Below are 55,881 nucleotides of genomic sequence, written 5' to 3'. Positions count from 1 at the left end.
TTCTCAAAGAGTTCGCGGTCCGCAACACCTACATTTATCCGCCCGAGCCGAGCATGCGGATCGTGTCGGATGTGATCGCTTTCTGCGCTCGCGAGATGCCGAAGTTCAACTCGATCTCGATCAGCGGCTATCACATGCACGAGGCCGGGGCGACGGCGGTGCAGGAGCTCGCCTACACGCTCGCTGACGGCATGGAATATGCGCGCGCGGCGATGAAGCAGGGGCTCGAAATCGACGCCTTCGCCGGACGCCTCAGCTTCTTCTTCGGCATCGGCATGAACCTGTTCATGGAGGTCGCGAAGCTGCGCGCGGCGCGCACGCTCTGGCACCGGATCATGACCGACCTCGGCGCGCAGAAGGACGAGTCCAAGCGCCTGCGCACGCACTGCCAGACGTCGGGCGTCAGCCTCACCGAGCAGGACCCGTACAACAATATCGTGCGCACCACGGTCGAGGCGCTGGCGGCGGTGCTCGGCGGCACGCAGTCGCTGCACACCAACAGCTTCGACGAAGCAATTGCGCTGCCGACCGATTTCAGCGCGCGCATCGCCCGCAACACGCAGCTGATCCTAGCCGAGGAGAGCGGCATCACCGCCGTCGCCGACCCGCTCGGCGGAAGCTGGTATGTCGAAAAACTGACCCGAGAGCTGGAAGAGCGCGCGTGGGCGCTGATCCAGGAAGTCGAGCAGCACGGTGGGATGACCAAGGCGGTCGCCGAAGGACTGCCGAAGCATCGCATCGAAGAAGCGGCCGCGGCTCGTGCAGCGAAGGTCGATACGGGCGAAACGGTGATCGTGGGCGTCAACCGCTACCGGCTGGAAAATGAGCCGGAGGTCGACATTCTCGAGGTCGACAACGCCCGCGTTCGGGCCGGCCAGATTGCGCGGATCGAAAAGACGCGCGCGTCACGCGACGAGGACAAGGTGCGCGTGGCACTCACGGCGTTGGAAGAAGGCGCGCGCGGCAATGCGAACCTGCTCGAACTGAGCGTCGCGGCAGCGCGCGAACGCGCGACGCTCGGCGAGATTTCGGACGCGCTGGAGCGCGCCTTCGGCCGCTACCACACGACGCCCGAACCGGTGCGCGACATCTACGGCAAGACGCGCAACGACGACCGCTGGAAAGCTGCGGAAGGCGGAACGCGCTCGGTCGCCGATCGGCTCGGCCGCAAGCCGCGAATCATGATCGCCAAGATGGGTCAGGACGGCCACGACCGCGGCGCTAACCTCGTGTCGTCGGCGTTCACCGACCTCGGCTTCGAAGTAATCCCCGGACCCTTGTTCCAGACCCCGCGCGAGACCGCGCAAATGGCGATTGAGAATGATGTCGACGTCGTCGGCGCGTCGTCGCTCGCCGCAGGCCACCGCACGCTCATTCCGGAAATGATCGAGGCGCTGAAAGACATGGGCCGCGCTGACATCAAGGTCGTTGCCGGCGGCGTCATTCCCGCACAGGATTATGCGCTCCTACGCGCGGCGGGCGTGCAGGCGATCTTCGGCCCAGGCACGAACCTCGCCGACGCGGCCGACGAAGTGTTGCGCCTGCTCGGCCACAACCGCCCGCCGCTCGATGAGGCCGCTGAGTGATTGCATTGTTGTTGGCGGTCGCAGCTCCCGAGCCGGAAACTTGTGACGGATCGCAGCGCGAACTGAACGAATGTGCAGCGAGATATTACAAGCAGGCCGATCGCGAACTTAACGTCCAGTGGACAAAGACGCTCGCAACGCTTCGGCGCCACGACAAAGCCATGAGCGAGTGGCCATCATACCGAGGCGCCAGCGCTGATACTTTGTTGAAAGCACAACGCGCCTGGCTGATGTACCGCGAACAAAGCTGTGAGACATCGGCCCGGATTTCCGCCGGGACGATCGCGCCAATGAACTACTACGTTTGCATGTTTGGAATGACCCGTGCACGCACCGAGGAATTGCGGACGTTGACGATCAATCCCAATAGCGACGAGCCCCTGTGAGGTTCCGGTACTGATGTTCAAGAAAATCCTGATCGCCAATCGCGGGGAAATCGCCTGCCGCGTCATTCGCACGGCGAAGCGCATGGGCATCAAGACGGTCGCGGTTTACTCCGATGCTGACGCTCGCGCGCCGCATGTTCGCATGGCCGACGAAGCGGTTCGACTTGGCCCGCCGCCCGCGTCGGAATCCTACCTCAAGGCCGAGCTGATCATCGATGCCTGCAAGGCGACCGGCGCCGAAGCGGTGCATCCCGGCTACGGCTTCCTGTCGGAGCGCACGACCTTCGCCAAGGCGCTCGAAAAGGCCGGCATCGCCTTCATCGGTCCGCCGCCCAAGGCGATCGCCGCGATGGGCGACAAGATCGAGTCCAAGAAGCTCGCGCAGAAAGCGGGCGTGAACGTCGTCCCCGGCTATCTCGGCGACATCGCTACGACCGACGATGCGGTGAAGATTGCCAAGGACATTGGCTATCCGGTCATGATGAAGGCCTCCGCCGGCGGCGGCGGCAAGGGCATGCGCCTAGCGTGGTCGGAGAAGGATGTGCGCGAGGGCTTCGACGCCACCAAGCGCGAAGGCCTCAACAGCTTCGGCGACGACCGCGTCTTCATCGAGAAGTTCATCGAGCAGCCGCGCCACATCGAGATCCAGGTGCTCGGCGACCAGCACGGCAACATTCTCTATCTTGGCGAGCGCGAATGCTCGATCCAGCGCCGCCACCAGAAAGTAGTCGAGGAGGCGCCGTCGCCCTTCGTCACGCCGGAAATGCGCAAGGCGATGGGCGAGCAGGCCGTCGCCCTCGCCCGCGCGGTCGGATATTATTCCGCGGGCACGGTCGAGCTGATCGTTTCCGGCGCGGACACGAGTGGCAAGAGCTTCTACTTCCTCGAGATGAACACACGGCTGCAGGTCGAGCATCCGGTGACCGAGGAAGTCACCGGCCTCGACCTCGTCGAGCAGATGATCCGCGTCGCAGCGGGCGAGAAATTGAAGCTCAAGCAGGACGACGTGAAGCTCAACGGCTGGGCCGTCGAGAACCGCGTCTATGCCGAAGACCCATATCGCGGCTTTCTGCCCTCGACCGGCCGCCTCGTCCGCTATCGGCCTTCACCTCAGAAGCGCGACGGCATCGTCGTCCGCGTCGACGATGGCGTGTTCGAAGGCGGCGAAGTTTCGATGTTCTACGACCCGATGATCGCCAAGCTGGTCACTTGGGCGCCGACCCGCGAAGCCGCGATCGACGCGCAGGTTGCGGCGCTCGACGCGTTCGAGATCGACGGCATCGGCCACAACGTCGATTTCCTCTCCGCGCTGATGCAGCACCCGCGCTTCCGCGAAGGAAACATCACCACCAACTTCATCGTCGAGGAATATCCGGAAGGCTTCGAGGGCGCTCCGGCTGACGAACAGCTGATCGCCGACCTCGCCGCCATCGCCGCGATGATCGAGACGACGCGGGAAGCGCGCGCGGGCCTGATCAGCGACCAGCTCGACACGAACATCGAACCGCCGCGTGACCACGCGGTGAAGATCGGCGGGGCCGTCCACCGAGTGCACATCGAGCCGTTCGAGGGCGGGACGATGGCGAGCGTCGACGGCGGCGCGCCGGTCGAGATTTTCGGCAGCTGGACGCCGGGCCAACGGCTGCTGGGCCTGACCATCGGCGGACGCCAACGGACGGTGCAGGTCGACCGTCAGGGCCGCAAGTGGGAGCTTGCGACACGCGGTGCGACACACAAGGTTCAAGTGCTCGACCCGCACGTCGCCGAGTTGTCGGTGCACATGATCGAAAAGGCGCCGCCCGACCTCTCACGGCTGCTGCTCGCGCCAATGCCGGGCCTGGTGACGCGCCTTGACGTGAAGACCGGCGACCAGGTCGAGCCGGGCCAGACGGTGGCGATCATGGAAGCGATGAAGATGGAAAACATCCTCCGCGCGCCCAAGGCCGCGACGGTCAAGGCGACACCGGTGAAAGCCGGCGAAAGCGTCGCCGTCGATCAGGTCATCGTGGAGTTTGAGTAGGCGCGAGCGCGAAGTCGAATGCCAGTTTTCTGAGCTGTGGGTCGATTTCGTGGCCGCCGTTGAACCAGTTTACCTCTGGCGCGTAGCCGGCTTCCTCGAACGCCTTTACCATCGCGCGGACGTTGGCGGCGGGAAGCACGGGGTCACGGCGGGAATGCGCGATGAAGATGCGTTGCGTCGTGTCGAGCTCAGCGGGGCCAAAGGCGTAGCCGGGCGAGAAGGCGACAATGGTGCGGAACAGCTCCGGATAGGCGAGGCCGATCGATAGCGCGTAGCTCGCGCCGTCGGAGAATCCCATGACCGAAGTCCGACCGTCCGCGACCTGGGACCGTGAGGACAGCGCTACGATCGCAGCCTTTATGTCGGCAACGTCCTTTTCCTCGTCAGTAGGCTTGCGCTGTGCCCATGTGCGGCCGGCTGACTGGACGGAAAGCAGGATCACGCCGCGCTCGTCGGCGTCACGCTCAAATTGGCGGAGGAAATTGCGCGCGTCGCCACCGGCGCCATGCAGCAGCACGACCAGCGGGGCAGGAGCCGTGAGGTTTGCCGGAACATAGGAGAACGCCTTCGGCGTCACCTGCTGGACGACCGCAGGCGTCCGCGCTTCACCCGATCCGGCCGGCATCGCGAGCAACGCCGCACCGGCCACGATCAACGCTCGCATCAATGCGCGGATTTCGGAGTCTCCATGATTTCCGTTAGCACTCCGCCCATGTCCTTGGGGTGGACGAAGAACACCAGGGTGCCATGGGCGCCGATGCGAGGTTCGCCAAGGACGCGGGCGCCTTTCGCTTCGAACTCGGCTTTGGCTGTGTGGATTTCGGGAACTTCGAAGCAGACGTGATGCTGGCCGCCTAGCGGGTTCTTCTCGAGGAACTTCGCGATTGGGGAGTTCTCACCGAGCGGCTCGATCAATTCGATCTGCGAGTTCGGAGTATCGACGAAACACACGCGAACGCCCTGCGCGGGGAGGTCGAAGGCCGGGCCGTGCGGCTCGGCGTTGAAGAGAGTGCGATAGAGTTCGAGGCTCTGCTCGATCGAGGGCGTGGCAACGCCGACATGGTTCAGGCGGCCAAGCTTCATTGTTCGATTGTCACTTCCGAGGTCACCGAATTGGCGATGAAACAGGCTTCGTGGGCGCGGTGGTGGAGGTCGGCGATGGCGGCGGCGTCGGGCTGGCTTTCGCCGCCCCATTGAACCTGCGGTCGGAGGGTGACTCGGGTCATGGCCATGCGGCCGTCCGGGCGCTTGTCGAGCACGCCCTCGGCATTGTCCACGTAGCTGTCGATAACGAACCGCGCCCGGCGGGCCAAGTCGATGAAGAAGAGCATGTGGCAGGAGGAGAGGGACGCCACAAAGGCCTCCTCGGGATCGACCGCATTGAGGTCGGACCAGGGCTGCGGCACGACATGTGGGCTGGGGGAGGCAGGGACGGTCACGCCGCCGTCGAACTGCCACGTGTGCGCGCGGCTGTACTGGCCTTTGAGGAAGTCGCTCTCGTCCTTGCGGGTCCAGCGGATGGTGGCGGTGTAGGTGCTCATTTCACAGCCCAGAACGGTAGGCTCAAGCAGAGCGAGAGGAACAGCCAGAAGATCGCGAGACCCCTAATCATCCGGGAAGATGCCTTGTTTCGAGGGAAGGACTGCCGGCGTGCGAGCTGCCAGATCCTCATCAGCGCTCTGGATAATGCGAACGCCAGAATGCCCAGTAAGGCATATCGGCCGCCCAACATGATCTGGCAGACGATTCCAGCTGCCACGGCGATCCAGCCAGCCCCGCCCAGAAGTGCGAGGCCGATCTCCTCGGGCGTGACCGAATCCGGATCTACAGCGGAATGTTGTCGTGCTTCTTCCACGGGTTCTCCAACTGCTTGTTGCGCAGCTTGCGTAGTCCGAGTGCGACCCGGCGCCGCGTCGAGTGGGGCATGATCACTTCGTCGATGAAGCCCTTGCTCGCGGCGACGAAGGGGTTGGCGAAGCGCTCTTCATATTCGCGGGTGCGTTCGGCGATTTTCTCGGCATCGCCGATGTCCTTGCGGAAGATGATCTCGACCGCGCCCTTGGCGCCCATCACCGCGATTTCGGCGGTCGGCCAGGCGTAATTCAAATCGCCGCGGAGGTGCTTGGAGGCCATGACGTCGTAGGCGCCGCCATAGGCTTTGCGGGTAATGACGGTGATCTTCGGGACGGTCGCCTCGGCATAGGCGAAGAGCAGCTTGGCGCCGTTCTTGATGATGCCGTTATGCTCCTGCGCGACACCGGGGAGGAAGCCCGGCACGTCGACGAAGGTCAGGATCGGAATCTCGAAAGCATCGCAGAAGCGGACGAAGCGGGCGCCCTTCTTCGAACTGGCGATGTCGAGCACGCCGGCGAGGACCATCGGCTGGTTGGCGACGACGCCGACCGTGCGTCCCTCGATGCGGCAGAAGCCGACGATGATGTTGGCGGCATGTCCGGGCTGAAGCTCGAAGAATTCGCCCTCGTCGGCGACCTTCCGGATCAGCTCGTGCATGTCGTACGGCTGGTTAGCGCTCGGCGGGATCAGCGTGTCGAGGCTTTCGTCGATGCGGTCGCCTGCATCGCTGGTCGGCCGCTCCGGCAAATCGTGGCGGTTCGACAGCGGCAGGAAGTCGAAGAACTCGCGGGTCGCCAGCAAAGCGTCGATGTCGTTCTCGAACGCGACGTCGGCAACGCCCGACTTGGTGGTGTGGGTGATTGCGCCGCCAAGCTCTTCCTGGGTCACGACCTCGTTGGTGACCGTCTTCACCACGTCCGGGCCGGTGACGAACATGTACGAGCTGTCCTTCACCATGAAGATGAAGTCGGTCATCGCTGGCGAATAGACCGCGCCGCCCGCGCATGGGCCCATGATGAGGCTGATCTGCGGGACGACGCCCGAAGCGAGGACGTTGCGCTGAAAGACCTCGGCATAGCCGGCGAGGGACGCAACGCCTTCCTGGATGCGGGCGCCGCCGCTGTCGTTGAGACCGATCACCGGCGCGCCGACCTTCATCGCCATGTCCATGACCTTGCAGATCTTCTGAGCGTGCCGCTCGGACAAGGAGCCGCCGAACACGGTGAAGTCCTGCGCGAAGACGTAGACCAGGCGGCCATTGATCGTGCCGGAGCCGGTGACCACGCCGTCGCCGGGGAAGGTCTGGTCCTGCATGCCGAAGTCGACGCAATTGTGCTCGACGTACATGTCATATTCTTCGAAGCTGCCCTCATCGAGGAGGACGCTCAGCCGCTCGCGGGCGGTCAGGCGGCCCTTGGCGTGCTGGGCGGCGATCCTTTTCTCGCCGCCGCCCATCTGCGCCGCGGCACGGCGCTTTTCGAGTTCTTCGATTGTTGTGGCCAAGGCCAATCTCCTTGGCTCAGCGTCCTTCCACGGTCGCCCGGCACGGTCAATGACCGCCGGCAAGCCGCTTCGTTTCCGGTTAAATTTTCATTTGGGCGCTGACGAATCGCAGTTGAGCGCATTGTGCACCGCAACATGGCTCCATTCGTCTTAATCTCGGTCAAGGTTCCGGAACCGTAACCGCGTGCCACCGTTGGAAGCTTAAGTTTCCGAAAAACGGGAGGTTACGTCTAAAATGCTTACGAGCGCCGGTGTCCCTGTTGCGTCTGAGGCCGACTATTCGGCGCCGGATCCATCACGTCCAACTTTGCTTTGTTTTTCGCACTTGCGGTGGGATTTCGTCTTCCAGCGCCCGCAGCACATCATGAGCCGCTTCGCGCGGGAGATGACGGTCATCTTCTGGGAAGAGCCGATCGAGGTCGCCAAGCGGGAGACCGCCTATCTGCGCGTGCGTCAGGCCGAAGACTTCCCTGCGGTGCGGATCGCGACCCCTCACATTCCGGAGGGACTGAGCGAGGAACAGCGTGAGCAAACGCTGCGCCGGCTGCTGGACGCGCACGTGAGCGTCTGCGCCCGTCCGCTCATCACCTGGTATTACACGCCGATGATGCTGCCGTTCTCGCGGCATCTCGACGCCACCGCGACAATCTACGACTGCATGGACGAGCTTTCCAAGTTCCGCTTCGCACCCGAGCGTCTGCTCGACCTGGAGCAAGAATTGATCGACCAGGCGGACCTGGTCTTTACCGGCGGCGCCAGCCTCTACGAGGCGAAGAAGAGCCGCCACCACAGCGTCCATTGCTTCCCGTCCTCGGTCGATCGCCCGCACTTCGCCAAGGCGCGTCGTGAGCTGGAGCAGCCCGTTGACCAGGTGGAGCTGAAGCACCCGCGCCTCGGCTTCTACGGTGTCATCGACGAGCGGTTCGACATCGACCTGTTGCGCGAAATGGCGGACATGCGACCGGATTGGTCGTTCGTCATGGTCGGTCCGGTCGTAAAGATCGGCGAGGATGAGCTGCCGCGCGCCGCGAACATCCACTACCTGGGCGGGAAAACCTACGAGCAGCTTCCGGTGTACCTGTCCGGCTGGGACGTGGCGCTGATGCCGTTCGCGATGAATGAATCCACGCAATTCATCTCGCCAACCAAGACCCCCGAATATCTTGCGGGCGGAAAGCCGGTGGTGTCGACGCCAGTTCGCGACGTGGTTCGGACCTATGGGCATCTGCAGGGCGTCCACATTGCCCACGACGCGGACGGCTTCGTCCATTGCTGCGAAAAGGCGCTGGAACAGTCGCGCGAAGGTGGCGACTGGCTCGCCGAGGCGGATCTGATGCTCTCGGCGACGAGCTGGGACACGACGCAGGCGCGAATGTCCGGGCTGATCGCCAACGTGCTGGGCGAACGTGCCGACGAGGAGGCGCCGGCTCTGCTGGTGGCCGCCGAATGAACGCGTTCAGCTTCACTCCGCCAGGCAGCCCGGCCAAATACGATTATCTCATCGTCGGAGCCGGTTTCGCCGGCTCCGTGATTGCCGAGCGACTTGCCAGCCAGCGTGGCGCGCGTGTCCTCCTGATCGATCGTCGGCCGCATGTCGGCGGCAATGCCTACGACGAGAAGGACGCGGCGGGCATCCTGTACCACAAGTACGGGCCGCACATCTTTCACACGAACAGCGAGCAGGTGTTCGACTATCTCTCGCAGTTCACGGAATGGCGACCGTACGAGCACAAGGTACTGGCGCATGTGCGCGGGCAGCTGGTTCCGATTCCGATCAACCGGACGACGTTGAACAAGCTGTTTGGCCTTGACCTTCAGACCGACGAACAGGCGGCGGAGTATCTCGCTTCGCGGGCGGAGCCGGTAGCGGACATCCAGACGTCCGAGGACGTTGTGATCAACGCCGTTGGGCGCGAGCTCTATCAGCTGTTCTTTCGCGGCTACACCCGCAAGCAGTGGGGCCTGGACCCGTCGGAGCTCGACAAGCAGGTTACGTCCCGGATCCCGACGCGGACGAATACGGACGATCGCTATTTCGGCGACACGTTCCAGGCCATGCCGCTGGAAGGCTATACGAAGATGTTCGAGCGGATGCTCGACCATCCGCTCATCGATATCCGGACGGGCGTGGATTTCGCCGAGCTCAAGGACAACGCCTTCGAGATCGCCGATCACCTCATCTACACGGGGCCGATCGACGAATATTTCGACTTCCGCTTCGGCAAGCTGCCGTATCGCAGCCTGAAGTTCGACCACCAGACCCTGGAGCAGGAGCAGTTCCAGGAGGTCGCGGTGGTGAACTATCCGAACGAGGATGTGCCGTTCACCCGGATCAGCGAGTACAAACACCTGACCGGACAGACTGCGCCCGTGACTACGATAACCTATGAATATCCTTCGGCGGAGGGCGATCCCTATTACCCGATCCCGCGGCCGGAGAACCAGGAACTGTTCAAGCAGTACGAGGCGCTGGCCGACGCGACCGACAATGTGACCTTTGTCGGGCGGCTGGCGACCTACCGCTACTACAACATGGACCAGATCGTCGGGCAGGCGCTCGCAACGTTCCGGCGCATGGACGAAAAGCTGAGCAAGGAGCGGCCGCAGCCGGAAGCGGTCGAAGCGGCCTAGTGAAGCCTCCCGCGCTGGAACTCTGGGGCGGCGTCGAATGCAGCGTCGTCCGGATCGGCGACGAATTCCGCAACCAGGTCGTCGAGACCGGTCATGCGTCGAGGTTATCCGACATCGACGCCATGGCCGATCTCGGCGTCAAGGCGGTTCGCTATCCGATCATCTGGGAGACGGTCGCTCCAGAGAGCCCGGACGAACTCGATTTCTCGTGGCACGACGAGCGGCTGAAACGCCTTCGCGACCACGGCATGAAGATCATTGCCGGCCTGGTCCATCACGGGGCGGGGCCCAGATATACGAGCCTTCTCGATCCCGATTTCGCCGACAAGCTGGCGGCGTACGCCACTCGGGTTGCGAAGCGCTATCCGTGGATCGACATGTGGACGCCGGTGAACGAGCCGTTCACGACGGCTCGCTTCTCCTGCCTTTACGGGCATTGGCACCCGCACCTTCACGACATCAATTCCGCGTTCCGGGCGACGGTGAATCAGTGTTTGGGGACCCTTCGCGCGATGCGGGCGATCCGCAAGGACAGCCCTCACTCGAAGCTGATCGCGACCGAGGATGTCGGTCAAACCTTTTCGACGCCGGAACTCGCCTATCAAGCCGAGCATGACAATGGCCGGCGCTGGCTGACCTTCGACCTGTTGTTCGGCCGAGTGGTTGAGGGACACCAGTTCCGGCGCTGGCTCGGCAACAAGGCCGCGTCCCAGGAGGTGCTCGACGAGCTGGCTACGGGCGAGGGGCGGCCGGACATCATCGGTTTCGACCACTACCTGACCAGCGACCGCTTCCTCGATCACCGCACCGAGCGATATCCGGACGTCGAGCCCGGCTCCAACGGGCGTGACACCTATGTCGACGTCGAGGCGGTCCGCGTCGCCAAGCTCCGGTCCAAGGTCGGTCCAGGGCTGCGCCTTCGCGAGATCTGGGAGCGGTACCGAACGCCGATCGCGATCACCGAGGTTCACCACGGTTGTACGCGAGAGGAGCAGGTACGCTGGCTTCACGAGATGTGGACCGCCGCCGAACAGGAGCGAGCCAGAGGTGCCGACATCCGGGCGGTGACCGTCTGGGCGCTTTTCGGCCTGGTCGACTGGCGATCTTTGCTAACGAAGAAGGAAGGCGCTTACGACGCCGGTGCGTTCGATACGCGGTCCGATATTCCGCGACCCACCCTTTTTGCGAAGGCAGCCGCGGCGCTAGGGCGGGGGGATCGGCTGGAACACCCCGTTCTCGACTTGCCGGGATGGTGGCGACGGCCTGGACGAACACACGCGCGCCGCAGGTTCGAGACCCTGCCGCGAAGGGCGGCGAATGCCCGCTCGATCCTGATCACCGGGGCGACCGGAACGCTTGGCCAGGCGTTTGCGCGGATTTGCGCGCATCGCGGCCTGCCGTTCGTGCTCACGGAACGTTCCCAGCTCGACATTTGCGACGAAGGGTCGATTGCGAGCGCGATAGCCCGGGTCAAGCCGTGGGCGATCATCAACACCGCCGGCTTCGTCCGGACGTGGGAGGCCGACGAGAAGGCGGACGAATGCTTTCTCGCCAACGTCACGGGGCCCGAGCTCCTGGCGAAGGCCTGCAAGCTGCACGGCATTCCGTTCGTCACCTTTTCGTCGGACCTGGTGTTCGACGGCCAACTCGGGCGGTCCTATGTCGAACCCGACGCGCCCGCACCGCTTTGCGAGTACGGCCGCAGCAAGGCGGAGGCGGAGGCACGACTGATTTCGATCGATGCAGGCGCATTAATCGTCCGCACCAGCGCCTTCTTCGGCCCCTGGGACCGGCACAACTTCCTGTTCAATACGATCGAGCAACTGCGGCGCGGTGAAGACGTCTTCGCCAGCGCGCGGACGATCGTCTCGCCGACCTATGTCCCCGATCTCGTCCACGCGACGCTGGATCTGCTCTTGGATGAGGAGAAGGGCATCTGGCACCTGACCAACCAGGGATCGATGAGCTGGCATGAGCTTGCCCAGGCGGTCGCCGACCACACCCGTTCCGATGCTGGGAAGATCATCGTTCCGGACCACGACGAACCGTCGGATACCAGCCTGACGAGCAGCCGAGGCGTCCTGCTTCGCCCGCTGGACCGTGCAATCTCGGACTTTGTCGACAGCTCCGAGCCGCTGAGGCGGCTATTGGATGAGGCGGCCTAGTCGTCCCACTTGTGATGCTCGGCCCAGACCCTGCGGACGGTCCCCGAGCTGGCGCGCATGACGATGCTTTCCGTAGTCAAGCGATCGCCGCGGCGATGGACGCCCTTGAGCAATGAGCCGTCGGTGACCCCGGTGGCGGCAAAGATACAATCGCTCTTCGCCATTTCCTCGAGCGAGTAGACCCGGTCGAGGTCTTCGATCCCCCAGCGGCGCGCGCGGGCGACCTCATCATCGTTGCGGAAGACGAGGCGGCCCTGCATCTGACCGCCCACGCAGCGAAGCGCGGACGCCGCGAGCACGCCTTCGGGCGCTCCGCCGCTGCCGAGATAGACGTCGACGCTGGTGTCGGGATCGGTGACCGCAATCACACCCGCAACGTCGCCGTCGGTGATCAGCTTCACACCGCAGCCGAGAGACCGCAGCTCGTCGATGATCGCGTCGTGCCGAGGCCGGTCGAGGACGCAGGCGATGATTTCATTGGCCGGGACGCCTTTCGCCTCGGCGATCGCGCGGATGTTGTCCGTAACGCTGCGCGAGATGTCGATCGTTCCTTCAGCATAGCCCGGCCCGATCGCCAGCTTGTCCATGTAGGTGTCGGGTGCGTTGAGGAGGCCTCCCTCCTCTGAAATGGTCAGCACGCAGAGCGCATTGGGCCCTGCCTTCGCAGTCAGCGTCGTTCCCTCGAGCGGGTCGAGCGCGATGTTGATCTTCGGACCGGTCCCCTGGGCCGAGCCGACCTTCTCCCCGATGTAGAGCATGGGCGCTTCGTCGCGCTCGCCCTCGCCGATGACGACCGTTCCATCGAACGGGAGCTCGTTGAGCGCTTCACGCATGGCTTCGACCGCCGCCGCATCCGCCGCATCGTTGTCGCCCCGGCCGATCCACCTGGAGGCAGCAACCGCAGCCGCCTCGGTCACGCGGACCATTTCCAGCACGAGGACTCGGTCAAGGACCTGGGACGCGGGTACGCGAGGGTGTTGAAGCATGGTTGGCGGGTCTCCCTAATGGGAAGCGCGATAAGGGGGGCGACCGCTCTTGTCGAGGCGACGCTAGGCGTCCGGATCGGCCTCATGCGCCAAAAGTTCGGACCGAATACGGACCGCCCGCGAGCCGACTCGGGTCTCGATCAGGAAGACCGCAAACGCCGCACCGATCGACAGCATCGAGACGATGAACAGCACGGCGATTTCCGTGCCGAACTTGTCGTTGGTGAGAGTTGCGGCGAACAGAAGGACGACGACTGCGCAGGTCAGCACGGCGGCCAGCACGGCAAGGAAGATTGCGCGGCTCACGAGCACCATTCGGCGATCGAGCACGCGAAGTTCGTTGAGCCATCTCTCATGTTCCGATCCCCTGCTGGCGAGGAGTAAGGGCTCAACGTCGCGTGCCCTGTCGACGATTCTCGAAAGACGGCCGGTGCATACGTTCAGGAAGGCGCCGATCCCGGCGAACAGGAACACGGGAGCGACAGCTAGCTGGATGATCTGTGCGACATTGTAGGCGGATGCCGGGGAGTCGATGGCCATGCGATTTCTGTGCGCCAGCGGGTGGGTTTGTCAAAGCGTTCCGACGGCGGCCCCATTCTGCGATCCGCAGTCACGCCGCCAAGCCATTGCCCTCGACCTTCAGAACGGGAACGAAGCGGCCGTCGCCAGGTGGTAGGGCAGAGAGCTTCAAAGCCTGCCGGTCCTGGCTGAATTTCAGCTCAGGTCCCCCGAGTAACGTCAGGCGATGCACTTCACCCTCGGCTTGCCCGAGCGAACGAATGGTAATGTCGCTCAATGGCCAGTCGAGCAGCAAGGCGTAAAGCGTCCCACCGCGAGAGGTAAAGCGGATGTCCTCGCTCGTGAAAGGCTTCGCTTCCGCTTCGGCCATGACCCCCAGGGGTGGCTTGGTCGGGCCTTCGCCGAAGCGGCGCCACGGCCGCGTGCCGTAAATCGCCTCTCCGTTGACCTGGAACCAGGCCGCCAGCCCGTCGAGGACGCGCTCCTCCTTGTCGTCGATGGATCCGTCGCCGCGAACGGGAATGCTGAGCAGCAGACAGCCATTCTTGGAAACCACATCCGCAAGGCGCTGAATGACCTGCTTCGCGCTCTTGTAGCCCCCCTTCTCGTAGAGGGGGCGATCGTAGTGCCAGTTGCCGATGCACGTATCGGTCTGCCAGGCGCTCGGCCGGGTATCGGCGAGAAAACCCCGCTCCACGTCCTCGACGACATATCTGCGTTGGTCGTCGTTGAGCTGCTTCGCGGTCAAAACCCCCTCCGGCGTCAGCGATTGGAAATGGGTAACCGCTTCCAGGCCCGTTGGACCAAACGGGACGCCGTAATCGTCGAAGTAGAGGAGGTCGGGCCGATACTTCTCGACGAGATCCTTCTGTCGAAGCAGCCACTTGCGGACGAACCCAGGATTTTGCGGAGCATCTTCCAGCCACTGGCCATCGCGTGCGCCGTGCCAGTCGGCCATCGCCTTGTTGCTGTTGAGGCCATCGGGCGGGACGAAACTGGGGCCGGTGTAGAGATCCTGCGGGTCGAGACCATCCCACCAGGTTCCGCGGCCATGCTGCTTCCGCAGCCAATATGCATCGTAGCGGCGACCTTGCATTGGACCTTCGGCGTCGTAGCCGTAAGCGGTCTGCCACCAATGCCAGGCATGGCTGCTGTGGTTCGATACGCCGAACCTCAGTCCGGCGTCCCGTGCGACCTTTGCCCAGGTTCCGACGAAATCTCGCTTCGGGCCGACGCTAGCGCTGTTCCAGGGATGGTGGGCACTATCGAAAAGATCGAAATTGTCGTGATGGCAGGCCATCGCGACGAAATATTTCGCCCCCGCCTGCTTGTAGCGGCGCAGGAGATATTCCGGCTGCCACTCGTCGGGCTTCCAATGGCCGATGATGTCGAGAAAGCCTGTGCGGCTGGGGTGCCCGTAGGTGCGGGCGTGATGATCACACGCGGCGAACCCGGGCACGTACATGAGCCGCCCGTACCAATCGCCCATTTCGGGCACGCATTGGGGGCCCCAATGCGCCCAGAGACCGAACTTGGCGTCGCGAAACCAGTCGGGAACAGGGTGGCTCGCCATGCTCTCGCCGGCTTCCGATGCGGCGGACGGAGATGCCGAACCGGCAAGCAATGCTGCGGCCCCGGCGGCGATGCTGTCCCGTCTTGAGAACATGCCCTGATTACTGACGATTGTTGGGACTCACTGAAAGAGCTAAGAAAGCCGCATAGAGCGGGGGCTCATGTATGACGCGATTCGTCATCGGTTTGATACTGTTATCAAGCGCGACGAGCGCTTCGGCAGGAACGGACTTCGGAATCCGTACACTGTCCGGACAGCGTGCGACGGTCAGGGTTGGCGTTGCCGAAAAGGCCGCCGTCCGCGAATCGACCAATGTGCAGGCACGCGTCGCCTCCGAGCCTGTCCTGGCCGGCGGCAACTGGGCGCCGATCGGCGGCGGGTCGGGCAGTCTCAATTCCGCTGCCAATGTCGGTTCGCACTGGGGCCGCGTGACGAGCACGTACCGCACTCCGGCGCACAATCGAGCGGTCGGCGGAGTACGGAACAGCTATCATTTGCGTGGTCGTGCGATCGACATCGCTCGCCGGCCCGGCGTGACCCACTCGATGATTGCAGCGGCGTTCCGCAATGCCGGTTATCAACTCGTCGAGTCCCTGGACGAGGGCGATCACAGTCACTTCGCGTTCGCATTCGGCGGTTCGACCCGCATCGCCTCGATCCCGAGCAAGGGTGAGATGACCCAGTGGGGCGTGGTGACGGTTTCCAGCGCCCTGCTGCGCTGATTTAGGACCCGGCCAGCATCTTCTTCACGCTGCGCGCGGCCTGGCGCAGCCGCTGCTCATTTTCGACGAGCGCGATGCGGACATAACCTTCGCCTTCTTCGCCGAAGCCGACGCCGGGCGCGACCGCGACATGGCCTTCAGTCAGCAGCCGTTTCGAAAACTCCATCGCGCCGAGATTGTGGAACCGCTCGGGGATCGGCGCCCAGGCGAACATGCTGGCCTCCGGGACCGGAATGTTCCAGCCGGCGCGGCCAAAACTTTCGACCAGGACGTCGCGGCGCTTGCGATAGAGCTTGCGGTTCGCCTCGATGATGTCCTGCGGGCCGTTGAGGGCGGCAACTGCGGCGGCCTGAATGGGCGTGAAAGCGCCATAGTCGAGGTACGACTTCACGCGGGCAAGGGCAGCGATCAGGCGCTCATTGCCGACCGCGAAGCCCATCCGCCAGCCGGCCATGGAGTAGGTCTTGCTCATGGATGTGAACTCGACAGCGACCTCCTTGGCGCCTTCGACCTGCAGGATCGATGGCGTGGGCGTGTCGCGGAAATAGATCTCCGCATAAGCGAGATCGGAAATGACGATGAGCTCATGCTCGCGGGCGAAGGCAACGAGGCGCTCATAGAAGGGCAGGTCGGCCACGTAGGCCGTCGGATTGGACGGGTAGCCGACAACGAGGACCTTGGGCCTCGGCACTGTGAAGCGCATGGCGTTGGTGAGCCGCTCGAAGAACTCCTCGCCCGGGGCGGCGGGGATCGAGCGGATGGCGGCTCCGGCGATGATGAAGCCGAAGGTGTGGATTGGATAGCTAGGGTTCGGGGCAAGGACGACGTCGCCCGGCGCAGTGATCGCCTGGGCGAGGTTGGCGAGGCCCTCCTTCGAACCCAGGGTGACGATGACTTCCTTGTCGGCATCGAGCTTCACGCCGAAGCGCCGCTGGTAATAGGCCGCCTGCGCTTTCCGAAGCCCGGGGATGCCCCGGCTGGCCGAATAACGATGGGCGTTCGGCTTCTGAGCGACCTCGCAGAGCTTGTCGATAACATGCTTGGGCGGGGCACCGTCCGGATTGCCCATGCCGAGGTCGACGATGTCCTCGCCACGCGCGCGGGCAGCCGCTTTCATCGCGTTCACTTCGGCGAAGACGTAGGGCGGCAGGCGCTGGATGCGGTAGAATTCGTCGGTCACCGGATACTCATGCCGTCCGTGCTGCAGTGCGGCAAGCCTAGTTGCTGTAAGTCGGGAGTGCCCATCCGCGAGCGACGGCCAGTCCCCGGAGCGCAAAACCCGCAGCGGCTGCAATCAAGGCCGCTGGATCGGGCGGCACACCGAGGTAGGGAAGTCCTACCAGCAAGCCCGACGAAAGCGCCGCGGCGGTCACATACAATTCCGGGCGCATGAGAATGGACGGTTCTCCGGCAAGAACGTCGCGGATGATCCCTCCTGCGCAGGCGGTCAGCACCCCCATGACAAAGGCCGGTACCGGCGCGACACCAAAGCTCAGCGCCTTGGCCGCGCCATACGTCGCATACGCCCCGAGACCGACGGCGTCGAACCACAGCAGTGCTCGCTCGGCAATCATGCGGCGGCTGACGACCCAGGTGATCAGCGCCGCTCCGATGCAGATCATGAGCGTCGCGTTGCGGTAAACCCAGAAGACCGGCGCCCCGATGAGGAGGTCGCGAAGCGTTCCTCCACCGACACCGGTCACGACCGCGAAAAAGATGAACGTGACAAGCGTCTGACGCTTCTCGGCCGCCAGAAGCGCACCCGAAATCGCGAACACGCCGATTCCCAGATAATCGAGGAAGCTGAGTGCTAGAGAGAAGGCCTCCGGATGCATCGAGCGCTTTTCGCGACTGTTGCGGCGTGATGCAATTGCGGGGATTCGCAGCAGTAGTGCGAATTGCTTACAAGGGACGCATGGCAGACGACACGGACACGGCGAGCGCCATTCCCACGCTGGAGGACTGGCAGCATTGGACCTGGGTGATGGGACGCGCCCAGCAGATGCTCATGGAGACCTGGGCCGACGGCCTCCCCAAGGATGCCGGCTGGCCCGCCGCTGCGTCGCCCTGGGGCGCTTTCCCGCCCGCGTTCCCCGCCGGCTCGCCGATGACCACCGATCCGGCCGCATTGTTCAGCGCCGGCGCCGAAGCCTGGGCCAAGGGTCTCGAGACGTGGGGGAAGATGATCGGTCTCGATCCCGAGGCGAAGGAGAATGCCAAGGATCGGCGCTTCGCCGCGCCCGAATGGCAGGAGAGTCCGGTCTTCGACACCATCCGCAAGACCTACCTGGCGCTGTCCGACAAGCTGCTGGGGACTGCCGAGGAACTGGACGGGCTCGACGACGAAAGCCGTCACCGGCTGATGTTTGCGGTGCGCAGCTTCGTGGACGCGATGAGCCCGTCGAACTTCGCGCTGACCAACCCGCAGGTGCTGAAGCGAACAATGGAAACGCGCGGCGAGAACTTGCTCAAGGGCCTCGCCAACATGCTCGACGATATCGCGGCCGGGCAGCTGACGCAGACGAAGCAAGGCGTGTTCGAGGTTGGCCGCAACCTGGCGACGACGCCCGGGAAGGTCATCAAGGAAACGCCGCTCTACCAGCTGATCCAATACACGCCGACCACGGACGAGGTGCTTGAAACGCCGCTTGTCATCTTTCCGCCGTGGATCAACCGCTTCTACATCCTCGACCTCACGCCCGAGAAGAGCTTCGTCAAATGGTGCGTGGACCAGGGCATCAGCCTGTTCATGGTCAGCTGGAAGTCGGCCGACGAAAGCATCGCGGACGCAACGCTCGACGACTACGTCCTCAACGGACAGATTGATGCGATTGACACCGTTCGCGACCTGCTGGGTGTCGAGAGTGTGCACACCATTGGCTATTGCGTGGCGGGTACGACCCTTGCGGCAACTCTCGCCTATCTGACGGCCCACAAGCAGCAATCGAAGGTGAAGTCCGCGACCTTCCTCACGGCTCAGGTCGATTTCTCGAGCGCGGGGGACCTCAAGCTTTTCACCGGTGCGGACACCGTCGCGCTGCTGGACGAGATTACCCGCGACAGCGGCTATCTCGACGGACGCTACATGGCTGCGACCTTCAACCTGCTGCGCGGCCGCGACCTCATCTGGAGCTACGTCGTCAACAATTACCTGATGGGAGATGAGCCGGCGCCATTCGACCTGCTCCACTGGAACAGCGATACGACCAACCTGCCGGCCTCATGGCACCGCGATTACATCGAGAGCTTCTACAAGGGGAACAAGCTGGCGGAGAAAGGCGGAATCAATGTCGCCGGGACCGCAGTCGACATCGATACGGTCAAGACGCCAACCTATGTCCAGGCCGGGCGAGAGGACCACATCTCGCCGCCAGAAAGCGTGTGGAAGATCATGGGTCATTTCACCGGGCCGAAAAGGTTCGTGCTGGCGGGGTCCGGACATATCGCCGGGGTAGTGAACCCGCCGGCGGCGGAAAAGTACCAGCATTGGACCAATAACGAGCCTGCCGACACTCTGGAAACCTTCATTGCCGGCGCGGAAGAGCACAAGGGAAGCTGGTGGCCGGACTGGCTCGCCTGGCTGAAAAGCCAGGATCCGGCGACTGTGCCGGCCAACGGCGCAAGAGTCCCAGGCAAGGGTAAGCTGAAGCCGATCGAGGACGCGCCCGGGCGCTACGTCAAAGCTCGCTGATCAGCGCGAGCTGATCAAAGAATCCCGCCGCCGAGCATCAGGCGGACAATGCCGACGACAATCACGAACAAGTTGAGGTTACGGCCAGCCGTTCCTCCGCCCAGCGTTCCGACGCCTGCGCCAATAATCGCAAGCGGGATGATCAGCCAGTTGGCCCATCCCAACAGCGGAAGAAAGGCGACAACCGCCAATACAAGCGCGACAAGCCCGATGATCACTGAAACGATATTGAACATGCGCGGCAATTCCTTCTGCGTGGGCCGACCTCGGCAGTCCTAGTAAGCGGTCTGGATGCGCGTGATGTCGGCGAGGGTCTTGTCGCCGCAACTGACGATGACGCTGCCCACCGGCTGATTGAGCGGCCATTCCCAGCGGACTTCGTGCGTCACGGTCGCCTGCGTGGCGGGGCCGGTCGGCGCGGCGACATTGAGCGTGACGAACGCCTGCGCCGGATAGCCCTTGCGGATCTGGATGCGCGGGTCGAACGCAACCTGATAGCCGCCGGTCGGCGTAGTAACCTTTCCACTGACGACGAGGGTCGGTGCGCCTGTTCCGGGCATTCGATTGATCCAGGCCGTCCATTCCCGTGACGCGCTGATCAGGCACTCCGGGGGCGTCGGCTGGCACGGTGGCTGCCCTGGGTATGGAGTAGGCGGGTAGGGCGCGGGGCCCGGATACGGCTCCTGCGGATAGGGAGCCGGACCGGGATACGGTTGCGGACCGTAGGGATCCTGACCGTAATACGGGTCGCAGGCGGTGACCGAGAGCAGCGCGGCGGCGGCAAGAATCTTCTTCATATGCATGGCAATTATCGAGCCTGCGCCATGTTCCTCATTCCGGCAAGGTCACGGAGGCCCGGGCATGCCGGACCAGCGCGATGACATAGAGCGCGAGAGCCGTCCAAATCGACCCGAAAGCGATTGCGTGGGCCGTCGTGAACGGCTCGCCGTAGATTAGGACGGCAAGCAGGAACTGCAGAGTGGGGGCCAGGAACTGGAGCATTCCGAGTGTCGAATAGCGCAGGCGCTTGGCCGCGGCCGTGAACAATAGGAGAGGGATGGCGGTGACCAGGCCCGCGCCGGCAATGAGTACGATGTCCATCGTCGAATTTCCGAAGATCGCATTGCCGGCGGCGAGGTCCCAGATCAGCCAGCCCGCGGCGAGCGGGAAAAGAATGCCCGTCTCGATTGCTAGTCCCGCTACCGCGTCGACGGGAGCAATCTTCCTCAGCAGCCCGTAGGTCGCGAAGCTGACGCAGAGCGTCAGGCTGATCCACAATTGACCAAGAGCGCCGATGGCCAGCGCGCTGATGCCCGCGGCCGCCAGTGCGACCGCCGCCCATTGGAGCCAATGCAGGCGTTCCTTGAGGATGACCCTGCCGAGCAGTACGTTGGCGAGCGGGTTAAGGTAATATCCAAGGCTGCCGGCCAGGATATGGCCGCTGTTCACTGCGTAGACGTAGAGCAGCCAGTTTACTCCGATCAGCAACGCCGTGATGGTGAGCATGATGACGGCGCGGCGGTTTCTCAAAGCCTCGCGAACCTCGCTCCAGCCATTGGTGAAGGAGAGCAGACCTGCAAGAACCGGGATCGACCAGACGATGCGGTGGGCGACGATGTCGACGGAGTCGATCGCCCGTAACGCCTTGAAGTAGATCGGAAGTACGCCCCACAGGCCGTAGGCTGCGGCTCCGAGCAAGAAGCCTTGGCGTGCGTGGCCGTGCGTGTCGGGACGATTCATGATTGCGCGCCTACCGGCGGTAAGCGGCAATTCAAAGGGCATGCTGAACGCCATGTTAGTTGCAACTGGCCACCGCCGGTGCCACCTTCGCGTCGTGGCACGTCGCAGCCTGTCCCTCATGATGGCTCTGTGTCTCGCCGCCTGCACGACCGGGGGCGAGAAGGAGAAGCTGCGCCCGGTCGTGACGGCCGAGCCGCCGACAAAAGCCGACACATGGAAGGGCGTTGCGACCGACGCCGACGAGCAGAGGATCGCTCGGCTCGGTATCGCATGGCAGGAAGGCCTTCAGGAAGCCAACAAGACGTCGCCCAAGGACGTCGAAGCCGAGGGCGCGCTTCTGCTTCCTCGTGCGGGTCTTGCGCGGCCGGCACCGACGCCTGGAAGTTACAATTGCCGCTTGATCAAGCTCGGCAGGGTCGAGCCGAAGGGGCCCGCGTTCGAGCGATTCAAGCCCTTCTTCTGCTACGTCGAGGTGGAGGGCGACCTCCTGACCATCGTCAAGCAGACCGGGAGCCAGCGACCCGCTGGACGCCTTTGGGAGGATGACCGGCCGGAGCGCCTCATCTTTCTCGGGAGCCTTGCGCTTGGCGATGAGGAGCAGCCGCGAGCCTATGGCGAGGATGCCAAGCGCGACATGGCCGGCGTGCTCGAGCGCATTGCGCCGTTCAAGTGGCGCCTGGTCATTCCATGGCCGCAGGGCAATTCGAAGCTCGACGTGTTCGAGCTGACGCCGGTCGCCCAACAGCCCCAGTGATGGACGCAGACCGCGCGGGCCTGCTCGCCGATCCCGCGGAGGTACGAGCGATCCTTGTCGCGAGCGCCTCGGCGGGTGAGCCGATCACCTATTCGGAAACGCTTGCTCTTCTCGGGCACCATTTCACGCGCCCGAAGATGCGGGCTTTGTGCAAGGTGCTGGCTTACGTCGACGACAACGCCGAGGAATTGGGTGAGCCCGAGCTTGCAGTACTTGTCGTACGGCAATCGGACGGCCTGCCGGGACAGGGCTGGTGGATCGGAGGCGCCAAGAAGCATGGCTTCACCGGGCTGTGGGAAGGACCCAAGGCGAAGCGGCTGATCAACAAGCTCCAGCGCCAGGCGTTCGACTATTGGAGAACGCGCGGCTAAGCGGCGGGCATGGCCGAGCCGCGCACTTTCACTGTTTCCGAAGACGATGATGGCATCCGCCTCGACCGCTGGTTCAAGCGGCATGCGCCGGACATCAGCTTCAACATCCTGTCGCGCTGGTCGCGGACCGGTCAGCTCAAGCTCAACGGCAAGCGCGCGACGCCGGGAGACCGGATCGAGGCCGGACAGACAATCCAGGTACCTGCGGCGGAGGCGACGCCCACGCGGGCTGCAAGGCCCGAGCGCAAGCGCGAGCCGCTGACTCCGGAGGAAGAGGAACTCGTTCGTGAAATGGTCATCTACGAAGACCCGAGCGCGTTCGTTCTCAATAAGCCGCCCGGCCTCGCCACACAGGGCGGGACCAAGACGCATTTTCACCTCGACAAGCTGCTCGATGGCCTCGCCGACGACGAGGGCAGTCGGCCGAAGCTCGTCCACCGGCTCGACAAGGACACCTCTGGCGCCCTGCTAGTTGCCAAAACTGCGCGGTCCGCGGGGCATTTCGCCAAATCCTTCTCCGGAAGGACTGCTCGCAAGGTCTATTGGGCGCTGGTCGTCGGCGTGCCTTCGGGCGACGAAGGACTGATCGATGCTCCGCTTGCCAAGCAACCGGGCACCGGCGGCGAGAAGATGCACGTTAGCGAAGAGCACGGGCTGCCCGCAAAGACCCGCTGGCGGATTGTCGACCGAGCCGGCAATCGCGCGGCATGGGTCGAACTGCAGCCCTTAACCGGCCGGACCCATCAGCTGCGCGCGCATATGGCCGCGATCGGGCATCCCATTGTCGGCGATGCGAAATATGGTGGACCCGAAGCATTTTTGACCGGCGGGATCAGTCGCAAGCTTCATCTCCACGCCCGGCGAATCCGGATCGATGCGCCGGGCGGGGTGATTGACGTCACGGCGGAATTGCCGCCGCACATTGCGGAAAGCCTGGGCACTCTGGGCTTCGAGCTAATGCATGGCGAGAACATGCCGCTCGACGTTGAGAAGCTCTCGCAGACGCCGGAGGCTAAGCAGCGCAAGGCGAATGCCATCGCCCGCGACCGCCGCCGTGGCCGACGCGGAGAGAGGCGCGGGCGCAGCCAGTCGACGCGGCGGGGCTGATGCATCCGAACCGCGCCTTCGCCTGGGAGGATCGCGACGAGCTCCTGCGGTTCGTCGCCGACCGCGCGTTCGCCCACGTCTTCACATCGTCCGATTCCGGTCTGTTTGTCGTGCACGCTCCAGTCCTCGTGACCGCCGAGGGGAACATTCGCTTCCACGTTGCTCGCCGGAACCGAGTTGCCGATCATCTGGGCGAACGCCGTGTCCTGATCAGCGTCTCCGGCCGGGAGGCGTATCAGAGCGCCAACTGGTACGTTGCGGAGAACCAGGTCCCGACCTGGCATTACGAAGCCGTCGAGATCGAGGGGACTGCGCAAACGCTTGCCGATGAAGAACTCGTCGATCTTCTCGACCGGCTGAGCAAGCACTTCGAAGACATTCATCAGCCCGAGAAGCCTTGGACCCGGGACAAGATGGAACCTGGAAGGTTCGACGCGATGACCAAGGCGATCGTCGGCTTCGAAGTCAGTCCGACCGGAATCCGCGGAACGCGCAAGTTCAACCAGCACAAGTCTGACGCCGACCTTGCGGCAACGATCGCCGGGCAGGAGGAGGCCGGCAGGGCAGATATCGTCGCGGCGATCCGGGAAGCGCGTGGCTACAATGAATAAGCTGGCGGTGTTCGATTGTGACGGAACGCTGGTCGACAGCGGCGCCAACATCTTCACGGCCCTGTCGGGCGCGTTCGGTGAGCATGGCATTGCCGTCCCGTCGCCCGAGGTTAGTCGCAAGGTAATCGGCCTAAGCCTCGTCGAGGCGATCGCCACCCTGCTTCCGGAAGAAGAGCGAGATCGACACGTGCTCCTGGCGGAGAGCTACAAGCGCCACTTCCAGCGGGCTCGTGCTGAAGGGCGTGTCGAGGAGCCCTTGTTCGAAGGGATCCCGGACTTGCTGGACCGGCTGGAAGCCGATGGTTGGCTTCTCGCGGTGGCGACTGGGAAGTCGGACCGCGGGCTGACGCTCTGCCTCGACTGTCACGGGATCGTCGACCGTTTCGTTTCGCTGCAAACGGCCGACCGGCATCCGAGCAAGCCGCACCCTTCGATGGTCGAACAAGCGATGGCGGACGCGGGCTCTTCGCCGGAAACAACCATTGTGATCGGCGACACGGCCTTCGACATGGCGATGGCTGCAGCCGCAGGTGCGACCGGGATCGGTGCGGGCTGGGGCTATCACGAGGCCCACGAGATGCTCGAAGCCGGCGCAATTGCGGTCGCGGCCGCACCGCGCGATGTCTTCTCTCTCATTCCCGGCAAGGAGGCCGCAATTGGCTGACGACGACCTTTGGCGCAGGCGCTTTCAGATCTTCATGGCTGTCCGGCTGATCGGGGTCCTCACATTCTTCCTTGGCCTTGCAATTGTCTACACTGACCTGGTGCGAGAGGGCGGCTGGCCGTCGCTGGGCGCGATCATCGTCATCGTTGGCGTGATCGACGCGGTGTTCGCGCCAATGGTGCTCAAGCGCGCCTGGGACCAGCAGGACAACGACGCCCGGTGAAGCGATTCTGGGCGAAGGCGGAGGTCGTCGAAGCAGACGGCGGTTGGGGTGTTGTGCTGGATGGCAAGCCGGTCAAGACGCCGGCGCGAGTGCCGCTGGTCGTGCCGACCGAAGCTCTTGCGGAAGGCATCGCGGCCGAATGGAATGACGTCGCCGAAACCATCGATCCGAGAGCAATGCCGCTCACGGGGTTGGCCAATGCCGCAATCGATCGCGTCCAGCCCGCCAGGAAAGCCTTTGCTGCGGATCTTGCGCGCTACGCGGAGGCCGATCTCGCCTGTTATCGTGCGGAGGAACCGCAGGGTCTGGTCGACTTGCAATCCCGGGAGTGGGATGCCCTCATCAATTGGGGCAGGCGGCGCTTCGACGTCGATTTCAACGTCACCACCGGGGTGGTGCATGTCAGCCAGCCGGTGGCGACGGTAGAACGTCTGTCACATGCGGTGGCCGCTCTCGACGCCTTCCACCTCGCGGGACTCTCGCCGCTCGTCACGATCGGCGGCTCCCTTCTCGCAGCGCTTGGTGTGCTGGAAGACGCCTTCGATGCAGCGAGGGCGTGGGAGGCCGTCAGCGTCGATGACCGCTGGCAGCTTGAGCAATGGGGATCCGACACCGAGGCCGAGGCGGCACTCGCCAACCGTCGGCGGGATTTCCTCGCCGCGGCGCGGTTCCTGGATTTGTTGGAGGCCTAGTTCGGCCGTTCTACCAGCTTGCGAACGAACGGAATGAGATAGGGCTGGCGGTCCCGCTTCATACGTTCGGCAGCGATGATTGCCTGAACGTCATGCAGGCAGTGATCCATATCCTCGTTGATGAGCACATAGTCGTACTCGCCCCAATGGCCGATCTCCGACGCAGCGCGCTTCATCCGGCTCTCGATAACCTCGTCGCTGTCGGTGTTGCGCGCCCTTAGGCGGCGTTCCAGTTCCGCCATGGACGGCGGCAAGATGAAAATGCGTACGAGGTCCGTTCCGAACGCGCCGCGGAGCTGCTGGGTGCCCTGCCAATCGATGTCGAACAGGATATCGCGGCCGAGGCGGAGCGCTTCCTTGATCGGCTCTTTCGGGGACCCGTATCGGTGATCGAACACGTAGGCCCACTCCGCCAACTCGTCCTGATCGACCAATTCCTGGAACCGCGCGGGGGCCACGAAATGGTAGTCGACGTCGTCCACTTCGCCGGAGCGTCTCGGCCGAGTCGTTGCCGAAATCGACATCGTGATCTGGGGATCCGCATCGAGAAGCATTCGGGAGATCGTCGATTTGCCCGCGCCGGAGGGGGAGGACAACACCACCAGAAGGCCACGGCGGCGGCGGGTCGAAGGATCGGCGTCGTCTAGGTCCATGACTGTTCTTGGTCCGACGCTGAAAAAGCGTCAAGGAGCGCTCTGTTGCACTGCACAAAAAAAGACCTTGAAAGGTGCACTGCAAAAGATTATGTTGCAGCGCACAAAAGAAGGAAATTGTAGCAATGGCAGACGAAACTCAGACGGCAATCGACACCAGCGCGGAGGTCGCCACCAAGGCGGTTGAAGCCGCAGGCGAGGTTGCGAAAGAGGTTCCGGCCGTTGCCGTGAAGACTACCAAGCGGACGACCTCGAAGGTGGCACGGGCCACCAAGCGTCAGGCGAAAGCCACCCGCTCGGCTGTGAAAACCGCTCGCCGCGCCAAGCCGCGCCGCGCTGCAAAGGTCGCCGGTGCTCGTAAGCCCCGCGTGGCCCAGGAAAGGATTGAGACTGTGACCAAGACCACCAACAACTGGTTTGCGGGCTTCAACGCCCTCCCCAACACGGGTTCGTTCCAGACGCTGTTCGCCGACGCCGGCGAGCGTGGCCAGGAAGTCGTGAAGCGTTCGCAGAAGGCGATGGAAGAGCTGACGGAAGTCAGCAAGGCCAACGTCGAAGCGCTTGTCGACGCCGGCAAGATTGCCGTCGAAGGCGCCAAGTCGCTCGGCCAGGACGTCGTCGAGACCAGCCGTGAAGGCGTGGAGAAGGCTGCTGACGCAGTCCGCGCCCTCGCCGAAGCCAAGTCGGCCAGCGAGTTCCTTCAGCTGCAGAGCGAGTTCGCTCGTGCGCAGTTCGACCGCTTCGTCGCCGAGAGCTCGCGTTTGACCGAGACGTTCGTGAAGCTCGCGGGTGAGGCCATCCAGCCGATCCAGACCCGCGCCACGCTGAACGCGGAGCGTATCAACAAGCTTGTTGCCTGACGCCTCTCCCCTCCTGATCAGGCAATGACCAGACGGCCGCCCACCTCTCTCCCCGGGCGGCCGTCTTTTTTTGTGCCCGACGCTTTTTTGGACGCTCCCGGCCACTAGCCTCCTTGCGAGGCGTTCGCCGCTTGCCATATCTTAGGGGTGTTATGGGTATGCGTTGGACGATGACAGACGAGCCTGATGATGGCGGCGTTGGCGACATGGAAACAGGTGTCGCCACGCGCACGCGCCCGCGCACCAAGAAACCGAGCAATTACAAAGTCCTGATGCTGAACGACGATTACACTCCGATGGAGTTCGTCGTCCTGGTGCTGCAACAATTCTTCTCAATGGGAATCGAGGACGCGACCCGCGTCATGTTGCAGGTGCATCAACAGGGAATCGCCGTCTGCGGTGTGTTCACTTACGAAGTCGCCGAAACCAAGGTCAGCCAGGTGATCGACTTCGCGCGGGAAAATCAGCACCCGCTGCAGTGCACTCTCGAAAAGGCCTGAGCCCTACCGCTGCTTGCGAGTCCGCTGATCGGCGCTAAAGCGCGCCGATGGACAGTATCTGGATCAAGGGCGGCAGCACGCTCAAGGGCGACATTCCCATTTCGGGCGCGAAGAATGCTGCGCTGACCCTGATACCCTGCGCCCTCCTTACCGAGGAGAAGCTGACCCTCGCCAACCTGCCGCGGCTCGCGGATGTCGACAGCTTCGGGCATTTGATGAACCAGCTTGGCGTCTCGACCAGCGTCGCGGGCGTCAAGAAGGGCGAGTTCGGACGGAAGGTCACCTTCCAGGCCAGTGACATTAGCTCGACGGTCGCGCCGTACGACATGGTGCGCAAGATGCGCGCCTCAATCCTTGTGTTGGGGCCGATGCTGGCGCGCGCTGGCGAATCCACGGTATCGCTGCCGGGCGGCTGCGCCATCGGCGATCGACCGATCGACCTTCACCTGAAGGCGCTAGAAGCAATCGGCGCCGAAATCGAACTGGCTGCCGGCTACGTGAAGGCTTCGGCGCCCAAGGGTCGGCTCACGGGAGGGGACTACAGCTTTCCGGTCGTGTCGGTCGGCGCCACCGAGAACGTGCTGATGGCGGCGGTTCTGGCAAACGGGCGGACTCAATTGTTCAATGCTGCCCGTGAGCCGGAGATCGTCGATCTCTGCAATCTTCTGGTTGCCATGGGCGCAAAGATCGAAGGCATCGGATCGGGGCACCTGATCGTTGACGGCGTCGAGGGCCTTCATGGAACGACTTACGAAGTCATGCCGGATCGCATCGAAGCCGGTAGCTACGCCTGCGCTGCCGGGCTGACGGGCGGGTCGATCAACCTGATTGGCGCCCGGCCGGACGACATGCAGGCCACGCTCAATGCGCTTGCCCAGGCCGGCCTCGTCATTGAGTTCCACGAAAAGGGCATCAGGGTAAGCGCGAATGGTGGGCTCAAGCCGTTGGCGCTTTCGACATCTCCGTTCCCTGGTTTCGCCACGGACATGCAGGCTCAGTTCATGGCGATGCTGTGCCGGGCAGAGGGCCAGAGCTTCCTCGAAGAGACGATCTTCGAGAACCGTTACATGCACGTGCCCGAGCTGCGCCGCATGGGCGCGGAGGTCGAAATTCACGGCCGTTCCGCAGTTGTTCACGGCGTGCCGAAGCTGACCGGCGCGCAAGTCATGGCAACCGACCTTCGTGCCTCGATGAGTCTGATCCTAGCCGGTCTGGCTGCTGAGGGTGAGACGGAGGTTCTGCGCGTCTATCACCTCGACCGTGGCTATGAGCGACTGGAAGAAAAGCTCAGTGCCGTCGGGGCGACGATCGAGCGGCGCAGCGCCGGCTAGGCTAGCGTCTTCATGAAGCGGTAGCTCGTACGTTCGTACCCGAGCTTTTCGTAAAACTGGTGGGCGCGCTCGCGGCTGACGTTGCTCGTCACTTCCAGGATATGGCATCCGTGCGCGGAGAGGCGCTTCTCCGCTTCGGCCATGAGCAAGGCACCAATTCCGCGTCCGCGATAGCTCTCGTCGACAATCATTACTGAAACCCGGCCGACGGGTGCCGGACGATGGACGGTCACCATGGCTGACAGGCCGCACATGCCGATCACTCGCTCGGCATCCGTGGCGACCAGGGGCAGGATCTCATTCTTCCCAAGGATCTCGAGATTACGACGGACATCCGCCTCTTCGATGGGATGTCCCAGGGCAATGATGAGTTCGACGAGCCGCGGTGCGTCCGACTCTCGGGCTTCGCGGATGACGATCGTCAAAGCGTATCCAGAACGTGAATGGCGACACCGACGAGTCCGCCGACAAGGGTACCGTTGATGCGGATGTATTGGAGGTCGCGGCCCACCGCGCTTTCCAGGCGCGCCGTCACCGTCCCCGCATCCCAGCCTCGCACGGTCTCCGACACCAGTTTGACCATGGATCCGCCGTAGCTCGCGGACATGCCGACGACAGCGCGGCGGGCAAACTGGTTGATGGCGGCGCGGATGCGGGCGTCGCTTTCCAGCGTCGTTCCCATCGACTTCAGCACCTCTCCGAGCTTGCCGGCAAAAGCGGCATCGGGATTGCGCGCCGCCTTGATCACCGCCTCGCGCGACTTCTGCCACAAGGTGTCGAGCCACAGGCTGACCGATCGATTATCGAGAAGCTGCTCCTTGATCGCCTCCACCCGCTTCCGTGTTTCCGGACGCGTCTGGAGGTCGTTGGCAAGTTGGGCGAGCGCTTCCTCGACCTTCACGCGAACGGGGTGGGCGGGATCGGTTGACATTTCGACCGTGAGCTTGCGCAGTCCGTCGAGGATCGCGTCGGCGAGCTTGGCATCCAGCCCGGCCAACTTGAGGGCCCAATTGGCCTTCTTTTGCACCATCTCCCGGATCAGGGGCTCGTTCGCTTCGAGGGCTCGCGCGGTCCAGCGGATCGCGGCCTCGAGCATCGGAACATGGCGATCCTCGTTGATCGCTGACGCCAGCGCATGGCCGAGGAGCGGCGATACCTCCATCTTGCGGATGCGGGTCGAGATTGCACCCTTGACGATGCCGCCCAGCCGCTCGTCGTCGAGACCTTCGAAGACGTCGGCGATCAGGCGGGACGCGCCGGCACGGATGCGGGTGCCCTCTCCCGCAGGGGTTTGCAGGAAACGGCCGACGGCTCCGGCCACGTCGATGTTGCGCATGCGCCGGGCGACCACTGACGGGATGAGGAAGTTCTCACGGATAAAGTTCGCGAGCGCTTCGCCGATGCGATCCTTGTTCCTCGGAATGATCGCCGTGTGCGGGATGGGCAGGCCGAGCGGGTGGCGAAAGAGCGCGGTGACTGCGAACCAGTCTGCAAGGCCACCGACCATTGCCGCTTCAGAAAACGCCTTCACGTACGACAGCCACGGATACTGCTGCTCGTATGCGCGCGTCACGAAAAACAACGCGGCCATCAGGACGAGAAGTCCGGTCGCGGCCAGCTTCATTCCGGCAGCACCGGGCTGCGCCGGGTTGAACCGCGCTAGGGCATTCCGGGACTGAGTTCTCGCATCCATCGGCCCATCAATAGACGAGCTTGGCCGCCGGTTCACTCCGCGGGTTGCGGCGCTTGCCCTGACGAGGGCGCGCGGTGTGCGCCCTGGCCGACCATCTTGTGGAATCTCCGCCCAATCCACTGCTCGATGTCGATGGCGATCGAGAAGAAGGCAGGGACCAGCAGCAGGGTCAGGATCGTCGAGAAAATCAGGCCGCCGATCACGGTGACGCCCATCGGTGCGCGCCAGCTCGAATCGCCCGTCAGGGATAGCGCGATGGGAACCATGCCCGCGACCATTGCGACGGTCGTCATCACGATCGGCTGGGCGCGCTTGTGCCCGGCTTCATAAATCGCCTCATCCTTGGGCATTCCGTGGTTCATCATCTCGACCGCGAAATCGACCAGCAGGATCGAGTTCTTGGCAACGATGCCGAACAGCATCAGGATTCCGATGAACACCGGCATCGATAGCGGATTGCCCGTGATGTGGAGTGCGATGGCAGCTCCGAGCGGAGCGATCAGAAGCGACCCCATGTTCACGAACGGAGCGAGGAAGCGTCGGTAGAGCAGCACCAGCACCGCGAAGACGAGCAAGACGCCCGATCCGAGCGCGATCAGGAAGTAATAGAACAACTCGGCCTGCCATTTCTGGTCGCCCAGATCGAGCTTGTTCACGCCGCGCGGAAGGTTCTTCACCGTCGGCAGCTCGTTGATCTTCGGCCAGACGTCGCCGGACACGAGACCGGGCGCCAAGTCCGCACCGATCGCGATACGGCGAATCTGGTTGGTGCGCTGGACCGTGGTGGGGCCAGCGCCGAACCCGATCTCCGTGACCGACTTCAGGGGTACTGAACCGCCGCTTGAAGTCGGGACCGGGAGGTTCTCGAGCGTTGCCAGATCACGACGGCTCCTCTCCGATAGGGACACCATGATCGGCACCTGGCGATCGGCGAGCGAGAACTTGGCGCTGTTCTGCTCGATATCGCCCAAGGTCGCGATGCGGATCGTCTGGCTAAGAGCGGTGGTGGTCACGCCGAGATCGGCGGCGAGATCGAAACGGGGCTTGATCGTGATTTCGGGACGGACGAGGTCGCCTGCGACGCGGGGTGCGCGCAGCCCTGGCAACTTCGCCATTTCGTCGGAAATCTTGTTCGCCGTTTCATAGAGCAGGACGGGATTGTCGCTGCCAAGATATAGCATGATATCGCGGGCAGCGCCGCCAGGTCCGCCACCATTCTGGCTGAGGAAGTTGACCTGCGCGTCCGGAATTGCCGAAATTTCCGGCCCCAGGCTGCGTTCGAATTCCGTGCTGGTCTTCTTGCGGTCCTTCTTGAGGACGATATTGACGTAGCCCGAGCCGACATAGACGCGCTCGAACACTTTCTCGACGTCCGGATCCTTCATTACGATCGCCGCGGTCCGGTCGACGACGGCCTCGGTCTGCTCGAGCGTCGATCCCGGCGCCATGCCGATGCGCACGTTCGAAAAATCGAAATTCATCGCCGGCTGAAAGGTGATCGAAAGCGTGGCGAACAGGACACCTTGAAGGACGAACAGTCCAAGGCCGACGCCGACCATCCAGACGCGATGATCGCGGAACATGGACAGCACGGCCCGGATCGCCCCGGGCTTCCGCTCGCGGTAGGCGCGCGCCCGCTCCGTGCTGAGACTCCACTTCAGGATGTCCAGATACTTGTTCATCATCGGGCCGGACGCGTGCGGCTGAATGCCCTTGGCACGCAGGAAGTAGGCGGCAATCATTGGCGTGATCATTCGGGCGACGAGCAAACTCATCAGGACCGCGATGACGACGGTGAAGCCGAATGCCTTGAAGAACTGCCCCGAAATGCCCGGCATGAGCGCGACCGGCAGGAAGACCGCGACGATCGACATTGTCGTCGCGAGAACGGCGAGACCGATCTCGTCGGCCGCATCGATCGAAGCCTGATACCCCGATTTGCCCATCCGCATGTGTCGGACGATGTTCTCGATCTCGACGATCGCGTCGTCGACCAGCACGCCGGCGACGAGGCTGAGGGCCAGCAGCGACAGGCCGTTCAGCGTGATCCCCATCAGGCTCATGAACCAGAACGCCGGGATTGCGGACAACGGAATAGCGAGAGCCGAGATCAGCGTAGCGCGAATATCGCGAAGGAACAGGAAGACCACCAGGACGGCGAGGACCGCGCCTTCCCACAAACCTTCCATCGCCGAATGATATTGAGCGATGGTGTAATCGACGTTGTTCGAGATTTCCGAGAAGTGGATGCGCGGATCGTCCTTCTCGATCTTTTTCAACTCTTCCCAGGTCTTGTCGTAGACGGTGACCTCGGATGAGCCCTTGGAGCGCTGGACGTTGAAGCTGATGACCTGGCGGCCATTCATCTTCGCGATAGTGCGCTGTTCGGAATAGGCGTCCCGCACTTCGCCAAGATCGGCGAGCCGAACAGTCCGTCCTCCTGGGACCGAGATCTGCGTCTGCGAGAGTTCATAGGCATCGCGGGCATTACCGAGCACGCGGACCGACTGCTCCGATCCGGCAATCTCGGCCCGCCCGCCCGCGGCATTGAGATTGGTCTGGCGAAGCTGTTGGTTGACCTGCGCGGCCGTAATGCCCTGCGCCTGGAGCGCGGCAGGGTCGAGGATGATCCGGATCTGGCGATCGACGCCGCCCTCGCGGGAGACCGCCGCGATGCCTTCGACGCCGAGGAGGCGCTTGGCCACGGTGTTGTCGACGTACCAGCTGAGCTCTTCAAGGCTCATGTCCGACGTCTCGGCGGCAACGAAGACGATCGGATCGCCGGCGATGTCGACGCGGCTGATCTGCGGCTCGAGGATGCCTTCCGGCAGGTCGCCGCGAATCTGCGCGAGTGCGTCGCGGATATCGTTGACCGCGCGGTCGGTCGGCGTTCCGATCTCGAACTGGACGAAGGTGTTGCTGTTCCCCTCGCGGATCGAGCTGTTGATCTCATCGACGCCGTTCACGCCGCGAATGGCCGATTCCACTCGCTGCGTAATTTGCGTTTCCATTTCCGAAGGTGCCGCGCCCGGCTGGGAGATGTTCACCTGCGCCGCCGGGAAATCGATGTCCGGGTTGTTGTTAACCTGCATCCCCATGAAGGAGACGATGCCGGCCAGCAGCAGGCCGGCGAAGAAGACAATCGGCGGGACCGGGTTGCGAATGCACCAGGCTGAGATGTTACGGAAATTCATCGCGACTGAGCCTTACTCGATCCTCACCTTGCGCTTTGACGCTTCGGCGAGACTTTCTGTCCGGGGTTGAGGAAGGGGCCAGCCGACAGGACGACCGCCTCCTGACCAGTGAGACCTTCGGCGATCGTCACGCCGGCATCGCTGATCGTTCCGATCTTGATACCGCGCCGTTCGACCTCATTCTTGGCGTTGACGATGTAGACGTAGTTGCCCTTGTCGTCGCTCAGCACGGCACTTTGCGGCAGCAGCGGAGCCGATGTCTCGCCGGCATTGATCCTTGCTTCCGCGAAGCCGCCGGGCCGGATGGAAGGATCGTAAGGCAACAGGATCCTAACTTCACCCTGGCGCGACTGAGGGTCGATGATCGGCGCAACCTGCCAGACCTGGCCCGAGAAGGCGCGGTCGGTGCCGATCGGCGTAACGCTTGCCGGCATCCCCGCATGAACGAGCACGAGGTCCTGCTGTGAAAGCTGCGCACGCATTTCCATGCGCCCGCCCTCGGCCAACCGGAACAAGGCCCCGGTGCCTGGGCTGACGATCTGGCCGACCTCGACATTACGGGCGAGAACCAGCCCGCTGACAGGAGCCCGAACGTCCAGCCGTCCGATCTCGGCGCGGGTGGCGTCCAGCTGTGCCTGGCTGACCCGGACCTGGGCATTGGCGGCGTCGCGCGCCGCGCGCTTCGAATCGATCTCTGCCTTGGAGACGAACCCGCGGCCCTGGAGGGCAACCGCGCGCTCGTAATTGTTCTGGGCGAGCTGCGCGTTTGCCTTCGCCGACGCCACTTGGGCCGCAAGCTGCGCGGCCTGCTGGGACTGGACCGAGCGATCGACCGTCGCCAGCACGGCGCCCGCACCGACCCATCTGCCGGCATCGACGCGAACGCTGGTGACGCGACCGCCCGAACCGGCGATGCCGATCGGCTGATCGCGATGGGCCGCGAGCGCGCCGCTGGCCGTCACGGTTCTGGGTACGTCGCTCCTGCCGGGCACCACCACGGTGACCGTCGGCACCTGGCCGCTGCCCGACGCTCCGCCGGCGGCGGCCTGCTCATCCTTGCCCCCGCGCATCAGCATGAATGCGACGATGATGACGATTGCCGCGACACCCGCCGCGATGAACATCATGCGGCGGCGGCGCGCGCGATCGACGACCACCAGCGTGTCGGAACTCTCGAACGATGATGTTTCCCGGTTCATTCTCACTTCTTTCGCCCTGTTCGCGATTCACTACAGCGGATCGGCGGCACTGTATTACGCGAATAAGTCAGTTGCCGCAACTGAACTTGTCAAATCGTGCCCCGCTACAGTTTTTCGACTAACGGCGGCACTTGAGTCGCGAAGACGCGTTGGCGCAAAACTGCAGTGCCCTTGCGTTGCACGGGCGAAACGAAAGGGGAAGCGAATATGGAGCATTACGGTATCCTGGGCTGGATCGTAATTGGCGGTCTCGCTGGCGCGATCGCGAAGCTGCTGATGCCCGGGCGCGACCCCGGCGGATGCATCATCACAATCCTGCTCGGAATCGCCGGCGCCCTCCTGGCGGGCTTCCTCGGTCGCTCCGTCGGCTGGTACACCGACGGACAGGGTGCGGGCTTTATCGCCGCGATCGTCGGCGCCTTCGTGATCCTGCTGATTTACCGACTGGTCCTTTCCAGGCGGGGCTGAGCCCTTTCCCCGGGTGCAAACGTAACTCCGGCGTTCAGGGAACAGCCATTCGGCTGATGTGACGCTTGCGCCTCCTGATTCCGAGTTTGGAGGTTTGAATGAAGAGCATAATGGCGGCCCTCGCGCTAACCGCGGCCGCGCTGCCGATGGCGGCGAACGCGCAGGCGGAGGCCCCAATGCCTCCGATCACGGGAACACGCCTCGACATTTCGGCGACGGGTGAAGCCACCCGCGTTCCCGATATCGCGGTGATTTCGGCCGGAGTTGTGACCAAGCAGGCCACCGCGAGCTCGGCCATCCAGGAGAACAGTACCCGCATGGATCGGGTACTTTCGGCATTGAAGCGAGCCGGAGTTGCGGAACGCGACATCCAGACGAGCGCCATCAGCCTCAATCCCGACTATCGCTATCAGGATAACCAGCCGCCCCAGCTCGTGGGCTATTCGGCGACGAATCAGGTGACGGTCCGCTTCCGCGACATCCGCAACAGCGGGAAGATTCTCGACGCGCTGGTTGCCGAGGGCGCGAACCAGATCAACGGGCCGAACCTGACCATCGACAAGCCGGAAGCGGCGCTGGACGAGGCGCGTCAGAATGCCATCGCGAACGGCAAGGCGAAGGCCGCGCTCTATGCACGATCGCTCGGAATGCAGGTGGTGCGGGTTGTTTCCGTCAGCGAGGGTGGAGGAGGCGCGTACCCGCCGCCGCCAGCACCGCCCCCGATGTTCATGGAAGCGCGCGCCAGCGCCGACTCAAAGGTTTTGCCCGGCGAGCAGAAGCTGCAGGTCACCGTCTCAATGGTATTTGACCTGCGCTGATCAAGAAGAAGGCCGCCCGGGAGCCCCGAGCGGCCTTTGTTTCTCCCGAATGTTCGAACCTTAGCGAACCGTTCCGCGACGGATCAGGTTGACGATCGCCAAGAGGATCACTGCGCCTAGCAGCGCGTAAAGGAAGCTTTCGACCGTAATCCCCTGGTTCATGTTCTGACCGAAGAGGAATCCGGCGATGACAGCGCCCACAATGCCCACCACAACATTGAGGATGATGCCCTGTTGAGCGTCAGTGCGCATGATGAGGCTGGCGAGCCAGCCACAAATACCACCGACGACCAGCCAAATGATAATACCCATGTAGCGTTCCCTCCTGTTCGTGGGCCGCCAGTAACTACTCAGCGGCCTTCCGGCATCTAGACGCTGATGCAGGGCGGTTGTTCCGGATTCGGAAGGAACTGTCCAGTTTTTTGGTTAACTGCCCGCGGAACAGGCCGAAAGATTACTGCGCGTAACGATCAGCCACAGCCGCGTCAGTAGCGCTGCTGGCGCTCGTACTGGTCGCGATAATGCTTGATGCGAGTCACGCGCAGGCCGGGCATTCCACTGCGGTCGACCGCGCGCTGCCAGCTCGTGAACTCCTCGAGGCTCAGCGTGTAGCGCTGGCAAGCCTCGTCGACCGAAAGCAGGCCACCCGCAACAGCCGCGACGACCTCCGCCTTGCGGCGGACGACCCAACGGGTGGTGCTGGCAGGCGGAAGGCTGTCGAGCGTCAAAGGCTCTCCGAGCGGTCCGATGACCTGCGCTGGCCGAATCTTCTGGTTCTCGAGCATCTCTTGGTTAAACCCGCTTAGTCATTGTCGATGGCATTGGTCTTAAGCCGCGCCCCTTGAAGATATTCTGAAACGCGCTGGTTAATTTCCCCCTCACGACCCTTAACGTCCTTTGACTCTTCCTCGGACGCCGCTTCAGCAAAGGCACCGCCAACGCGATCCCGTGCCTCCGCCCACCCGGGGCTTGCCGCCAGGAGCCGGGCGATGGCCAAAGTCCGATCGTCGCAAGTCCTGCCCGACTGCGCGCCGAAAGCTGCAACGAGCTCCGCGGCATCCAGTCCAGCAAGTCCCGCGGCGGTGAATTTCGACTCCGGCCGAGACAAATTACCCTCTTGAACAACCCACTCCACGACCGGCCTAGCTGAGAGGGGTGAAATTCAGGTAAAGAGCGCCGAGATAGCTCCAATGCAGATTGATTTCGGCCTTGATCGCGAAGTTCGCGAAGCACGCATCGTCGTCGCCATGTCCGGCGGCGTCGACAGCTCGGTCGTCGCCGCGCTCGCCGCACGAACGGGTGCCGAGGTCATCGGCGTGACGCTGCAGCTTTACGACCATGGCGAAGCGGTGAAGCGCAGCGGGTCCTGCTGCGCCGGCCAGGATATTTACGACGCCAGCATGGTCGCCGACCGGCTCGGAATTGCTCACTACGTCCTCGATTACGAAAGCCGCTTTCGCGACAGCGTGATCGAGCATTTCGCCGACGAATATGCCCGCGGCCGAACGCCGGTCCCTTGCTCGCTCTGCAATCAGGGCGTGAAGTTCATGGACCTCGTCGCGTTCGCGAAGGAGCTTGGCGCCGACTGCCTGGCAACGGGGCATTATGTCCGGCGGGTCGTCAACGGCGACCGCGTGGAGCTTCACAAGGGCGCCGACCCGGCCCGCGACCAGAGCTATTTCCTCTACGGGACCACGCGCGAGCAGCTCGACTTCCTCCGGTTCCCGCTCGGCGACCTCCCCAAGCGCGAGGTTCGCAGGCTTGCCGAGGAAGAGGGCTTGGTCGTCGCCAACAAGCCGGACAGCCAGGACATCTGCTTCGTTCCCGACGGGGATTATGCGGGATTGGTGCAGCGGCTTCGGCCGGAAACGATCGCTGCGGGTGAGATCGTCGATCTGCAGGGGAAGGTCCTGGGGAGCCACCGAGGCGTCGTGCACTTCACGGTGGGCCAGCGCCGCGGGATCGAGGTCGGCGGGCAGAAGGAGCCGCTTTACGTCGTACGGATCGAGCCGGAGCAGCAGCGCCTCGTCGTCGGACCGCGCCGGGCCCTCGCGGTCGATTCAATGCGGATCGAGGAGATGAACTGGATCGCCGAGGATCAGACGGACGTCGGTGTGAAGGTCCGCTCGCTTGCTCCGCCCGTGCCGGCGACAATCCTGGGCGACCGGGTGCAGTTCGCTGGTGCCGAATATGGCGTTGCGCCCGGGCAAGCGGCGGTCTTTTATGACGGCACGCGGCTGCTTGGTGGAGGCTGGATCGCCGAGACGACCTCGGTGGCCGAGGGAGCCCTGGATGCCGCCGCCGCTTAGTGCGGGAATCCTGCTCTACCGCGAGCATGAAGGCATTACCCGGGTCCTGCTGATCAAGCCCGGCGGCCCGTTCTGGCGGCACAAGGACGAAGGCGCATGGATGATTCCCAAAGGCGCTCTTGAGCCCGGGGAGTCCTCCGCCGACGCGGCGATCCGCGAATTCGAGGAAGAAACCGGGACGGCGCTCGGGCGCGTACCCTTTCCGCTTTGCTGCGTCACCCAGGCCGGCGGGAAGAAGGTCGAGGTGTTCGCTGCCGAGGGTGAATTCGATCCGGGCTCGATCCGCAGCCTCGAATTCGAAATGGAATGGCCGCCCAGGAGCGGGCGGATGCAGAGCTATCCCGAAGCGGAAGAGGCCCGGTGGATGACGCTGGACGAGGCGCGCCGGATGATGCTGCCGAGCCAGCTGCCGATTCTGGATGCCCTGGGGGCCAAGCTTAGTCTCGGGTAACCAGGCGAGTGGCAGTGGTCAGCCCGAACAGCGCGAGACCGGCAACCGCTAGTACGAAGAGCGTCAGCCTCGCCTTGGCGTCGGCCTGCGCGGCGACTGCAATGCAGATCAGAACGCCGATGCCGGACAGGAGCCAGTGCGAAGCCCGCAAACGTGCCGGACGCTCTGGTGCGCGGGGCAGGGCGAGGATCGTCACCGAATAGATGATCATCCGCGCGAGCGTGCTGATAACCGCCAGCCAGACGAAGCTCCCGCTCACTGCCAGGGCCGCGACGAGAATCGCGAAGAAGGCAATGCTCGCGACGGGAGTCTCGAACCGGCGATTGACCTTTGCGAGCCACCCGGGAAGTTCACCCCGCTCCGCCATGGCGAATGTCACTCGGGGAGTTGCGGCCATGTTGCTGTGCAGGTTTCCGGCAGTGGAGAAAATGGCCGTGAGCCCGATTACCAGAGCGCCGGGCGGACCCATGAGCCAATCACCGAGCGCCAGGAGCGGCGCGTCCGCACCTTCTTCGAGACCCCCAGGAAACACGGCAACGAAAGCGAGCTGGACGATGAAATAGAGCAAGGCGACCGTACCAATCGTCGCCAAGAGCGCTTGCGGCAGGGTACGGCCGGGATCCCTCGTCTCGCCGGCGGTGACCGTGGCGTTTTCAAAACCGACGAAGGCGTAAAAAACGATCAGGACGCCGGCTTCCACATCGCCGATCGGCGGTAGAGGGCCGGGTGCTGGAACTCCCGCCAAGGCGAGCACAGCGAAGGCGATGAGCATCAGCGGAAGAGTCTTGAGCAGGGTCAGGCCTCCAAGAACCCGCATCGCCGACTTTACGCCCGACACGTTGATCGCGGTGAAAGCCGCGACCAGGCCGAGGATCAGCGCAAGTCTCGCCAGTCCAGCGTCGGCCCCGATCAGCCAGCGTGCCAAATAGGACACCAGAACGTTAAGGTTGGCGGCAAAGGCGGTTGCCCGCGCGATGTAGTAAATCCATCCGAGTTCGAACCCGGCGAGCCGTCCGAAAACGCGGCCATAGGTCGCGGGTCCCCCGCTCTGGGGGAATGCGGCGACCGACCGCGTGAACGGTATCGCGATGAGCAACGAGGCGAGCCCGACCAGCGGGAACAGCCACGGCGAAGATGTGCCGAAATCGCTCGCGAGCGTTTGCGGCAGCGCGAAAATCGAAGCGCCGATCGCACCGTTGAATGCAAGCAGGATCGCTCCACCGAAGCCGATACGGCGCGGCAGGGCATCCCGTGACTCGTTCAGGACGCCGTCTCCGTGATTTCCGACGGAAGCATGGTCTCGCGATCGGTGTGACCTTCGGGATCGAGATGGATCAGGATTTCCGTGGCCGGGAAGCGGCTCTGGAGCTCTTCCTCGATCCGATCCATCCGGTCATGTGCGTGCGCAATCGTCCAGTCCGCCGGGACCCAGACGTGAAACTGCGCGAAGTTGTGGGTGCCGCTGGTGCGTGTGCGCAGGTCGTGCAAGCCGGCCAGCTCCGGATAGTCGCCGCAGGCAGCGAGGAATTTGGCGCGCAGCTCTTCGGGCCATTCGCGATCCATCAACTGGTCTAGCGCATGGCTGGAGGAGGTCCAGGCGCCCCACAGGAGCCAGAGGGCGATCAGCACGCCGAAGACCGCGTCGGCCCCGGTCAGGTTGGCATACTGGTCCAGCACAAGCGCAACGATGACCGATCCGTTGAGCATGAGATCGGAGGCGTAGTGCAAGCGATCGGTCGAGATCGCGACGGAACCCGTCCGCTTCACCACGTGCCGCTGATACGTGATCAGCGCCAGCGTCGCAGCAATCGCGACGAGCGAAACTCCGATTCCAAGCTCGGCCGCGCTGGTCTGCGCACCGTTGATCAAGCGGATGACCGACTGGTAGCCGATGAACAACGCCGACAAGGTGATCAAGATGACTTGGACCAAGGCAGCGAGCGCCTCCGCCTTGCCGTGGCCGAAGCGATGGTCGGAGTCGGCCGGCGCCGCGGCGATGCGGACACCCATCAGAACGACGAGGCTGGCAAGCAGATCGAGGCTGCTGTCCGCCAGCGATCCGAGCATCGCCATCGAGGAGGTTTCGATGGAGGCCCAAATCTTCAGACCAATGAGAGAGATCGCCATGACGATACTGGCGAAAGCGGCGCGCGTCGTCAGCGACGCCCGTTCCTCACCATGCGCCTGGTGGGCGTGAACTCCGCTCACGGGTAGAGCAGGCCTTCGCGCCAGCCCCCGCCTTCTGCCGAGAAGATACGTCGCTCATGCAGCCTGTGTGGACGGTCCGTCCAGAATTCGAACGCGGTGGGGTTCAATCGAAACCCGCTCCACCGAGGTGGACGCGGCACGACCTCGCCCTCGAAACGCTTGCTCATCTCTTCAAATCGACGCTCAAAGGTTTCGCGGCGATCCAGGCTCCGCGACTGCCAGGACGCCCAGGCACCAAGCTGAGAATCTCGGGCTCGGCTCTCGAAATAGGCATCGGCGTCGCTGTCCGGCACGGGTCCAACGCCTCCCTCGATGCGAACCTGCCGCCGGAGCGACTTCCAATGGAATAGCAGTGCAGCCTGGGAATTGGCTGCAAGCTCCGCTCCCTTCCGGCTGTCGAGATTCGTGTAAAATGTGAAACCGTCGGGACCGTGGCCCTTCAACAGGACCATGCGAACGGACGGACGCCCGTCAGGGGTGGCAGTCGCCAGTGCCATGGCCTCGGGATCGTTCGGCTCTGACTGGCGCGCCTCTGCGAGCCATTGTCCGAAAAGCTGGATGGGATCGGTCTCTGACACGGCTAGCCGCTTAGGCTTGGAGGCGCCGTCGCCGCAACCCATCTGGCAGGCCCCATCTAGAAACACCGAGTGTGTTACGGCATTGGAGCACTATGGACCTTTATCAACGGCTAGGCGTGCAGCGCGGCGCAAGCGAAGCGGAGATCAAGAAGGCCTACCGCAGCCTCGCCAAGCAACTCCATCCCGACCGCAACAAGGACAATCCGAACGCCGCTAAGCGGTTCGGCGAGGTCACGGCCGCCTACGACTTGCTCTCCGACAAGGACAAGCGCGCGCAATATGATCGCGGGGAAATCGACGAGGACGGCAACCCCAAGATGCCGTTCGGGTCCGGCGGGTTCGGCGGAGGCTATGGCGGCGGCCGTCCCGGCTCAGGTGGCGGCGGGTTCGACGGTTTCCAGGGTAGCGGCTTCGGTGGGGAGACGGCCGACCTCAGCGACCTGTTCGAAGGCTTGTTCGGCGGTGGGTCCGGAAAAGGCGGCGGTGGGTTCGGCGGCTTCCGGCAACGTCGAGCGCCGCAGAAAGGTGCGGACATCGCCTATCGGCTGAAGATTTCGTTCGTTGATGCGGCGACACTCAAGCCCCAGCGGATCACTTTGGCTGACGGCAAGACGATCGATCTCAAGCTTCCGGCCGGCGTCGAAGAGGGGACAAAGATCCGCCTCGCCGGCAAGGGCGAGCAAGGGCCCGGAGGCGCTGGAGACGGCCTGGTCACAATCGCCATCGAGCCCCACCCGTTTTACAAGCGTGAAGGCGACAACATCCGTCTTGAGCTCCCGGTAACCCTGAAGGAGGCTGTGCTTGGAGCCAAGGTCAAGGTGCCGACGCCGGAAGGACCCGTCATGCTGACGGTTCCGAAGGGGAGCTCGTCCGGACGCGTGCTTCGCCTGAAGGGCCGTGGTTTTACCGGGAAGGGCGGGAAGAGAGGGGATCAATTGGTCGCGCTTGAAGTGGACCTGCCCGCCGACGACGCGCAGTTGCGGAAGTTTGCGGAGACGTGGGAGGGCGGGGGCAACCCGCGGGCTTCCCTTGGGGTTTAACGGCCTTAGTCTCTAGACCCACGCATGCAGGACCACTCACCGCTATCCCCCGAGGAACGCCGCAAGCAGCTTGCCAGCCTGAGCGCCGCTTACGGCCGCGATGCCGCGGAGCGCGTAAAACCGCGCATCGTGGCTTGGGAAGTGATCAAGCGGGTCGCGGTTGGCGTTTACAACGACGGGTTCATTCACGCCGGCAATCTGGCCTATCTTGCATTGCTGGCGCTGTTCCCCTTCTTCATCGTCGCCGCCGCGCTCGCCAATCTGTTCGGCCAATCGGAGAGCAGCCGGAAGACTGTGGCGACGGTGCTTGCGCAGCTGCCGCCGAACGTTTCCGATGTCCTTCGGGAGCCGATCATCGAAGTCCTATCCGCGCGTACGGGGCCACTGCTTTGGATCGGGGCCATCGTCGGATTGTGGACGGTGGGGAGCTTCATCGAAACGATCCGCGACATCCTTCGCCGGGCCTACGGCGTGAAATATTGCGCCCCGTTCTGGGAATATCGGCTTGGGTCGATGGCCATCATCATCGGCTCGGTCTTTCTCCTGATGGTGGCGTTCGCGGTCAGCATCACGTTGAGCTCGATCCAACATGGCATCGAACATTGGATTCCGCTTTTCCAGAACGTCGCCGATACGTTGACATTCTACCGCGTGATCCCGGCGCTCATGCTGTTCGTAACCAATTACCTCGTCTTCGTGGCGCTGACGCCTTCGAGGTACCGCCGACGCGGTTGCCGCAAGTGGCCAGGGGCTCTGCTGGTCACGGTCTGGTGGCTGATGACGGCCGAGTTGCTGCCGCAGGTGATTGGCCTGCTGGGTGGTTATGACCTGACCTACGGAAGCCTGGCCGGGGTGATGGTCGTCTTGATTTTCTTCTTCATGGTCGGGCTTGGCGTAGTTATGGGCGCGGAGCTCAACGCGGCGCTGGCGGAAGCTTCGCCGACGGCGCTAAGGGGCGAAATCTATTCCGGTCCGTTCCAGGACGAGCTCGAAGTCGAGGAGCCGCAACCTGGGGAGGACGTGGAAATAGTGCCGAAACCTGAAACCGCGCCGAAACGAGGGGGAGCCCAGCTGTGAGTGGATTGATGCAGGGCAAGAAAGGCCTGATCATGGGCCTCGCGAACGATCGCTCGCTGGCATGGGGCATCGCCCGAGCCTTGGGCGAGCAGGGCGCCGAATTGGCCTTCTCCTACCAGGGCGACGCCCTCGAGAAGCGGGTCCGGCCCCTGGCCGAAGAACTAGGGTCAGACCTCCTGATCGACTGCGATGTCTCGGACATGCACGCGCTGGATAAGGCGTTCGCGGATCTCAACTCGAAGTGGGGCGGGCTCGATTTCGTCGTCCACGCTATCGGTTTCTCGGACAAGAACGAGCTTCGCGGAAAGTTCGTCGACACCACGATCGACAATTTCCTGCTGACCATGAACATCTCGGTCTACAGTTTCATCGCCGTCGCCCAGCGCGCCCGGGCCATGATGAAACCCGGCGGATCGATGCTGACTTTGAGCTACTACGGCGCCGAGAAGGTCATTCCACACTACAACGTCATGGGCGTTGCCAAGGCCGCTCTCGAGACCTCGGTGAAGTATCTGGCGGCCGACCTCGGCCCGGAAGGCATTCGCGTGAACGCGATTTCGGCCGGTCCGATCAAGACGCTTGCCGCGAGCGGCATCGGCGACTTCCGCTACATCATGAAGTGGAACGAATATAATTCCCCGTTGCGCCGCAACGTGACGATCGAAGACGTCGGCGGCGCCGGACTGTACCTGCTCAGCGACTTTGCGTCCGGAGTCACCGGAGAAATCCACCATGTGGATGCCGGCTACAACGTCGTCGGGATGAAAGCTGAAGACGCGCCGGATATCGCGACGGTGTGAAGGCCGGCTAGTCTGTCGGATCGATGCATTCCCGTCACGCATGGAACCGATAGCCCCCGCAGCGCTCGTTATTCGCTAAACTTCGGCCATGACAAAGGGATCGGTTTTCGCCCTTCTCTCGCTGCTTCTGAGCTTGGTACCGGGCCTTGCCGAGGCCGCTCCGGTCATGATCGACAGCGGGAAAATAGAGGGTCTCCAATCCGGCGCAATCCGGATCTTCAAGGGCATTCCGTATGCTGCCCCGCCGGTCGGTCCGCTTCGATGGCAACCCCCGCACGCACCCTCGCCGTGGGCAGGAATCCGGCAGGCGACCTCTTTTTTCCCGGCCTGCCCTCAGCTTGAAACCTATCCTCCCGATGCGCCTAAGGAGCAAAGCAGCGAGGATTGTCTCGCCCTTAATGTCTGGGCGCCAGTCCCAAGATCCAACACGAAACTGCCAGTCATGGTGTGGATCCACGGCGGTGGACTGACCGGCGGATCGGGTTCTGTGCCTCAATATGCAGGCGAGCAGCTTGCCAGCCACGGCGTCATCGTGGTCACGCTTAATTACCGCCTCGGCGCCCTGGGCTTTCTCGCGCACCCAGAGCTCAACAAGGAATCGGCGCACGGCGTGTCGGGCAATTACGGATTGCTGGACCAAATCAGGGCGTTGCAGTGGGTTCAACGAAACATCGCCGCTTTCGGCGGCGATCCGGATCGGGTCACGATTTTCGGTCAATCTTCAGGAAGCTTCTCCGTCAGCATGCTAGCGTCGACCCCGTTGGCGAAAGGTCTCTTCCGTCGGGCGATTGGACAGAGCGGAGCGGTGTTCGAGCCTGTGGAGCTCGATCCACGATTCACGCCGGACGGCTCCGCGGAAGTGGGTCTGACCTTTGCCAGGAAGGCGGGAGCGAAATCGCTGGCGGATCTGCGCCGGCTGCCTTTCGCTGCGCTGTTGAAATTGCCGTTCAGTCCTCAGTTCAACGTCGACGGCTACGTGCTTCCGAAATCTCCGCGTGATGCGTATGCGTCGGGTAGTCAGAATGATTCCGATCTCCTTATCGGCACCAATGCCAGCGAGGGCTCGTTCTTCTTCGATTCTCGGAAGGTTACGACAACCAATTTCGACGCGGTGCTCGAACGCACCTATCCATCAATTCTGCTGCGAGCGATCGGCGCGTCGCCAGGCAAAACGGACTCGGATGCGCGCCTTGCCGCGGTGGCGATCGACTCTGACCTTAGGTTCATTTGGGATATGTGGGCTTGGGCACGCAATGCTTCCAAAACCGGACGGCGTCCTGTCTACTTCTATTCCTTCACCCAGCCGCCCGCTTATCGCCCAGGCCATCCCCTCTTCGGACTTGGCCCAACCCACGGCGCAGAGCTGCCCTACGTATTCGGCGACCTCGACCCTAACGTAGCCGACTGGAACTCGAATGATCGTGCGCTCTCCGAGGCGGTTCAGCTTTACTGGACGAACTTCGCGAAAACTGGAGACCCTAATGGAGCGAACCTCCCGCGCTGGCCGAAGTTTGACCGGCAAGGCGCTTGGGTCATGCAGCTGGGACCGATGTTGCAGGCATCAGTGGTTGCAGATCAGTCCCGGCTTCGTCGGATTGATCAGGTCTACGGAGTCGCGCGGTTCGTTTACTGGCACTTGTACGGCGTTCTCGCTGTGGCGGGCCTCTTGCTCATCGCCTTCGTCGCGGGCCTATATCGCTTCTTTAGGGCGCGCCGATCGAGAGTAGCAAATCGGCGTCCGTGAAGATCGCTCTCAACCGTTGAACGGATCGCGAACCAGGATCGTGTCGTCGCGCTCGGGTGACGTGCTCACCAAAGCTACCGGGCAGCGGATCAGCTCCTCGATGCGCCGCACATATTTGATCGCTCGCGCCGGCAGGTCGGCCCAGCTGCGGGCGCCGCGTGTCGACCCCGGCCAGCCCTCGATTTCCTCATATTGCGGAACGACTCGAGCCTGATCCTGCGCGTGCGGCGGGAGGTAGTCGAAGCTCTGCCCGTCGATGGTGTAGCCGGTGCAGATCTTCACCGTCTCGAAGCCGTCGAGGACGTCGAGTTTGGTCAACGCCACGCCGGTGACACCACTGACGGCGGCCGACTGACGAACCAGCACGGCGTCGAACCAGCCGCAGCGGCGGCGGCGTCCGGTGACGGTGCCAAATTCATGGCCGCGCTCGCCGAGCCGTTGGCCGATCTCGTCTTCGAGTTCGGTCGGGAAGGGACCTGAGCCGACGCGCGTCGTGTAGGCTTTGACGATACCGAGCACGAAGCCGGCCGCTGACGGACCCATGCCCGTTCCCGGACCCGTCGCTCCCGCTACCGTGTTGGATGAGGTGACGAACGGGTAGGTTCCGTGATCGACGTCGAGAAGCACGCCCTGCGCGCCTTCGAACAGTATCCTTTTGCCCCGGCGCTGCGCCGCATCGAGGTCGCGCCAGACCGGCTTGGCGAAAGGCAGCACGAACGCGGCAATTTCGGCGAGGTCGTTGCGGAGCCGCTCGCGATCGACCGGCGGTTCTCCGAAACCGGCGCGGAGGGCGTCATGATGTGCGCACAGGCGGTCAAGCAAGGGATCGAGCTCGCCGAGGTGTGCAAGATCGCAGACACGGATGGCGCGGCGGCCGACCTTGTCCTCGTAAGCAGGACCGATGCCGCGGCGCGTGGTGCCGATCTTGCCCGCACCGCTCGCATCTTCGCGAAGAGCATCGAGATCGCGGTGAATCGGAAGGATGAGCGGGCAGGTCTCGGCTAGCATCAGGATGTCAGGGGTGACCTTCACGCCCTGGCCCTGAATGCGCTCGACCTCGGCCTTCAGTGCCCACGGGTCGAGCACAACGCCGTTGCCAATGACCGACGGCGTGCCGGTCACGATCCCGGACGGAAGCAGCGAAAGCTTGAAAGTTTCGCCGTTGACGACGAGCGTATGCCCGGCGTTGTGACCGCCCTGGAAGCGGACGACCATGCCTGCCCGGCTCGCGAGCCAGTCCACGATCTTGCCCTTGCCCTCGTCGCCCCACTGAGCGCCGATGACCGTTACGTTGCCCAAGTCGAATCCCTTTTTGCGGAGGCAGGGGCGCTCCTACGGGCCGAAGCCTGCATCGTCCAGCCGTTGGAACAGGTGCGGTTGCGCGCCTTCGCCATTTCGGAGGGAACTGCAACAGGCGAGCGCGGTTGCAATGTGTCCGTCTAAAACTTCAGCGCGCGGACCAGCTTTACGCCGGGCAGCGCTTCGACCTTCGCGATGACCTGTGGATTCACGGGCTCGTCGACGGATAGCAACAGGACCGCCTCGCCACCGGCTTCCACGCGGCCGAGGTGGAAGGTGCCAATGTTGATGCCGGCTTCGCCCAGCGTCGTCCCGAGCCGACCAATGAAGCCGGGCGCGTCCTCGTTGACGACGTAGAGCATGTCGCCGACGAGGTCGGCTTCGACCTTGATCCCGAACAGCTCGACCAGGCGCGGCTGCGCGTTTCCGAACAAGGTGCCGGCGACCGTTCGCGGACCCGCTTTCGTCTCTGCCGTAACTCGCAGCAGCGTGTGGTAATCGCCCTCGCGGTCGTGCCGGACTTCGCGAACGTCGAGGCCACGCTCCTTCGCGAGGAACGGCGCATTGACCATGTTCACCGTGTCCGAATGCACGCGCATGAAGCCCGCGAGGACGGCGCCGGTGATCGGCTTCATGTTGAGATCCGCGGCCGCGCCTTCCGTCTCGATCGACAGGCCCGCAATGTTGCCGTGCGCGAGCTGCCCGACGAGGCTGCCGAGCTTTTCCGCCAGCGCCATGTAAGGCCTTAAGCGAGGCGCTTCCTCGGCCGAAAGCGACGGCATGTTGATCGCGTTGGTCACACCGCCGAGCAGGAGGAAATCGCTCATCTGCTCCGCCACCTGGATGGCGACATTGACCTGCGCCTCGTTCGTCGATGCGCCAAGGTGCGGCGTGGAGATGAAGTTGGGCGTCCCGAACAGCGGAGAATCCTTCGCGGGCTCCGTCTCGAACACGTCAAGCGCGGCACCCGCGATGTGACCGGAATCGAGGCCCTCCTTCAGAGCCGCTTCGTCGATCAACCCGCCGCGCGCGCAATTGACGATGCGCACGCCCTTCTTCGTCTTGGCGAGGTTCTCGCGGCTCAGGATGTTGCGCGTCTGATCGGTCAGCGGCGTGTGCAAGGTGATGAAATCGGCGCGGCGAAGCATGTCGTCGAGCTCGACCTTCTCGATACCCAACTCGACCGCTCGCTCCGCGGTCAGAAATGGGTCATAGGCGACCACCTTCATGCGCAAACCCAATGCGCGGCTCGCGACGATCGAACCGATATTGCCTGCGCCGATCAGACCGAGGGTCTTGCCGGTGACCTCAACTCCCATGAAGCGGTTCTTTTCCCACTTCCCCGCCTGCGTCGATGCGTCCGCTTCCGGCAGTTGCCGGGCAAGCGCGAACATCAGCGCGATGGCATGCTCCGCGGTGGTGATCGAGTTGCCGAACGGCGTGTTCATCACGACGACGCCGCGTGCGGTCGCAGCCGGGATATCGACATTGTCGACGCCGATCCCCGCCCGGCCGACGACCTTCAGATTGGTCGCTGCATCGAGAATGTCCTGGGTGACCTTGGTCGAAGAGCGGATGGCGAGGCCATCATAATCGCCGATGATCGCTTTCAGTTCTTCCGGTGTCTTTCCGGTGATCTCGTCGACCTGAAGGCCGCGCTCCCGAAAGATCGCGGCGGCCTTCGGGTCCATCTTGTCGCTGATGAGCACTTTGGGTTGGGTCATTCGCTGATCCTGTAGAATTGTGTTCCTGCGCAGGCAGGAACCTAGCTTCCTGGAAAAAAAGGGACTGGGCCCCTGCCTTCGCAGGAGCACGGGGTCATCGAGAGGAGCGCACTTCCTCGTAGGCCCAGTCGAGCCACGGCCCGAGCGCCTCGATGTCTGCGGTGTCGACAGTTGCGCCGCACCAGATGCGAAGTCCGGGAGGTGCGTCGCGATATCCCGCGATGTCGTAGGCGGCGCCCTCTTTCTCGAGCAGGCCCGCGAAGGCCTTGATGAAGTCGGCGTCTGCCCCCTCGACGGAAAGGCAGACCGATGTCGTCGAACGGCAGGCAGGATCGGCCGCGAGGTGGCTGACCCAGCTCCGCTCCTGGACAATGCGATCGAGCGCGGCGGCGTTGGCATCCGAGCGTTGCTGGAGCGCCTTCGCTCCGCCGATCGACTTCGCCCATTCCAGCGCCCAGATCGCGTCTTCGACAGCCAGCATGGACGGCGTGTTGATCGTCTCACCCCTAAAGATGCCCTCGGTCAGCTTTCCCTTTGAAACCAGGCGGAAGACCTTCGGCAGCGGCCGATCGGGCGTGAAGCTTTCGAGCCTCTCTACCGCTCTCGGGCCAAGGATCAGGATGCCGTGAGCACCTTCGCCGCCCAGAACTTTCTGCCAGGAGAAGGTCGCGACATCGATCTTCTCCCACGGCAAATGATAGGCGAAGACAGCGCTCGTCGCGTCCGCGAAGCTCAGGCCCTCGCGGTCGTCGGCGATCCATTCGCCATCCGGCACCCGTACGCCCGAGGTCGTGCCGTTCCAGGTGAACAGAACGTCGCTCGACCAATCGACTTGGGAGAGATCGGGGATCGCGCCGTAGTCGGCGCGCAGGACGGTGGGATCGAGCTGAAGCTGCTTAGCGGCATCGGTAACCCAACCCTCGCCGAAGCTTTCCCACGCGAGCGTGGTGACCGGGCGAGCGCCGAGCATGGTCCACATGGCCATCTCAAAGGCGCCGGTGTCGGACCCGGGAACGATGCCGATCCGGTGCGTGTCCGGAAGCTCCAGCAACTCGCGCATCAGTTCGATGCAATGCTGCAGGCGCGACTTGCCGATCTTGGCGCGGTGCGAGCGGCCAAGGGATTCGGTGGCGATTTTCGAAGCGTCCCAACCGGGCGGCTTTGCGCACGGTCCGGACGAGAAATGTGGCCTCGCGGGGCGGGTATTGGGTTTTGCCGCGCGCACGTCCGCGCCGGCCGTCAGAAATTCCGTCAATTCAACTCTCCTCGCAGAGAGCACGCGCCGCGTTGGGACGGCGTGGCCCGTGGGCGGTTCTAACGGTGAATGCGGCGCGAGCAAGGCAGTGCGAAATTATCGCAGATCAAGGTCATGAAACGGTTGATTCGGGTGCCCTGCCTTCTGTGAATGCTGCGATTTGCTCGTTTCACCGCAGTGAGCCGACAGTTCGTCCCGGCAACCGGAACTGAAGGTTGAATTCATTAACCCCCCCGGGTCAGTCTCCCTCTCGTCAGCAGGTGGTGGGCAATATCTGCAGGCTTTGGGGCTGGGGAGCTCCTGAAATTGTAGCTTCGGACCGCGCTTCCGTGCGGCCCGTGTAGTGCTTGGAGCGAGGGGTCATGTTGACGGTTCTGACGGCAACGTCCGGTCTTTTCAGGGATCGCGATTTTTTCGTGCATGATGGTGCGCAATTGCGGCGCTTTCGTCTGTCCGCGTCGGCCCAGGTCGTGGCCATTGCCGCTCTGCTCGCTCTCGTCGCCTGGTCCAGCTACGCCGTCGCTCGTTTCCTCACTCCTGCTCCTGCCGCCACCGCCCAGAACTCCACCACTGAATATTCCGCCCGCATCGCTCAGCTGACCGCTGAGACCGAACGCCGCGTGCAGGTGATCGAGCAGCGCCAGATGGCTCTGGCAGCAGCTCTCGCCAGTGAGAACATCGATCAGGCCACTCTTGCCCGCCTTGGCTTCACGCCGGCGAAGGCTGGCCAGGACGGCCAGGGCGGCCCGTTCGATGGCAATGCCGACCCGACCTTCAAGCAGCTCTTCACGAGTTGGAAGAAGCTCGACAATCTCGCTTCCGGCGCCATCGCCGTCCCGTCGGACAAGCCGGTAAAGACTGCGGCTTTCACCAGCGGCTACGGCGTCCGTTCCGACCCGTTCCGCGGCGCGGCTGCAATGCACCCGGGCATCGACCTGGCGGGTCCTTATGGCACGGCGATCTACGCGACTGCCGATGGCACTGTCCTCCGCGCCGGTTGGAACAATGGCGGATACGGTAATCTCGTCGAAATCGACCATGGCCGCGGAATTGCAACGCGCTACGGCCACCTTTCCCAAGTGCTCGTTTCGGCCGGTGACCGCATCACCCGCGGGCAGCTGATTGCCCGTATGGGCTCGACGGGCCGCTCGACCGGCAGCCACCTCCATTACGAAGTTCGCATCGACGGCCGTCCGGTCAATCCAATTCCGTTCATGAAGTCGACCGATTACCTGGTCGAAATGCAGAAGAATGCCGGTTCGCACTCGATGGATACGATTGCGCTCGGCGGACCGACCGGCGGCAAGCGCTAAGACCGGTTGCTCATTACCGGCCGCGTTCCTATCTCGCTCTGGTGAGCGAGCCTGACATCATCCTGACGGCAAGCGCTGCCAAGCGCGTTTCGTGGATCGCAGAACGGCAATCGAAGCCTGCAATCCTCCGGCTTGCTGTCGATGGCGGCGGTTGCGCCGGCTTCACATACAAGTTCGAATTGGCGGACGCTCAGGCCGACGACGATACAGTCGCCGAGACCGATGGCGTGAAGCTGGTTGTCGATCCCGTGAGCCTGGACCTGGTGCGGGGCTCGGCGGTGGATTTCGTCGAGGATCTTGGCGGAGCATCGTTCAAGGTGACCAACCCGAATGCCGCTTCGGGCTGCGGTTGCGGCTCGAGCTTCTCAATTTGAGGCTCTCGACTTTCAACATCAACGGCATCCGCGCACGCCTCCCGCGGTTGCTCGAATGGCTCGAGCGCGAAAAGCCCGACGTCGTCTGCCTGCAAGAGCTGAAGTGCGCGGATGAGAGCTTGCCGATCGCTGACATCGAAGGCGCCGGCTACGGCGCAGTCTGGCATGGCCAGAAAGGCTTCAACGGGGTCGCCATCCTCGCACGCGGCGATACGCCTGAGCTGCGGCGTGTGGGTCTGCCTGGCGATCCGGACGACACCCACAGCCGCTACATCGAAGCGGAAGTCAGCGGCGTCGTGGTGGCTTCCATCTATCTTCCGAACGGGAATCCGATCGGCACCGAGAAATTCGACTACAAGCTGCGATGGATGTCGCGCCTGGAGGAACGGGCCGCCGAATTGCTGCGCGAAGAGCGTCCGGTCGTCCTCGCTGGGGACTTCAACGTCGTACCCGAAGACCGCGACGTCTTCTCGATCCGCGCCGCCGCCAACGACGCCCTCGTTCAGCCGGAAACGCGCGCGCAGTGGCGCCGGCTGCTCAACCAGGGCTGGACCGACGCTTTGCGGGCCTATCATCCCGATGATGCCGGACTTTATACGTTCTGGGATTACACCGCTGGTTGCTGGCAACGCGATGCCGGCTTCCGCATCGACCACTTGCTCTGTTCTCCGGAGGTATCCGACCGCCTGGACGGCGCGGGCGTCGACAAATGGGCGAGGGGAGAGGAAAAGGCGTCCGACCACGCGCCGACCTGGATTCAGCTGATCTGAAACGGCGATAGATTTGGGAGCGGCCAAGCGCCGAGTGGGTGCTCCTTACCCAACCGCTCCCGCCCTTGGGGGCATTGGGGCGCCTTCATCCCAAGAGGAGCCTCTCGCTGCAGGGAACATCGCTAGACGATTCGCCGCAACGGAAGAGGCTCGCCGCCAACTTAGATCATCAAGAAAACTTTACAATTGGCTTAGTTGTTGCGGAATAGCGCGAAGTGAATCGCAGAGCGGCCCCGGGATTTGAACCCGGAGCAGCTCCGATGGACTTTTGGCGGAAATCAGGGCCCCTCGATAAAGCCGTGCCCTGCCACAATTATATGTAAAGAGACATTTACATAAGGTTACCGATCGCCGAGAATGCGCTCGGTAGTCGGCGGGAGCAGGCAGGTGAACAAGTGGTTCGAGGGTCCGGTCGAGCGCACTCCTTGGACCTATGATCCAGCCTTCTTCGAATCTGCCGCAAGACGCCGCCGCGGGCTCGGCCAGACGATCGCCGTAGGGCTGCTCGCAACCACCCTGGTCTTCCTCCTCGGGATGGCCTTCACCAATCGCAACAACCTGCCGCTCTACTATCCGACCTGCGACTGGGCGCGCTTCGTTGGCGCAGCGCCGATTGCCAAAGGGCAGAAGGGGTATCGCCAAGCGCTTGATTCAGACGGCGACGGCATTGCGTGCGAGCCGTATCAGGACCCCTGACCGAGGCGTCAAAGCACCTTTTCGTAGATCCGGTAGCGATGATTGATGTGCGCCCCGGGGAGCTGGGCGATGGAAAGCATTCCCTTGTTGTCCTCGAGGATCCAGCCGAACTCGCCGTGAGTGGCCCCGAACTTGGAAACGGCGTCGCGCCGGGTGAACTCGATCATCATGAAAGCCAACTGGCTCGCCAGCCGTGAGCCGTGCAGCTTCTTTGCAACGCCCATGAGCGGCACCCGCAGCCGCCGTGTCCGGGGCTTCCGCAAGCGCCACAGCAGCTTGACGAAGTTGAACGGGAACAACTCGCCGTTGAGGTCCTTGGTCAGCTCATTGATGTCCGGGATGGTCAGCATAAAGGCGACTGCCTCGCCATCAACTTCCGCGATCCGCACCAACTCGCTGAAGATGATCGGCTTCAGCTTCTTGCCTGCATAGGCGATCTCGGCCTCGGTCAGCGGAACATAGCCCCAATTGTTGGACCAGGCGTCGTTCAGCAGGTTGAGAATGAGCCGGGCCTCCTCGTCGAAGCGCGACTTGTCGACGCTTCGAATACGGATGCGAGGATTGCGCTCACCCGCCTCGATCAGGCGGCTGATCAGCGGGTCGTGCCAGTTGGTAATGTCGAGCTCGTAGGTGATCAGGTCCTTGGCCTTTTCGTAACCGGCTGCTTCGATCCAAGGCTGATATTCCGGGCGATGATGGCCCATCATCGCGGTGGGTGGCTCGTCGAAGCCTTCGATTTCGAGGCCCGGCTCATCCCAGATTGACAGGCTGACGGGGCCAAGGGCTCTCGTCATGCCCTGCTCGCGGAGCCAGCCCTCCGCAGTCGCGATCAGAGCCGCCGCGGCCTCGCCGTCGAGAGCCTCGAACATTCCCCACTGGCCGGTGCCCCGCTCCATATGTTCCTGGACCAGATCGTCCACCTGTGCGCTGATCCGCCCGACGATTTTTCCGCCGTGCTCTGCCAGCCACAACTCCGCGCGAGCATGGCCGAACCAGGGATTCTTCTTTGGATTGAGGAGCCCGTGGACCTCGTCCTTCAGCGGCGGGACCCACGCCGGGTCGTTTCGATAAACGTCCCAGGCGAAGTTCACGAAGGCCTTGCGGTCGGCCTTGGTCACGACCGGGCGGATCGATACGGGGGCGTTCATTCGCGATGGCTAGCCGCTTGCCACAGGCAACGCCAGTAGCCGGCCCTTTCAACGCCATGATCGCGCCACTATCTCTTTGCAGAGGCAGTCAAATCATGTCCGGATCGACCACTCTCGAGCTGCAGCGCGCCAGCAACCGTCCGCTTTCGGGCGAGGCCGCGCGCACGCCCGCCAGCGACGACAAGGCGATGCTGAAGGCTGCGGCGGACCTGACTCGCGACCTCAATGTCGCCAGACCGGCGATCTACTGGGCCGATATGATCGGGTCGGCAGCCGTGGGATACGCGGGGTTGCTGTTGGCGATATTCGCGAACTCCGCTCTGGCTGCGGTCGCTGCCGGCGTCGTTGCCGTGCTGGCCCTTTACCGGGCTGGTAGCTTCATCCACGAGCTGACGCATATCAAGCCGAACGCGGTCCCCGGTTTTCGCCTGGTCTGGAACCTGTTGATCGGGATTCCGCTGCTGGTGCCATCCTTCATGTACGAGGGCGTTCACAACCAGCATCACGCCAAGCGTTACTACGGCACGGTCAACGATCCCGAATATCTGCCGCTGGCATTGATGAAGCCATGGACCCTGCCG

Annotated in this window: 59 protein-coding genes (2 of these 59 cut by a window edge); 31 read left to right on the top strand and 28 right to left on the bottom strand. The window is 63.4% G+C overall.

Annotated elements, in window-relative coordinates; translation table 11 throughout:
• The 3 genes in view from scpA to ABD928_RS05355 are tightly spaced (at most 13 nt apart) and all read left to right on the top strand, a layout consistent with a single transcriptional unit that may run on beyond the window.
• Nucleotides 1-1,586: the 3' portion of a methylmalonyl-CoA mutase gene (scpA, locus tag ABD928_RS05365; protein ID WP_187716046.1), read on the top strand. It extends 547 nt beyond the left edge of the window; only the last 1,586 of its 2,133 coding nucleotides appear in the window; its start codon lies off the left edge, out of view; it ends in the stop codon at nt 1,584-1,586.
• On the top strand, nt 1,583-1,972 hold the full coding sequence (locus ABD928_RS05360; RefSeq protein WP_187716047.1) for a lysozyme inhibitor LprI family protein: 390 nt from the start codon (nt 1,583-1,585) through the stop codon (nt 1,970-1,972). The genes scpA and ABD928_RS05360 overlap by 4 nt, the downstream gene beginning before the upstream one ends.
• A gap of 13 nt (nt 1,973-1,985) precedes the next feature.
• Entirely contained in the window at nt 1,986-3,992 is a 2,007-nt protein-coding gene (locus ABD928_RS05355) for an acetyl-CoA carboxylase biotin carboxylase subunit (protein WP_187716048.1), read from the top strand.
• On the opposite strand, the gene ABD928_RS05350 is transcribed toward ABD928_RS05355, so the two are convergent.
• From ABD928_RS05350 to ABD928_RS05330, 5 genes are read right to left on the bottom strand one after another with little or no spacing between them, the layout of a single operon-like run.
• Nucleotides 3,973-4,656 (bottom strand): alpha/beta hydrolase, encoded by a 684-nt coding sequence (locus ABD928_RS05350; protein ID WP_223276756.1) that lies wholly within the window; start codon nt 4,654-4,656, stop codon nt 3,973-3,975. The genes ABD928_RS05355 and ABD928_RS05350 overlap by 20 nt on opposite strands.
• The gene (mce, locus tag ABD928_RS05345; RefSeq protein ID WP_345166813.1) at nt 4,656-5,075 is read right to left on the bottom strand and encodes a methylmalonyl-CoA epimerase; all 420 of its coding nucleotides are present in this window, start codon (nt 5,073-5,075) and stop codon (nt 4,656-4,658) included. The genes ABD928_RS05350 and mce overlap by 1 nt, the downstream gene beginning before the upstream one ends.
• Nucleotides 5,072-5,533: an OsmC family protein gene (locus tag ABD928_RS05340; RefSeq protein WP_345166810.1), complete on the bottom strand. Its 462-nt coding sequence runs from the start codon at nt 5,531-5,533 to the stop codon at nt 5,072-5,074. Before ABD928_RS05340 ends, mce begins: the two co-directional genes overlap by 4 nt.
• Nucleotides 5,530-5,847: a hypothetical protein gene (locus tag ABD928_RS05335; protein ID WP_345166807.1), complete on the bottom strand. Its 318-nt coding sequence runs from the start codon at nt 5,845-5,847 to the stop codon at nt 5,530-5,532. Before ABD928_RS05335 ends, ABD928_RS05340 begins: the two co-directional genes overlap by 4 nt.
• Entirely contained in the window at nt 5,817-7,301 is a 1,485-nt protein-coding gene (locus tag ABD928_RS05330; RefSeq protein ID WP_425569734.1) for an acyl-CoA carboxylase subunit beta, read from the bottom strand. Before ABD928_RS05330 ends, ABD928_RS05335 begins: the two co-directional genes overlap by 31 nt.
• A 373-nt stretch (nt 7,302-7,674) precedes the next feature.
• On the opposite strand from ABD928_RS05330, the gene ABD928_RS05325 reads away from it, so the two are divergent.
• From ABD928_RS05325 to ABD928_RS05315, 3 genes are read left to right on the top strand one after another with little or no spacing between them, the layout of a single operon-like run.
• Nucleotides 7,675-8,799 (top strand): glycosyltransferase family 1 protein, encoded by a 1,125-nt coding sequence (locus tag ABD928_RS05325; RefSeq protein ID WP_345166801.1) that lies wholly within the window; start codon nt 7,675-7,677, stop codon nt 8,797-8,799.
• Nucleotides 8,796-9,980, top strand: coding sequence for a UDP-galactopyranose mutase (gene glf, locus ABD928_RS05320; RefSeq protein WP_187716050.1), 1,185 nt, complete (start codon nt 8,796-8,798; stop codon nt 9,978-9,980). Before ABD928_RS05325 ends, glf begins: the two co-directional genes overlap by 4 nt.
• On the top strand, nt 9,980-12,145 hold the full coding sequence (locus ABD928_RS05315) for a family 1 glycosylhydrolase (protein WP_345166798.1): 2,166 nt from the start codon (nt 9,980-9,982) through the stop codon (nt 12,143-12,145). Before glf ends, ABD928_RS05315 begins: the two co-directional genes overlap by 1 nt.
• On the opposite strand, the gene glpX is transcribed toward ABD928_RS05315, so the two are convergent.
• The 3 genes from glpX to ABD928_RS05300 form a co-directional block, all read right to left on the bottom strand.
• Nucleotides 12,142-13,131 carry a class II fructose-bisphosphatase gene (glpX, locus tag ABD928_RS05310; protein ID WP_187714727.1) on the bottom strand — a complete coding sequence of 330 codons (990 nt, stop codon included), beginning with the start codon at nt 13,129-13,131 and terminating at the stop codon, nt 12,142-12,144. The genes ABD928_RS05315 and glpX overlap by 4 nt on opposite strands.
• Nucleotides 13,132-13,194: 63 nt before the next feature.
• Entirely contained in the window at nt 13,195-13,671 is a 477-nt protein-coding gene (locus ABD928_RS05305; RefSeq protein ID WP_187714726.1) for a DUF2721 domain-containing protein, read from the bottom strand.
• Between the two features lie 70 nt (nt 13,672-13,741).
• Nucleotides 13,742-15,316, bottom strand: a complete 1,575-nt coding sequence (locus ABD928_RS05300) for an alpha-L-fucosidase (RefSeq protein ID WP_345166795.1) — start codon at nt 15,314-15,316, stop codon at nt 13,742-13,744.
• 71 nt (nt 15,317-15,387) lie between these two features.
• Between ABD928_RS05300 and ABD928_RS05295 the strand changes: the two genes are divergently transcribed.
• A complete protein-coding gene (locus ABD928_RS05295) occupies nt 15,388-15,945 on the top strand; it encodes a D-Ala-D-Ala carboxypeptidase family metallohydrolase (protein WP_187714725.1) in 558 nt (185 codons plus the stop codon).
• A 1-nt stretch (nt 15,946) separates the two neighbouring features.
• On the opposite strand, the gene ABD928_RS05290 is transcribed toward ABD928_RS05295, so the two are convergent.
• Together ABD928_RS05290 and ABD928_RS05285 are read right to left on the bottom strand one after the other, a co-directional pair.
• Nucleotides 15,947-17,125, bottom strand: coding sequence for an LL-diaminopimelate aminotransferase (locus ABD928_RS05290; RefSeq protein ID WP_345166791.1), 1,179 nt, complete (start codon nt 17,123-17,125; stop codon nt 15,947-15,949).
• Nucleotides 17,126-17,162: 37 nt separating this feature from the next.
• On the bottom strand, nt 17,163-17,780 hold the full coding sequence (locus ABD928_RS05285; protein WP_345166787.1) for a trimeric intracellular cation channel family protein: 618 nt from the start codon (nt 17,778-17,780) through the stop codon (nt 17,163-17,165).
• 80 nt (nt 17,781-17,860) lie between these two features.
• Here ABD928_RS05285 and ABD928_RS05280 point away from each other — a divergent pair, with 80 nt between their 5' ends.
• Nucleotides 17,861-19,636: a PHA/PHB synthase family protein gene (locus tag ABD928_RS05280; protein WP_187716051.1), complete on the top strand. Its 1,776-nt coding sequence runs from the start codon at nt 17,861-17,863 to the stop codon at nt 19,634-19,636.
• Nucleotides 19,637-19,650: 14 nt separating this feature from the next.
• Here ABD928_RS05280 and ABD928_RS05275 read toward each other — a convergent pair whose 3' ends face one another.
• Genes ABD928_RS05275 through rarD form a run of 3 tightly spaced genes read right to left on the bottom strand, consistent with a single transcriptional unit; the run spans nt 19,651 to nt 21,376 of the window.
• Nucleotides 19,651-19,872, bottom strand: a complete 222-nt coding sequence (locus ABD928_RS05275; protein ID WP_187714724.1) for a hypothetical protein — start codon at nt 19,870-19,872, stop codon at nt 19,651-19,653.
• 39 nt (nt 19,873-19,911) lie between these two features.
• The gene (locus ABD928_RS05270) at nt 19,912-20,433 is read right to left on the bottom strand and encodes a hypothetical protein (RefSeq protein WP_345166781.1); all 522 of its coding nucleotides are present in this window, start codon (nt 20,431-20,433) and stop codon (nt 19,912-19,914) included.
• Between the two features lie 34 nt (nt 20,434-20,467).
• Nucleotides 20,468-21,376 (bottom strand): EamA family transporter RarD, encoded by a 909-nt coding sequence (gene rarD / locus ABD928_RS05265; protein ID WP_187714722.1) that lies wholly within the window; start codon nt 21,374-21,376, stop codon nt 20,468-20,470.
• A 94-nt stretch (nt 21,377-21,470) separates the two neighbouring features.
• Between rarD and ABD928_RS05260 the strand changes: the two genes are divergently transcribed.
• The 7 genes from ABD928_RS05260 to ABD928_RS05230 are packed head-to-tail and all read left to right on the top strand — an operon-like array spanning nt 21,471 to nt 25,798.
• Entirely contained in the window at nt 21,471-22,130 is a 660-nt protein-coding gene (locus ABD928_RS05260) for a DUF4893 domain-containing protein (RefSeq protein WP_345166778.1), read from the top strand.
• Nucleotides 22,130-22,501, top strand: coding sequence for a ribose-phosphate pyrophosphokinase (locus ABD928_RS05255; RefSeq protein WP_187714720.1), 372 nt, complete (start codon nt 22,130-22,132; stop codon nt 22,499-22,501). Before ABD928_RS05260 ends, ABD928_RS05255 begins: the two co-directional genes overlap by 1 nt.
• Nucleotides 22,502-22,510: 9 nt before the next feature.
• The gene (locus tag ABD928_RS05250; RefSeq protein WP_187714719.1) at nt 22,511-23,608 is read left to right on the top strand and encodes an RluA family pseudouridine synthase; all 1,098 of its coding nucleotides are present in this window, start codon (nt 22,511-22,513) and stop codon (nt 23,606-23,608) included.
• Nucleotides 23,608-24,219, top strand: coding sequence for an FMN-binding negative transcriptional regulator (locus ABD928_RS05245; protein ID WP_187714718.1), 612 nt, complete (start codon nt 23,608-23,610; stop codon nt 24,217-24,219). The genes ABD928_RS05250 and ABD928_RS05245 overlap by 1 nt, the downstream gene beginning before the upstream one ends.
• Nucleotides 24,212-24,883: an HAD-IA family hydrolase gene (locus tag ABD928_RS05240; protein ID WP_187714717.1), complete on the top strand. Its 672-nt coding sequence runs from the start codon at nt 24,212-24,214 to the stop codon at nt 24,881-24,883. Before ABD928_RS05245 ends, ABD928_RS05240 begins: the two co-directional genes overlap by 8 nt.
• Nucleotides 24,876-25,106, top strand: coding sequence for a hypothetical protein (locus ABD928_RS05235; RefSeq protein WP_187714716.1), 231 nt, complete (start codon nt 24,876-24,878; stop codon nt 25,104-25,106). The genes ABD928_RS05240 and ABD928_RS05235 overlap by 8 nt, the downstream gene beginning before the upstream one ends.
• Nucleotides 25,103-25,798 carry an ATP12 family chaperone protein gene (locus ABD928_RS05230; RefSeq protein WP_187714715.1) on the top strand — a complete coding sequence of 232 codons (696 nt, stop codon included), beginning with the start codon at nt 25,103-25,105 and terminating at the stop codon, nt 25,796-25,798. Before ABD928_RS05235 ends, ABD928_RS05230 begins: the two co-directional genes overlap by 4 nt.
• Here the strand turns inward: ABD928_RS05230 and gmk are convergent.
• Complete coding sequence (gene gmk, locus ABD928_RS05225; RefSeq protein ID WP_187714714.1) at nt 25,795-26,451, bottom strand: guanylate kinase; 657 nt, start codon at nt 26,449-26,451, stop codon at nt 25,795-25,797. The two genes, ABD928_RS05230 and gmk, sit on opposite strands and share 4 nt — an antisense overlap.
• A 125-nt stretch (nt 26,452-26,576) precedes the next feature.
• On the opposite strand from gmk, the gene ABD928_RS05220 reads away from it, so the two are divergent.
• The 3 genes from ABD928_RS05220 (at nt 26,577) to murA (ending at nt 29,142) form a co-directional block, all read left to right on the top strand.
• Nucleotides 26,577-27,311, top strand: a complete 735-nt coding sequence (locus ABD928_RS05220) for a phasin family protein (RefSeq protein WP_187714713.1) — start codon at nt 26,577-26,579, stop codon at nt 27,309-27,311.
• A gap of 152 nt (nt 27,312-27,463) precedes the next feature.
• On the top strand, nt 27,464-27,811 hold the full coding sequence (clpS, locus tag ABD928_RS05215) for an ATP-dependent Clp protease adapter ClpS (protein ID WP_398286376.1): 348 nt from the start codon (nt 27,464-27,466) through the stop codon (nt 27,809-27,811).
• 47 nt (nt 27,812-27,858) lie between these two features.
• Nucleotides 27,859-29,142 carry a UDP-N-acetylglucosamine 1-carboxyvinyltransferase gene (murA, locus tag ABD928_RS05210; RefSeq protein ID WP_187714711.1) on the top strand — a complete coding sequence of 428 codons (1,284 nt, stop codon included), beginning with the start codon at nt 27,859-27,861 and terminating at the stop codon, nt 29,140-29,142.
• Here the strand turns inward: murA and ABD928_RS05205 are convergent.
• Genes ABD928_RS05205 through ABD928_RS05190 form a run of 4 tightly spaced genes read right to left on the bottom strand, consistent with a single transcriptional unit; the run spans nt 29,139 to nt 35,228 of the window.
• A complete protein-coding gene (locus ABD928_RS05205) occupies nt 29,139-29,567 on the bottom strand; it encodes a GNAT family N-acetyltransferase (protein ID WP_345166767.1) in 429 nt (142 codons plus the stop codon). The two genes, murA and ABD928_RS05205, sit on opposite strands and share 4 nt — an antisense overlap.
• Entirely contained in the window at nt 29,564-30,835 is a 1,272-nt protein-coding gene (locus ABD928_RS05200; RefSeq protein ID WP_425569675.1) for a DUF445 domain-containing protein, read from the bottom strand. Before ABD928_RS05200 ends, ABD928_RS05205 begins: the two co-directional genes overlap by 4 nt.
• A gap of 32 nt (nt 30,836-30,867) precedes the next feature.
• Nucleotides 30,868-34,029: an efflux RND transporter permease subunit gene (locus ABD928_RS05195; RefSeq protein WP_345166764.1), complete on the bottom strand. Its 3,162-nt coding sequence runs from the start codon at nt 34,027-34,029 to the stop codon at nt 30,868-30,870.
• Between the two features lie 23 nt (nt 34,030-34,052).
• Nucleotides 34,053-35,228 carry an efflux RND transporter periplasmic adaptor subunit gene (locus ABD928_RS05190; RefSeq protein ID WP_345166761.1) on the bottom strand — a complete coding sequence of 392 codons (1,176 nt, stop codon included), beginning with the start codon at nt 35,226-35,228 and terminating at the stop codon, nt 34,053-34,055.
• Nucleotides 35,229-35,435: 207 nt separating this feature from the next.
• Between ABD928_RS05190 and ABD928_RS05185 the strand changes: the two genes are divergently transcribed.
• Together ABD928_RS05185 and ABD928_RS05180 are read left to right on the top strand one after the other, a co-directional pair.
• The gene (locus tag ABD928_RS05185; protein WP_187714708.1) at nt 35,436-35,696 is read left to right on the top strand and encodes a GlsB/YeaQ/YmgE family stress response membrane protein; all 261 of its coding nucleotides are present in this window, start codon (nt 35,436-35,438) and stop codon (nt 35,694-35,696) included.
• 98 nt (nt 35,697-35,794) lie between these two features.
• Nucleotides 35,795-36,514, top strand: a complete 720-nt coding sequence (locus ABD928_RS05180) for an SIMPL domain-containing protein (protein ID WP_187714707.1) — start codon at nt 35,795-35,797, stop codon at nt 36,512-36,514.
• Between the two features lie 60 nt (nt 36,515-36,574).
• On the opposite strand, the gene ABD928_RS05175 is transcribed toward ABD928_RS05180, so the two are convergent.
• The 3 genes from ABD928_RS05175 to ABD928_RS05165 form a co-directional block, all read right to left on the bottom strand.
• Nucleotides 36,575-36,826: a GlsB/YeaQ/YmgE family stress response membrane protein gene (locus ABD928_RS05175; protein WP_187714706.1), complete on the bottom strand. Its 252-nt coding sequence runs from the start codon at nt 36,824-36,826 to the stop codon at nt 36,575-36,577.
• Nucleotides 36,827-36,999: 173 nt separating this feature from the next.
• Entirely contained in the window at nt 37,000-37,299 is a 300-nt protein-coding gene (gene sciP, locus ABD928_RS05170; RefSeq protein WP_187714705.1) for a CtrA inhibitor SciP, read from the bottom strand.
• A gap of 17 nt (nt 37,300-37,316) precedes the next feature.
• Complete coding sequence (locus ABD928_RS05165) at nt 37,317-37,649, bottom strand: hypothetical protein (RefSeq protein ID WP_345166752.1); 333 nt, start codon at nt 37,647-37,649, stop codon at nt 37,317-37,319.
• A gap of 55 nt (nt 37,650-37,704) precedes the next feature.
• Between ABD928_RS05165 and mnmA the strand changes: the two genes are divergently transcribed.
• Nucleotides 37,705-38,823, top strand: coding sequence for a tRNA 2-thiouridine(34) synthase MnmA (gene mnmA, locus ABD928_RS05160; protein WP_345166749.1), 1,119 nt, complete (start codon nt 37,705-37,707; stop codon nt 38,821-38,823).
• Nucleotides 38,807-39,274, top strand: coding sequence for an NUDIX hydrolase (locus ABD928_RS05155; RefSeq protein ID WP_345166746.1), 468 nt, complete (start codon nt 38,807-38,809; stop codon nt 39,272-39,274). Before mnmA ends, ABD928_RS05155 begins: the two co-directional genes overlap by 17 nt.
• Here ABD928_RS05155 and ABD928_RS05150 read toward each other — a convergent pair.
• The 3 genes from ABD928_RS05150 to pdxH are packed head-to-tail and all read right to left on the bottom strand — an operon-like array spanning nt 39,261 to nt 42,102.
• Complete coding sequence (locus ABD928_RS05150) at nt 39,261-40,505, bottom strand: APC family permease (RefSeq protein ID WP_345170153.1); 1,245 nt, start codon at nt 40,503-40,505, stop codon at nt 39,261-39,263. The two genes, ABD928_RS05155 and ABD928_RS05150, sit on opposite strands and share 14 nt — an antisense overlap.
• A 29-nt stretch (nt 40,506-40,534) precedes the next feature.
• Nucleotides 40,535-41,482: a cation diffusion facilitator family transporter gene (locus ABD928_RS05145; RefSeq protein WP_223276333.1), complete on the bottom strand. Its 948-nt coding sequence runs from the start codon at nt 41,480-41,482 to the stop codon at nt 40,535-40,537.
• Nucleotides 41,479-42,102, bottom strand: coding sequence for a pyridoxamine 5'-phosphate oxidase (gene pdxH / locus ABD928_RS05140; protein WP_345166740.1), 624 nt, complete (start codon nt 42,100-42,102; stop codon nt 41,479-41,481). Before pdxH ends, ABD928_RS05145 begins: the two co-directional genes overlap by 4 nt.
• A 50-nt stretch (nt 42,103-42,152) precedes the next feature.
• Here pdxH and ABD928_RS05135 point away from each other — a divergent pair, with 50 nt between their 5' ends.
• The 4 genes from ABD928_RS05135 to ABD928_RS05120 all read left to right on the top strand — a co-directional run bounded on the left by ABD928_RS05135 (nt 42,153) and on the right by ABD928_RS05120 (nt 46,721).
• Nucleotides 42,153-43,100: a DnaJ C-terminal domain-containing protein gene (locus ABD928_RS05135; RefSeq protein ID WP_345166737.1), complete on the top strand. Its 948-nt coding sequence runs from the start codon at nt 42,153-42,155 to the stop codon at nt 43,098-43,100.
• Nucleotides 43,101-43,124: 24 nt separating this feature from the next.
• A complete protein-coding gene (locus tag ABD928_RS05130) occupies nt 43,125-44,177 on the top strand; it encodes a YihY/virulence factor BrkB family protein (protein WP_345166734.1) in 1,053 nt (350 codons plus the stop codon).
• Nucleotides 44,174-44,977, top strand: a complete 804-nt coding sequence (gene fabI / locus ABD928_RS05125; protein ID WP_317617546.1) for an enoyl-ACP reductase FabI — start codon at nt 44,174-44,176, stop codon at nt 44,975-44,977. Before ABD928_RS05130 ends, fabI begins: the two co-directional genes overlap by 4 nt.
• A gap of 88 nt (nt 44,978-45,065) precedes the next feature.
• Nucleotides 45,066-46,721: a carboxylesterase/lipase family protein gene (locus ABD928_RS05120; RefSeq protein ID WP_345166731.1), complete on the top strand. Its 1,656-nt coding sequence runs from the start codon at nt 45,066-45,068 to the stop codon at nt 46,719-46,721.
• A 9-nt stretch (nt 46,722-46,730) separates the two neighbouring features.
• On the opposite strand, the gene ABD928_RS05115 is transcribed toward ABD928_RS05120, so the two are convergent.
• The 3 genes from ABD928_RS05115 to ABD928_RS05105 form a co-directional block, all read right to left on the bottom strand.
• Nucleotides 46,731-48,020 (bottom strand): adenylosuccinate synthase, encoded by a 1,290-nt coding sequence (locus ABD928_RS05115; RefSeq protein ID WP_187714700.1) that lies wholly within the window; start codon nt 48,018-48,020, stop codon nt 46,731-46,733.
• A 140-nt stretch (nt 48,021-48,160) separates the two neighbouring features.
• A complete protein-coding gene (gene serA, locus ABD928_RS05110; protein ID WP_345166728.1) occupies nt 48,161-49,744 on the bottom strand; it encodes a phosphoglycerate dehydrogenase in 1,584 nt (527 codons plus the stop codon).
• Nucleotides 49,745-49,838: 94 nt separating this feature from the next.
• Nucleotides 49,839-50,999 (bottom strand): phosphoserine transaminase, encoded by a 1,161-nt coding sequence (locus ABD928_RS05105; protein ID WP_345166725.1) that lies wholly within the window; start codon nt 50,997-50,999, stop codon nt 49,839-49,841.
• Between the two features lie 470 nt (nt 51,000-51,469).
• Between ABD928_RS05105 and ABD928_RS05100 the strand changes: the two genes are divergently transcribed.
• The 4 genes from ABD928_RS05100 (at nt 51,470) to ABD928_RS05085 (ending at nt 54,152) form a co-directional block, all read left to right on the top strand.
• Nucleotides 51,470-52,312, top strand: a complete 843-nt coding sequence (locus tag ABD928_RS05100; RefSeq protein WP_345166723.1) for a M23 family metallopeptidase — start codon at nt 51,470-51,472, stop codon at nt 52,310-52,312.
• A 38-nt stretch (nt 52,313-52,350) separates the two neighbouring features.
• On the top strand, nt 52,351-52,686 hold the full coding sequence (gene erpA / locus ABD928_RS05095) for an iron-sulfur cluster insertion protein ErpA (protein WP_345170151.1): 336 nt from the start codon (nt 52,351-52,353) through the stop codon (nt 52,684-52,686).
• Nucleotides 52,683-53,456 (top strand): exodeoxyribonuclease III, encoded by a 774-nt coding sequence (gene xth / locus ABD928_RS05090; RefSeq protein ID WP_187714698.1) that lies wholly within the window; start codon nt 52,683-52,685, stop codon nt 53,454-53,456. Before erpA ends, xth begins: the two co-directional genes overlap by 4 nt.
• Nucleotides 53,457-53,843: 387 nt before the next feature.
• Complete coding sequence (locus ABD928_RS05085; RefSeq protein WP_223276332.1) at nt 53,844-54,152, top strand: excalibur calcium-binding domain-containing protein; 309 nt, start codon at nt 53,844-53,846, stop codon at nt 54,150-54,152.
• 8 nt (nt 54,153-54,160) lie between these two features.
• On the opposite strand, the gene ABD928_RS05080 is transcribed toward ABD928_RS05085, so the two are convergent.
• The gene (locus tag ABD928_RS05080; RefSeq protein WP_187714696.1) at nt 54,161-55,300 is read right to left on the bottom strand and encodes an N-acetyltransferase; all 1,140 of its coding nucleotides are present in this window, start codon (nt 55,298-55,300) and stop codon (nt 54,161-54,163) included.
• Between the two features lie 95 nt (nt 55,301-55,395).
• Here ABD928_RS05080 and ABD928_RS05075 point away from each other — a divergent pair, with 95 nt between their 5' ends.
• Nucleotides 55,396-55,881 carry the beginning of a fatty acid desaturase family protein gene (locus tag ABD928_RS05075; protein WP_345166717.1) on the top strand. 615 nt of this gene lie beyond the right edge of the window, so only the first 486 of its 1,101 coding nucleotides appear in the window; the start codon lies at nt 55,396-55,398; its stop codon lies off the right edge, out of view.

The sequence above is a fragment of the Sphingomonas daechungensis genome, assembly GCF_039543105.1.
Classification (GTDB): Bacteria; Pseudomonadota; Alphaproteobacteria; order Sphingomonadales; family Sphingomonadaceae; genus Sphingomicrobium; species Sphingomicrobium daechungense.
The sequence above is the reverse complement of the archived record's forward strand: the minus strand, read 5'-3'. Positions and strand labels throughout refer to the sequence as shown.

Coding starts and splice junctions, on each gene's coding strand:
- ABD928_RS05355 (WP_187716048.1), top strand. CDS start 1,986: ATGTTCAAGAAAATCCTGATCGCCAATCGCGGGGAAATCGCCTGCCGC.
- ABD928_RS05350 (WP_223276756.1), bottom strand. CDS start 4,656: ATGCGAGCGTTGATCGTGGCCGGTGCGGCGTTGCTCGCGATGCCGGCC.
- mce (WP_345166813.1), bottom strand. CDS start 5,075: ATGAAGCTTGGCCGCCTGAACCATGTCGGCGTTGCCACGCCCTCGATC.
- ABD928_RS05340 (WP_345166810.1), bottom strand. CDS start 5,533: ATGAGCACCTACACCGCCACCATCCGCTGGACCCGCAAGGACGAGAGC.
- ABD928_RS05330 (WP_425569734.1), bottom strand. CDS start 7,301: ATGGGCGGCGGCGAGAAAAGGATCGCCGCCCAGCACGCCAAGGGCCGC.
- glf (WP_187716050.1), top strand. CDS start 8,796: ATGAACGCGTTCAGCTTCACTCCGCCAGGCAGCCCGGCCAAATACGAT.
- glpX (WP_187714727.1), bottom strand. CDS start 13,131: ATGCTTCAACACCCTCGCGTACCCGCGTCCCAGGTCCTTGACCGAGTC.
- ABD928_RS05305 (WP_187714726.1), bottom strand. CDS start 13,671: ATGGCCATCGACTCCCCGGCATCCGCCTACAATGTCGCACAGATCATC.
- ABD928_RS05300 (WP_345166795.1), bottom strand. CDS start 15,316: ATGTTCTCAAGACGGGACAGCATCGCCGCCGGGGCCGCAGCATTGCTT.
- ABD928_RS05295 (WP_187714725.1), top strand. CDS start 15,388: ATGACGCGATTCGTCATCGGTTTGATACTGTTATCAAGCGCGACGAGC.
- ABD928_RS05285 (WP_345166787.1), bottom strand. CDS start 17,780: ATGCATCCGGAGGCCTTCTCTCTAGCACTCAGCTTCCTCGATTATCTG.
- ABD928_RS05280 (WP_187716051.1), top strand. CDS start 17,861: ATGGCAGACGACACGGACACGGCGAGCGCCATTCCCACGCTGGAGGAC.
- ABD928_RS05275 (WP_187714724.1), bottom strand. CDS start 19,872: ATGTTCAATATCGTTTCAGTGATCATCGGGCTTGTCGCGCTTGTATTG.
- ABD928_RS05270 (WP_345166781.1), bottom strand. CDS start 20,433: ATGAAGAAGATTCTTGCCGCCGCCGCGCTGCTCTCGGTCACCGCCTGC.
- rarD (WP_187714722.1), bottom strand. CDS start 21,376: ATGAATCGTCCCGACACGCACGGCCACGCACGCCAAGGCTTCTTGCTC.
- ABD928_RS05255 (WP_187714720.1), top strand. CDS start 22,130: ATGGACGCAGACCGCGCGGGCCTGCTCGCCGATCCCGCGGAGGTACGA.
- ABD928_RS05250 (WP_187714719.1), top strand. CDS start 22,511: ATGGCCGAGCCGCGCACTTTCACTGTTTCCGAAGACGATGATGGCATC.
- ABD928_RS05245 (WP_187714718.1), top strand. CDS start 23,608: ATGCATCCGAACCGCGCCTTCGCCTGGGAGGATCGCGACGAGCTCCTG.
- ABD928_RS05240 (WP_187714717.1), top strand. CDS start 24,212: ATGAATAAGCTGGCGGTGTTCGATTGTGACGGAACGCTGGTCGACAGC.
- gmk (WP_187714714.1), bottom strand. CDS start 26,451: ATGGACCTAGACGACGCCGATCCTTCGACCCGCCGCCGCCGTGGCCTT.
- ABD928_RS05220 (WP_187714713.1), top strand. CDS start 26,577: ATGGCAGACGAAACTCAGACGGCAATCGACACCAGCGCGGAGGTCGCC.
- clpS (WP_398286376.1), top strand. CDS start 27,464: ATGGGTATGCGTTGGACGATGACAGACGAGCCTGATGATGGCGGCGTT.
- murA (WP_187714711.1), top strand. CDS start 27,859: ATGGACAGTATCTGGATCAAGGGCGGCAGCACGCTCAAGGGCGACATT.
- ABD928_RS05200 (WP_425569675.1), bottom strand. CDS start 30,835: ATGGATGCGAGAACTCAGTCCCGGAATGCCCTAGCGCGGTTCAACCCG.
- ABD928_RS05195 (WP_345166764.1), bottom strand. CDS start 34,029: ATGAATTTCCGTAACATCTCAGCCTGGTGCATTCGCAACCCGGTCCCG.
- ABD928_RS05190 (WP_345166761.1), bottom strand. CDS start 35,228: ATGAACCGGGAAACATCATCGTTCGAGAGTTCCGACACGCTGGTGGTC.
- ABD928_RS05185 (WP_187714708.1), top strand. CDS start 35,436: ATGGAGCATTACGGTATCCTGGGCTGGATCGTAATTGGCGGTCTCGCT.
- ABD928_RS05180 (WP_187714707.1), top strand. CDS start 35,795: ATGAAGAGCATAATGGCGGCCCTCGCGCTAACCGCGGCCGCGCTGCCG.
- ABD928_RS05175 (WP_187714706.1), bottom strand. CDS start 36,826: ATGGGTATTATCATTTGGCTGGTCGTCGGTGGTATTTGTGGCTGGCTC.
- sciP (WP_187714705.1), bottom strand. CDS start 37,299: ATGCTCGAGAACCAGAAGATTCGGCCAGCGCAGGTCATCGGACCGCTC.
- mnmA (WP_345166749.1), top strand. CDS start 37,705: ATGCAGATTGATTTCGGCCTTGATCGCGAAGTTCGCGAAGCACGCATC.
- ABD928_RS05155 (WP_345166746.1), top strand. CDS start 38,807: ATGCCGCCGCCGCTTAGTGCGGGAATCCTGCTCTACCGCGAGCATGAA.
- pdxH (WP_345166740.1), bottom strand. CDS start 42,102: ATGGGTTGCGGCGACGGCGCCTCCAAGCCTAAGCGGCTAGCCGTGTCA.
- ABD928_RS05135 (WP_345166737.1), top strand. CDS start 42,153: ATGGACCTTTATCAACGGCTAGGCGTGCAGCGCGGCGCAAGCGAAGCG.
- ABD928_RS05130 (WP_345166734.1), top strand. CDS start 43,125: ATGCAGGACCACTCACCGCTATCCCCCGAGGAACGCCGCAAGCAGCTT.
- ABD928_RS05120 (WP_345166731.1), top strand. CDS start 45,066: ATGACAAAGGGATCGGTTTTCGCCCTTCTCTCGCTGCTTCTGAGCTTG.
- serA (WP_345166728.1), bottom strand. CDS start 49,744: ATGACCCAACCCAAAGTGCTCATCAGCGACAAGATGGACCCGAAGGCC.
- ABD928_RS05080 (WP_187714696.1), bottom strand. CDS start 55,300: ATGAACGCCCCCGTATCGATCCGCCCGGTCGTGACCAAGGCCGACCGC.